Genomic DNA, 57,671 nt, shown 5'->3' on the forward strand with positions numbered 1-57,671 from the left:
CAATCTCGCGGCCCTCGAGCATGGCCATCACTTGGTTGAGGTGATTGGCGCGGTCCTTGGGGACAATTTCCCATTCGGTTTCGGTCTGGCGTACCAGGCGTTCGCACCAATTCTGGGCGCTGATCTTGTCGGCTAACGCCTTATCCGGTTCGCGCAATACCAAACGAATCACATTGTGGTTACCGGCGCGGCCCATCAGTTCGCGTGGGGTGCTGTCGACCAACATCTGACCGCGGGAAATGATGAGGGCGCGGTTGCACACGCGCTCGACCTCGTCGAGGATGTGGGTCGAAAGAATGATGGCCTTGTTGCGGGCAATGCGGTTGATCAGGTCTTGAACCAACGCTTTTTGGTTGGGATCCAGGCCGTCGGTGGGTTCGTCGAGAATCAGAACCTCGGGGTCGTGAATCAAGGCTTGGGCCAGACCCACGCGGCGTTTAAAACCCTTGGACAGGGTTTCCACGGTTTGGTGAACGACGCGTTCCAAACCCGTCATTTCAACGACCCGTGCGATGGCCGCGGCGCTGTCGGCCACGTTGCGTGCCTCGGCGACGAATTGGAGAAACCCGGTTACGGTCATTTCACCGTAGGCGGGAGCACTCTCCGGCAAGTAGCCGATTTTTTGGCGGACGGCCAACGACTCGGTCAAGGTGTCGTGGCCCGCGACGTGAACACTGCCCGCATCCTGCTCCAAAAAGCAGGTAATGATTTTCATGGCGGTCGATTTCCCGGCGCCGTTGGGGCCCAAAAAGCCGAAAATATCGCCGCGGCGGACTTGAAAACTGATGTCGTCAACAGCCTTGATGGCGCCGAACGATTTTTTGATGTTTTTCACATCTACCAGAATTTCACTTTCCATCCTAATTTCCTCTTTTAGTCGAAAAGATTGAACCCGTCGGCCGAGTCAGAAGCGGCGCGGGATTCAAGGGCGCGGCACCGTGTGAGGCGCCGGCGGGTGGGTTGGCAAACGTGGTTTGCTTCGATGTCGGCCGAGGATAAATCATAGAATCGTCGGGGGGTGCCCCTTCGGTCGTCACGTAAGGCGGAACGGCGTGACAAGATGTCGGTCCAAACGTCGAATTGACGCCGAACCCGCGCCAATAGGACGTGGGCCGGGTCGTTTCACCATGCGGAAGCCAGATACATACCAAATCGGCGTATGAGCTCGGGCCTGCAAAATGAAGTTAAGCCGCTCACTGTAGCATAACCCGTCGGGAAAACCGGCATGATCCCCACTTTAACCGCCCACCTTGTGTCGGCCGCCGATTATCGTTTGTCGCCGAGGGGCGCTCGGTTTAGAATGTTGAACTCGTGTGATGAACACGGGTTGTTTGCTCGTAACCCGTAAGGCGCATCAGTGTTCGCCGCCGCGGGCGGGAACAGGGACCGCAATGGCGCGGTCGGTGCGTGTACGGGGTTGCATCGCCCAATGCGAAGGTGCCGCGAAATGCGCCATGGTCCGGTCCCGGGAGCTACAGGTAGCTGTGTTTCCATCGACCGCGACCCACTAGGGTACGGGGATACACATTTATGAAAGAACCGGTGGTAACTGTCGCGTTAGCCAAAGAACATGGTTTGACCGAAGCGGAATTTGACAAAGCTTGCGCCATTTTGGGCCGCACCCCCAGCTTCACCGAACTGGGTATTTTTTCAGCCATGTGGTCGGAGCACTGCTCCTACAAAAGCTCCAAAATTCATCTTAAAAAATTACCAACGACCGGCAAGCAAGTGGTCATCGGTCCGGGCGAGAACGCCGGCGCGGTTGATTTAGGGGACGGCCTCTGTGCCGTTTTCAAAATGGAGAGCCACAACCACCCCAGTTTTATCGAGCCATACCAAGGCGCCGCGACCGGTGTCGGCGGCATCTTGCGGGATGTCTTCACCATGGGCGCGCGGCCCGTCGCCAACATGAACGCCTTGCGTTTCGGCGACATTGGCGAAGCCCACATGCGCTACCTCGTCAAAGGGGTGACCAAGGGGATCGGCGACTACGGTAACTGCATGGGCATTCCCACCGTCGGTGGCGAGGTCTTTTTCGATCCCGCCTACCAGAACAATATTTTGGTGAACGCGATGACGGTCGGTTTGGTCGAACGCGACGCCATTTTCCTTGGCGAGGCGTCCGGTGTGGGCAACGTGGCCGTGTATGTCGGCGCCAAAACAGGTCGGGACGGCATCCACGGTGCCTCGATGGCCTCCGAGGAATTTAACGAAGACTCTGAGAAAAAACGCCCGACGGTTCAGGTCGGCGATCCTTTTACCGAGAAACTGTTGCTCGAAGCCCTGATGGAGCTTTATCCGACCGGTGCCGTCATCGGGATTCAGGACATGGGGGCGGCCGGGTTGACCTCCTCCAGTTTTGAAATGGCGGGTCGTGCCGGTTCCGGTATTGAGTTCGATCTGGGCAAGGTGCCTACCCGCGAGGAGGGCATGACCGCATACGAAATCATGCTCAGCGAAAGTCAGGAACGCATGTTGCTGGTGTGCCAACCCGAACGCGTTGACGAGGTCAAACGCATTTTCGAAAAATGGGACCTTTCGGCGGCAGTGATCGGTACGGTGACCGACAGCGGCCGTGTTCGGATTAAAAGTCCCCAGGGCGAATGGGTGGTGGACATGCCGGTCGGCCCCTTGGCCGATGAGGCGCCCCAGTACGACCGTCCCTACAGCGAACATCCGATGGTTGCCGAATACCGCGCCTTCGACACCACACCGTATCGCGAACTCAGCGATGCAAACGGGGTTTTGCGCCAATTGCTCGCCTGCCCCAACATCGCTTCCAAAAAATGGTTCTACCGTCAATACGACCACACGGTGCAAACCAACACGGTCCAAGGCCCGGATGCGGCCGAGGCGGCGGTGGTACGCATCAAAGACACCGATAAGGCGATTGCGGTTACCGCGGATTGTAACCCCCGTTTTGTGCAGCTCGACCCCCACCTGGGCACGGCCCACGCGGTGGCCGAGGCGGCGCGCAACATCTCCTGCACGGGTGGTAAACCCCTGGCGATTACCGATTGCCTGAACTTTGGCAATCCCGAGAACCCCCACATTATGTGGCAGTTTAAAACCAGTCTCGACGGGATGGGCGAGGCCTGTCGCGCCCTCGACACGCCGGTCATTTCCGGCAACGTGAGTCTGTACAACGAAACCAACGGCAAGGCGATTTTCCCAACACCTTCGGTCGGGATGGTCGGTTTGCTGAACAAGCGGCGTCACCACGCGGTGAACAGCTTCCACAAAAGCGGCTTGCACGTGTTTGTTCTGGGCGAAACGGCCGAGGAACTGGGGGGTAGTGAATACTTGGCGACGGTGCATGGCGTGACCAACGGTGCTTTGCCCGCGTTGGATTTGGCTTTTGAAGCCAAGCTCAACCAATTCCTCCAAGACGCTGTTGCCAAAAGCGTCGTCAAAGTCGCGCGCGATTGTTCGCTCGGCGGTTTGGCGGTTGCCCTTGCCAAATGTACCTTCGGTCACGGCGTCGGTTTGAAGGCGGTGCTCCAGTCGACCTGTAGCCCGGCCGCGACCCTGTTCGGGGAAAGTGCTGGTCGTGTTGTTGTCGCGGTTGAGGCCAAACAGGCCGATACCTTGGTGAATGCCGCGGCCGATCAAGGCATTGCTTGCAGCTTTCTGGGGGAAAGCGGCGGCGAGACCTTCAGCATCACTTTAAATGAAACGGAAATGGTCGGCGGCGACGTCGCCGAATTGGCCGATCTTTGGCAAAACGGCTTGGAACGGGTTTTGAACTAGGGGGAATGACCTTGTTGGACAAATTTAAAGATGAATGTGGCGTGTTTGGGATCAAACCACATCCCGAGGCCGCCAACATGACCTACCTGGGTCTTTACGCGTTGCAGCACCGCGGTCAGGAAGCCGCGGGGATTGTAAGCAGCAAAGAGAACAAGTTGGCGTGCGTCAAAGCGCGTGGCTTGGTTTCCGACGTATTTACCAGAGAACAGCTTGATCGCATGGTTGGTGATGCCGCCATCGGCCACGTGCGTTACTCTACCGCCGGCTCCAACAGCGTGGAAAATGCGCAGCCGATTTTGATTAACTGCCAACACGGCCAAATCGCCGTGGCCCACAACGGCAACCTGGTGAACGCCATGCAGAAGCGGCGGGAACTGGAGAAAATAGGCTCGATTTTTAATACCGACAGCGATTCTGAAGTGATTCTGCATCTGATCGCCAAAAGCCGTAAAAGCAACTTGGAAGAGGCCATTGTCGAAGCCTTGAGCCAGGTGGAAGGCGCCTTTTCCTGCGTTTTTCAGACCGCCGATAAATTGATCGCGGTGCGCGACCCACATGGGTTTCGCCCGTTGATGATGGGTACTCTCGACGAAGCAACCGTGTTTGCTTCTGAAACCTGCGCCTTTGACCTGCTCGACGCGACCTTTGTACGTGAGTTGGAGCCGGGTGAAATGTTCGTGGTCAACAACCTGGGGATGCGCACTTCCAGCAAACCCTTCGAGGCACGGCCGATGCGTCAGTGCATTTTTGAACATATCTACTTTGCTCGTCCCGATGGGTTTATGTTTGGCGAATACACCCAGCAGTATCGCGAAGATTTGGGTGTGATGCTCGCGCGTGAGAGCGGCGTCGATGCGGATTTCGTGGTCCCGGTCCCGGACAGCGGGGTTTCCGCCGCGGTCGGTTATGCCCGTGAGAGCGAGATCCCCTTTGCGTTCGGCTTGATCCGCAACCATTACGTCGGCCGCACGTTTATCGAGCCGAAGCAGAGCATTCGCCATTTCGGCGTCAAGATCAAGTTGAACCCGGTTCGGCACTTGTTCGAGGGGAAACGGGTGATTCTGGTCGACGATTCCTTGGTTCGCGGTACCACCTCGCGCAAAATCGTCAAGATGGTGCGCCATGCCGGGGCCAAGGAAGTCCACATGCGCATCAGCGCGCCGCCGACGACCCACCCCTGTTATTACGGCATCGACACGCCGACCCGTCGCGAACTCATCGCCAGCTCCCATTCAACCGATGAAATTCGTCGTTACATCGGTGCCGACACCTTGGAGTACATCTCGATTGACGGCATGCTGCAGAGCTTGCGCAACTCGGATCCCGAACACTATTGCAAGGCCTGTTTCACCGGCGACTATGTCATTCCATTTCCCGCCGAGGGAGGGATCGAGGTATGAGTGTCGAGCTGGGACGCCTGGTCAGCCAACTCAACAGCTACCTGCGGGTGAGCGACTTCAAGGAAGGCGCGATCAACGGGTTGCAGGTGGCCGGCAAAAAGCAGGTGAAGAAAATAGCCTTCGCCGTGGACGGTGTTTTGGAGACCATCGAAAAAGCGGTGGCTGAAGATGCCGATGTCCTCATTGTCCACCACGGCATTTACTGGGGCTTCCAGTATCCCTTGCGTGGGGCCGACTACAAACGGGTGAAACTGCTGATGGATCATGAGATGGCGCTTTACGCCGTTCATCTTCCGCTCGACGCCCACGCCGAAGTCGGTCACAACGTGAACTTACTCAAGGGGTTGGGTGTGGCGCCGGAAAGCTTGGAACCCTTCGGTGATTACAAGGGCATGCCGATTGGATTTGCGGGTAAATTTTCGCGCGCGCTGGGACGAGACACCGTCACCGAAAAGTTGGCGGCCTTGCTGGGCGGCCCGGTTCAACTTTTGCCTTTTGGGCCCGACAAGGTACGCTCGGTGGCCTGTATCACCGGGCAAGGCGCCGACTTCGCCTCGGTACGCGAGGCTAAAATGCGCGGCATTCACTACTATATTTCCGGTGAGGCCACCCATCCGCTGTACCATTTCGCCCAGGAACAGGGCATGAGCGTGGCCTTGGGTGGTCATTACCGCACCGAGGTTTTCGGCCTACACGCCTTGCGTGAGTACCTCGGCAAAAACTACGAAATTGAAACGGTTTTTATCGATTGCCCCACCGGCATGTAACCGATGAAGCGGTCGTGCTTTCGGCCGCTTCATCGTTTCGGTGTTCCGTGTGACGCCCGCTCAATCAGTTCAATAAAGGTTTCCTGGTCCTGGTGTTCCCTTAGCGAAGCCAGGCCCTGATTGAATGCGTGGTGCAGGTAGGCGGCGTTTGAGGCCTTTTTCGAGAATACTAAGTAATAGGGGACCGTTTGAATCGCCCGTGGATGACGGACAATGCGATCGCGTTCTTCCTGGGTGAAGTGATGGTTCAGCAAATACGCGCCGACCCGCCGATCCGCTACAAAGACCTGAATCCGACCGGCCAACAGCTTGCGGAAATTGAGCAGGTCACTGGGGGCGCGTTCAAGGTCAACGACCGGGACGCCCTTTTCGTCGCTTAACGCCGTATAGGAATAGCCGATGGTTCCCCCGACTTTCCAGCCTTTTAAATCGTCGAGGTGCGCCCAGTCGAACGGGGTTCCCCTGATGTAATAAAAAACATCTTCTCCGTCGACAATGACTTCGCTGTAGAGCAGGTGTTCTTGGCGATCCGTGGTGTGTGCCCATATCGCCGAGGCATCCCAATCGCCTTCGACCGCCAGTTTCAGTGAGCGGCTCCAGGGAAAATAGCCGAACTCAATTTCGATGCCGACTTCACAAAACGCGGCTTGGATCAAGGCGTTGGCAATGCCTCCGCCGGGAAGGCTCTTGCCGTTGTAGGGCGGCCAATCGCCCGTGGTGATGCGCACGCGCGCTGTTTGTGCTGTCGCACTCGCGAAGGAAAACCAAATAAGAAAGGCCGAAACAAACAAACGGTACAAGTGAGGTCCCCGTGGAAGCGTCGGTGGAAGGCCGGGAGAGCCGTGCCGCGGTTGGCGCGACCTTGGCGACCCAATCCCGTGCTTTGGGTGTGCGTGGCCGGGCGGAATGCTTTGTTGGTGAAGGGTAAAACCATTGTAAGCCAAAAACTGTTGGATCGCGGGCTTTTTCACGAGGATTCCGGCTGGTATTACCTGGGGCGAAGCGCTAGAGTATCTCTGTCCAAATCCAATGGCTTATCTTGATTCACGGCGTCATGTTCGACCGTGATGCCTCGTATCTCGGTTTTCCATAACCGAGTTCGCCGCGTTTGGGAGCCGGTAATGTCGTCACCCACCATGGAACAAAAGAACCGTGCCTTTCTCACCGAATACGACCCCGCACTCGTGCGTGCGTGGGACCGAATGCAAGGGAAAGTGCTAACCCCCACGCCCGCGCGCAAAGGTGGTGTAACCCTAACATTTCAAGGTCAATGGGTTCACAGTCGCTACGATCCGGCCAAGGAAGCCCAAAAGGCGTGCGCTGGGCCGTCGCGTCCGGTTCACCTGCACCTTGGGTTCGGATTGGGCTGGTTCACCGCGGCCGATCAGCTTGAAGAAGGACACCAACTGGTTGTGTTCGAGCCCGTTCCTACTTTGTTCCTGACCGCGGTCACCCACATCGACCTCTCCGAATTGCTCCCCGCCAAAAGGGCGCGTTTGGTTTTAGATGAAGAACAGCTTAACGAGGCGTTGCGCGAGGCCGGCTTGCGTGAGGTCGGGCAGCTGAAGATTGTGTGGTCGCCCTTTCATCGCCGTCATGTCCAGCATATGGAAACCTGGCTGGAGAAGTTTTTAAACGAGTTATTTCGCGATATTCGTATTTCCCGAAAAACGCTGGCTCGGCTCATGCCGACCTTTACCCGTTCGTCGCTGCGCTCTCTGCCGCACGCCTACGACAAGGCACCGGTGGATGTGTTGGCCGGTCGGTTTACGGGTTTGGCGGCCGTGGTTGTGGCGCCGGGTCCCTCGCTTGAGCGCAACTTGGTTGAAATGTTGCCCTTCCGTGATCGCTGTTTGATTTTTGCCGTGGCGCGTTCCGTGCGGATGCTTGAACGCCTGGGCATTGAACCCGACTTTTTGGTACACAACGAAGCCCAGGACTTCTACAGTTCCATCCACGGCTGTCGCAACCTTTCGCGCACCGTGTTTTTGTTGGCGGACCAAGCCCATTTCGCCTTTTTCCAGGCCGCGCCGCAATTGACCTTTTTGTATTTCAACCCGACCAATTTTGTCTGGGGCTGGCTGGAGGCCGCCTTCCCCGGGCGCGAGCGAAGTTTCCTCGAAACGGGCGGTTCGGTAGCCAATGAAGCCTTTTCCTTGGCGCTGTTGTTCGGTTGTCGCGCCGTTGCGTTGCTGGGGCAGGATTTGGCCGTGGGGCGCACCTTTTATGCCGATGCCGAGGTCAATCGTGACTTTGAGCATGGGCGACAGGATGAAGCATGGGTTCCGGCTTACTTTGGCGGTCGCGTCAAAACCATGCAGAACTATTTCCACTTTTTCAAATGGTATGAAAACCGTACCCATCGCTTGCGGCGCGAACAATGTCCGACTGTCTTGGTGAACGCGACCGAGGGCGGCGCCTGTCTGCCTGGATTTACGAACTGGAAATTTAGGCGTTATCTTGAAACCTTCGCGAAAAAAAAGAAAGGGGATGTTTCCGCCGTTTGCCAGGCCCACGCCTGTGATGAACGGGCACCGAGCGCGGACCAAATGAAGGCGTTGGTGGAAAAAACTTTGCAAGAAATGAGCATGGTACGCGATTTGTGCAGCCAATTTTCTCCGTTTGAGACCCAACTCAGTGCGTTGCTTCAAAATCCCGACCCGCAAGCACTTCAGCGACTTAACGTGCAACTACAAACCCTGGACCAGTTCAGCCAGGCCGTCGGCAGCGTTGTTCTCAAGCGATTGCCCTTGATTAACGGGTTTATCCAAAAAGAATTGCAGGAAACCGAACCACCCACGCGCCAACCGGAACAAGGGGGAGACCCAGCCGAGGAGATTCAGCGGCTGCTGGCGAGCATTGGTGAGGATGTGGCGCACCTCAAACGAACCTACCAGCTGATCGCCCAGGGTTGCGATCAATTGGAACCGGAACTGCACAGGCTGGCGGCGGCCTTGGGCGGTAACCCGGTGAGATGACACGCTTGTTAAGAAACCGCGTCACGCCCCGCTGGGCGAATCTTCTTGAGACAAACCTCGCGACCTTTTTTTCGATAAAATTGCGCCGGCACCCGACGGCCTTTGGATTTGGGTTAAGGTGTTTTATTTGTGTGGTTTGGGGGAGATAGTGAGACTTCTTGCAAACATGACGTACCTACGGGGGACAATTCATTCTCTTCAGATGTAAAGATTTTCGCTCAAAATTCGATGAGGTGTGGTGACAGACATTTCCAACTGAATTGAACATAACACCTTGTGATCGCGCCAAGCCCAACCCGTCCTTTTGGTTTTGATCGCGGCTTGGGTCCAAGGTTCCGTTGAGGCAACGGGCGGCGTCCACGAACGAGGTAGGTTCAATCCAGATGGGCTTAGGGATGGCAAACCGATGGCAGAAGCAGCGCAAAACATCAAAGTCGGCATTGATTTAGATCACACAATTTTGGCGGTGGATGAGGCCCTGGAAAAATCCGAGGTTCTTTTTGGGTTCAAAGCCTTTGTGATGGAACATCGCGACTCGGGTAGTCACCTGATTATCGTTGCGCACGGTGCGGGCGAAGCCGAATCCGTGACCCAACACCTGGAAGCCAAACAATTTTTCGCGGGGATGGACAAAGGTGGTCTGGGGTTCTCCAAAGAAGATTTGATTTTTGTTGACTCGGAAGAAGAGAAAGTTAAAAAAATTAATGAGCTGGGCATGACCCACTTCATCGACGATTCTGTCGAAACCTTTCAGCACGGGGATTTGGCCGATCATGTTCAGCCCCTTGTGTTTGGCCAAAAAGAAGACGCCGCTTATCCCACCTTCGCCGAATGGTCTGACTTGACCAACTTCTTCTATTGGCAACAAGGCGTGCGCGACCAGACCCAAAGCCGGATTACCTCGGTGAAGGGCTTGAAGGAACACGGCGACAACTACATTTACCAAGTTTCCTGCGCCGATGGTTCTCAATACATCCTGAAGCATTTCTTGGAATCCAGCGAAAACGCCGAGGAACGTTTGGCGGGGGAAGTCAAACACCTCAATGCCTTGCACCAGGTTGGTATCACCAAGGTTCCCAAATCCTTCTGGCACCGCGGTTGTTGGGGGCTCTTCAACCACATTGAGGGTTCCCATGTCGATGAGCCCAATGACCAGGATGTCGGGCAACTGATCGATTTCTTGATCGCGCTTGATCAAAAATCGGACGCATTGCGCGCGCAACAGGTTGACCGAGCACCCAAAGCGCGTTTCCGCCTTCACCTTTACGCGGACAAACTGAACACCTTGTGGAACCAAGTTCTGTCTGCCTGTCAGCGTCCCGACGGTCCCAAGGACATTATGTTGTTCATGATGACCGATATGGAGCAGTTGCGGCAGGACAACCTCAACCACTTTTACCTGTGGCTGAAACGGGAGAAATGGGAAAAAGAACAGGAGATTTCAGAGAAAGAAGCGATCTTTAGCCCCTCCGATTTTGGTTTCCACAATACGATCAAAGCTGCCGACGGGACCCTCTCTTTTCTCGATTTTGAGGAATCTGGTTGGGATGATCCGGCCAAGTTGTTGGCCGACTTTTTCTACAATACCGAGCAAAACCTGACCATGGAGAACAAGCTCAAGGTGCTGGACGCTTTTGTGAAGCAGCGGGAATGGGACGAGAATTTCCTCAAGCGGTTCTGGGCGGTCTCCGACCTGATTGCCGTCGAGTGGATCCTAAACCATTTGAGTGTGGTCATTCCCGATGTCATGCGCCGCCTGCAGTACGCCAACCCAGGCTTGGATCCCAAACAGGTTGTGAAACAGCATTTTCAAGCGGCAATTCAGATGCGGGAACGCTTCCAGCCGATGGAGCACCTGTGTAAACACGATCAGTTGATCGACCAAGAGGGCGAAATCGAGACCTCGGGTTAGTCAGGGTGTGCGCCGGTTGCCTTCCCTGGTTGGGTGGCCGCGCGGCGCCGGTTTGGTTTGGTCTGATTCCCTCACTTACCGCGGGAACGCCCTTGCGGGAAGGGTGCACAATCTTATATTGTGACATAGGGTTATTTTGCACGAGCGGAGGTAGGCACACCTATGGACGAGCTACACGCTGGAGAGAGACGTCGCTTTTTCCGGTATAGCATGGGTAGTACCATGCAAAAAGACTTAGAGGTGCGCACGGTTGAAGTCGTGGCACATATTGATATTAATACCGAAGACGAAAACTTTGAACCGGAGTACATCGGCATGGTGGTTGAACAATCCCACCAGGGCTGTGGTTTGGTTTTGGTACGCTACAGCGAAGATTACGAAAAAATTGACAAAGGTCAGGAAGTGGTTGTCAAAGTCGGCCGGCTTCATCCCATGAAAGCGAAGGTGCGTTGGCGCAAAAACCTCGATGAGGACTTGTTCAAATTGGGATTGGAGTTCTTGGAATAACCCAATGGGTTTATGCTGCTTAGCCCGCATTTCTCACAAGGAATTCTGCAGCGAAGCTGAAAGCCTTGTGAGAAATGCGGGTATGCTCGTTTTAAAAGCTTTGTTTTGGCCAGTTCGGATTGATCCTGGCGTAAAGCAGCTCGTCGTGAAACCGACCGTGTTTGTACAGGGCTTTGGTGCGACATCCCTCGCGTTGGAATCCGTTTTTTTCCAACACGCGAATGGATGATGTATGTTGTTCGAAAACCGTGGCTTCCAAACGTTTTATCATGAAATCCGACTCAAACAGGAAGGTACAAAATTGGCCTAGGGCTGTCGAGGTGATGCCCTTTCCCCAAAAAGCGCTTCCGATCCAATAACCGATTTCGCCGTTGAAACGGTAGAGATCGGTGGAACGTTCGACCGAGATCAGCCCGACCATGGTGTCTTGCCAATGGATGATGCGCGCCAAAGCCACGTCCGCGTATTCCTCGAGGTAATCGAGGTATTGGTCCGCATCTTCGGGGCGGTAGGGATGGGGAAAACGGTCGCGCAGGTAAGCTGCGACCCTGGAATCGTTGGCCAGGGCCGCTAGCGGTTCACGATCCGCGCGCTGAGGCGGGCGTAGCTGCAGGGCCATGGTTATTCTTCGGCCTTTTTCTCCGCGGCCTCTTCGCCACGACGTTCTACCGCACCACAGGTCAACATTTCCGCGCCGTAGTAAGGGTTGGCGAGGGTGCCCGACTTTTGCAGCCAGTAGGCACCGGTATCGTTGAAGGCCATTGGGCAGTATGCTTGCAGGTAGCCCGCGGGTAATTTTTGATCCTTAATGCTTTTGGAGATGGGGCGGAAGTGGGTTCGCAAGGCCGTGATGTCTTTGGCCGCGGCAAGGGTGGTCGCCAAGGGTTTCAAGGCGCCTTGTGCCGATTGTTCAAATGCTTTTGCGGCGGCAGAGGCCTCCGCGAAGTCGTCCGCCGCCAGGGTTTCCTGGACCGTGATGTATTGATCGAGGGCGTCGCCCGTCAATTCGTTGGCGGGTGTGATCGGCTCCGCGTTTTTATCGGCTGTCGCGACCTGTTTGGGGGGCGCGGTCGGTTTGTCACCGGACGCTTGATCCGTGCTGGTGTTGGTTCCACAAGAAAGGGCGCAAGCGGCGAAACAGCAGACGGCAAAAAGTTGAAGGAAACGAGTCATTAGGGTACTCCTCGGTGATAAGCGATCTTGATCTAAAGGGAAATGCCTTTCTTGCCAAGATACTGATTGATGGTTTTTAACATTGGACGGCCGAACTTTTCCAGCTTGGCTTGACCGACACCAAAGACCGTTAAGAAACTTTCGTTGTCGGTTGGTTTCACCCGTGCCATGTCCTGCAGGGAGCGGTCACCAAATACGATAAAGGCGGGGACGCCCATTTTGGATGCGATTTGCATGCGTTTCTCGCGCAGGAGTTCGAACAGTTCGTGATCGAAATCGGCGGCGCCGATGACGGCCGAGCGCTGTTGGGCTGCCTTTTTTTCACGGCGCGTTTCAACGAGGAAGACCGGTAGTTCGTCTTCCTTTTTGTCGTATTTTTGGGGGACCAGCAGCCAATAGCCGGCCTGGGTCACCTTCAGCACGGGGTAGGGGTCGCCGTGGCGCGCTAAGTAACCCTGACTCTCGACCTGGTTAATCCAGTCGTGGACTTGGGTTTTGCTGTGTTTTTTGAGCAGACCGTGGACTGAGAGCTGGTCGTGCCCGTTGCGAAGAATTTTCTGGTCGGTCGAGCCGGTCAGCACTTGTGCGATGTAGCCGGCGCCGAAATTTTGTTTGACCTTCAGCGTGGCCGATAGAATCATGCGGCTGTAGGTGCGCGAGTCTTTGATGCTTTCCACTTCACCCAAACACACGTCGCAGGCGCCGCAACTGTTGCGCTCAAAATCCTGACCGAAATACTCAATTAAACTTCGGTGGCGGCACTTGAGCTGGGTGGCGTAGTTGATCATGTCCTGGAGCTGTCGGCTCCGTTGCTCCACCAGCACGCCCTCGTTGTCGATCATCCGTTTCCAGAACTGGATGTCCTTAGGGGCGAAAACCAGAATGCAGTGGGCGGCCAAACCGTCGCGACCCGCGCGACCCGCTTCCTGTTGGTAGTGACTCAAGGTGCGTGGCATGCCGTTGTGAATGACAAAACGGACGTTGGATTGGTCGATACCCATGCCAAAGGCGACCGTGGCGACAATTACCTTGACCTGCTCTTGGGAAAACAAGTCCTGATTGCGTTTGCGAACTTCTTGGCTCAAACCCGCGTGGTAGGGCAAGGCGCGGTAGCCAACCCCGTTGAGGTGGCTTGCGATTTCCTCCGTTTCTTTGCGGGTGAGACAATAAACAATGCCCATGTCGCTTTTTTGGAACTGTTTCAGCACATTCACGAGCTGGGTTTTAAAGCTGTTGCGGCGGATGGCGCGGTAAAACAAATTGGGCCGATGATAGCTGCCGATAAAAACTTCGGGTTCCTGGAGGTTAAGCTCGTTGCTGATCTCTTTCTGCACATTCGGCGGGGCCGTGGCCGTGAAGGCGTGGACGCCGACATTGGGGAAACGTTGATGAAGCTGTTTGAGTTTGGTGTATTCGGGCCGGAAATCATGGCCCCACTGACTGATGCAGTGGGCTTCGTCGATGGCGAAAAAGCTGATGTTTACCTGCTGTAATTCTTCGATGAAATGATCCAGCAGCAAGCGCTCGGGTGAAACGTACAGCATTTTGAGGTTGCCGCGAAAAAACTGTGCCTTGATCTGGCGAACCTCGCCACCGGAGAGCGAGCTGTTGACGTAGGCGGCGGGGACGCCCAGCAATTGAAGGCTGTTCACCTGGTCTTCCATTAAGGAGATAAGCGGCGAAACGATAATCGCCGTCCCTTCCATAATCGCCGCGGGGATTTGGTAGCAGAGGGATTTCCCGCCCCCGGTGGGTAGCACGGTCAGCGAATCTTTGCCCTTTTGGATGGTTTCGATGGTTTCGGCCTGCAAGGGACGGAAGTCGGGATAACCCCATATTTTTTGTAGCGCCTCTTTGGCGACTTGCAGGTTGGTGGTGACACTCATGATTGGGTTTTGCATCCGTGAAGGCTGGGGTGAGCGGCGAATCGCACTTTCAGGCCGAGGGGCTCGCGCACATAAGCCGTGTTTTTAGGCGAATCTTAGCAAAAACCCCGCATACGGGCCAGGAAAGGCGTGAGCCGGAAGGCAAACCCTCGTCATCGCATGGGTTGCCCCGAAGCAGAATGTCTTGTAAGAGATGCGGGCTAGTTCCCGGTAGCGCCAAAAAACTCGATCACGTACCTTGGGTAGATGCCGGGATCGGGGCGGAAATCCGGCTGCATGCGCTGTACCTCGAGGATTTCACCGCGGGCGAGGTCCAGGACGGCTTCATCCGGTTCCAGGCTGTGGTGGTGCTTGCCCAGCAGGTAGATGCCCTTGAGCCAGCGGAAGCTGAGTGAATCCTCGGCACCGTCAATCGCGATTTCCTGTAATTCACTCAGGGCCTTGCCCGGGTCGCCGCGACGGTAGGGCTTCAGGGTTGCCAACAAGGCCTCGCGCAGGGCCGCCTTGTTTTGTTCGGCCTGAGCCGTCGCCGTGTTGGTTTGCGGCGGAGAGTTTTCTCTCGGTGGGCTCGTGGTTTGATTGTTCGTCTGGTTGTCGGCTTGCGCCTGAGCCAATGCTTCTCGACGCTTGCGTTCCGCTTCCAAGGCCGCCAGGCGGTTTTTCTCGTCCTCGAGTTGTTTGCGGCGTTTTTCCGCATCCGCGGCGTCGGCGATGCGTCTTTTGGCGTCCACGATCTGTTGCTTGAGCGAAGCGATTTCCCCAAAACCCGCGTCGATACGTTCGATTTGACCAATCACCGTTTCGGCTTTGGCGAAATTCCGGTCAATGATCGCTGTTTTGGCGTCCAGCGCCATGGTGCGCAGGTGGGTGAGTTTGGCGTTGTCCACTTTGCCGAGCCCGACCTGGGCTTCCGGGCGATTGGGATAATCCTGAACCAGTTTTTGGAATGCCCGGCGCGCCTCAGCGAACTTTTTCTGGTTGAGCAGGTTTTGGGCGTCGGAAAGAGCGATGTTAAATTGGGCCGCCAGCGCCTTGCGTTTCTCTTCCGCGGCCTTCTGGATGCGGTTTTTGTCGGCGTGGTACTTGGCCAGCTCTTTGCGCTGGCGCTTGATGACCTCTTCCTCCAGCGCATCGGTTGACTTTTTGATCCAAGCTTCCGCTTCCATGATGTCCAGCGGTTCGTAGGCCAGCGCAATTTTGTAGCGCGGTAGATAGTTGGCGAAAATCGCGCCTTCCAGTCGATACCGCGAGGCCTTGTTTTCTAGGCGAAACGCTTCTTGGAAATCGGCAAGCGCGCCCTGGTGATCGCCCGCCTCCAGCTTGGCTTCACCGTCTTTGAAAAAGGTTTTGTAACCCGAGAACATGGCGGCACCGGGTAGCGCGCTACCCAGTACCAGCAGGAATAAGGCGACCGAAAGGGGGAAGTGTCGGGGTTGCCGGCTCATTGCAGATCCTCCAGCAGGAAGCTGTCTAGCTCCAGCTCAAACTCGGCGTGGGCTTTGGACAGGCTCATTTCGGGTGACACGTAGGCGCTGATTTCTTGGGTCAGGCCACCGTAATTGATGACAAAGGTGTATTTGCCCTCGGGTAGGCGGAACATTTGCGGCAATTCGCGCTGGTCGTGGTTGACCTCGCGGCCTTGTTCATCCGTAATTTTGACAATCGACCCCTTGGGAAAAGCCGAAACCAGTAAGTTGCCCTCGCGGAGCGGGACTGGAACCGGGTCGGGTGCCGGACCAGCCTTGGGCCACAGCAAAATGGCGAGGACCACCACCAGGGCAATCAGCGTGCCGCCGATCGCCAGGGGTTTGATCAAGCTGTTGGGTTTCAGTTCCTCAATGCCCGTCGGCGGCCGTTCTTCTCCCTCTACTTTTTGCTGCGCCTCGCGCTGCTCCGTGCGAACCGGGGGTTTGCTGCCGGCCACGCTGGGAATCTCAGTCACCACCGTGGGTTCCTCGATTTGCTTGAGGTCCTGACGGGTGGCGATGTTGTCCATCAATTCCGTTTGGCGATTGACACCGCCGAGCTTGCCGTGGATCGAACGCAAGGTGTCCAGCACCTCTGCCGCGGTCTGGAAGCGGTTTTCCGGCTTTTTTTCCAACATCTTCAGAATCACCGCGCGCAGGTCGCGGTCAATGTCCTCGAAGAACATGTCCGGTGGCGGCGGCGGTTCGTTAATGTGCTGGTAAAGAACCGTCATCCATTGGTCGGAATCAAAAGGGACACGACCGGTGACCAGTTCATAGAGGGTGATGCCGAGCGAGTAAATGTCGGAACGACCGTCGATTTCGCGGCCCATCGCCTGTTCCGGCGAAACATACCGGGCGGTGCCCATAAAGGTGCCCGCCGCCGTCTGACGTGTTTGGTCGGCAGCCTTGGCAATCCCGAAATCCATCACAATACCGCGACCGCGGCGGTCGACCAGAATGTTGTCCGGCTTAATATCGCGGTGAACAACCCCGCGACCGTGGGCGTAATCCAGCGCGGCGCAAGCGTCCATCACGATGCTCAGCGATTCCCGCTGCGGCATGCGGTTCTTGCGAACCAGGTCCGCGGCCGAACGCCCCTCCACAAAAGACATGGTGAAATAAACAAAAGGTTCGGCATGCCGGTTCTGAATTTTTTCCGGCGCCTTGATACGGTTCCAATTGCCGCGTTTGTGGACCTCGTAAATGGTGACGATATTTTGGTGTAAAAACTTGGCGGCGATACGGGCTTCTTTCACGAAGCGGTTGACGACGTCCGCGTCTTCCGTCAAATCAACATTCAGGATTTTGATCGCCTCTTTGCGGTCCAGATCGAGGTTGCGAACCAGGTACACCCAGGCAAAACCCCCTTTACCCAAGGGTTTTAGCAACTCGTATTTGTAGGGCGATTCCGTTTCTTCTTCGATGACCTGAGGTTCCGTGTCGACGTCGCCTTCGCCCGAGGCCGCGACCAAACCCGCCTGGGTGATTTGGGTTACGTCCGTGGGGCTGACCATCGCGGTTTCCCGAGTCTGATCGACATCCGGGTTGGACGTTTGTTCCTCGCTGCCTGGCTCTTCAGGATGATTGACCACGGAAGCCTCACTTCATTTAGAAAATACCCATGGGGGGACCGGGAACCTTGTGCTTGGGTAGCCCAAACGGGGGCAAACGCGCGCCGCGTCGAGGCGACGGGTGTAACTTGGCCGTGGGCATTTACCCAAACTTATCAAAAACAAGGCGTTCCCGCCAAGGTACCACGTGCGATTGGGTACCGCGGGGAACCGCGCGGCGAACCCGAGGGCTCCAGGGCCGCGAGTCCAGGTCGGTGCGGCACAAGTGGTGCCGACCCATTAGGGTGAGGTCATGGGAGCAGTGGGAACGCGGCCTTATTGTAACATCCTTTTGGACACGGTTTTAGCCCTCGAACCGCGCTTGATTTGTTTCTGGCCGAGCCTTCTTTCGGCCGGCGTTGCATTCGCGCAAAAAATACCGACCGACCGCCCATTTGCCACGGGTTAACCGTCCAAGCCCCACTTGATGTACTTACTCAGCAAGGCTTCCATGGATTCAACCCAGCGCATGTCGTGGCGAAGCTGTTCGACCTCAACCTCGCGCTGATCCGCTTGGAACACCCGGGTACGGCCCTGATCCATCACCACCCAAAAGGGACGAATCAGAATTTCGAGGCGGCCTTTTTGTTCCCGCCACAATTGACAACGGTGAATCCAACGTTCCCAAAAGTCCTGTTTTGCCAGGTCCAACAGGCTGCTCTTGAAAATTTCGTCCTTGTAAAGCAAACGGCGAAACGCCCACAACCGGCCCGGTTCGACCTGCCGGTAAAAGGGGACGCTTTGGTCGTCGGGTGGACCAAAAGTGGCGGCAATACGCACGATCAGCGCGTAGGGCTGTTGCTCCGTGGGGTAAAAATTGAGGTAGTTGGCCACCGGACCGCCTTCCCCCGCATCAATGAAGGGGGCGACCATTTGGGCCGCGCTGTGCGGCTTCAGGGAAGCCAACACGGGATTGCCCTTTTTGAACAACCACTGCATCACGCCACCTAACAGCGGGGTTTTATGCTGATCGCGGCCGAAAACCGCTTCGAAGGAAAGGGTGCCGTCCGTTAGGCCACGGGTCATGTAGGGCAGAATTTCCAGTTCGGGCTGTTCGAACAAGTGGCGATACAACCACAGATGGGCGCCGCGTACCCTTTCTTGGCAGTGCAGTTTGGTTAAATCCGCGGCGAGCCATTCAATTTCGCGCCGCTCCGGCAAATGATGATACAGGTGGTAAAGAACCTCGCCCAAGCGCGGATCGTCCCGGTGCGCAAACGTCAAACAAATCATGGTAAGTACCCGGTGACCAGGCGCCTGGCGGTAAGCTTCCCCGAGTAGGCGCAGCTCCTTGGCGGTGAGTTTGGCCGCGAAGTGCGGAATCGCCTTGGGTTGCATGGTCGCCAGTACCTGGAAAAGGTAAGGCAGGTTGGCGGGTTTTGGATCGGCGTCAAGTGGCCAGCGTTTTTCCAGGCGCGCCAGGGCCGCCAGCATTTGGTTGGGCCGAAAAGCAAAGGGGCTCGTTCGCATCCGCGCTACTCCTGAAGGTCGCGGTAAATTTGCGCGAATAACCTGGCTTCGCGCAGGCGACAGCGGATTTCGATGCGCCGTGATCGGACCGGATCCTCCTCGCCCGCCTCATTCAGGATCAGCTTGGAAAAAGAACGACCGCTGGCAACCACCATATCCTGCAAGCGTTCTTGGTTGTCACCGGATTGTTCCAACAGAAAGGTCATCACCGAGTAGGCGCGCCGTTGTGACAGTTCCAAGTTGTACAAATAGGTGCCGTTGGAGTTGGTGTGCCCTTCGATTTCGACCTGTTCGATAAATGGGGTGAACCGTTCGGAAAGCACCACCTCGGAGTAGGCGTTAAAGATGCGGGCCAGGGTTTCTTTACCCACCGGACTCAGGTCGGCCTCGTTTTCGGCGAACAGGACCTCGGCATCAATGCGCAAAATTCCCGTATCGCGGTCAATACGCACTTTTTCTTGGTCCAGGCGTTTCGATAATTCTTGGGTCAGCTCGAGTTGGACCGCGTGAAAGGAACGCAGTTTGCCGGCCTGGGTATCGATGCGGTTCTCTTTCTCTTCGATAAAAGAGGCGTACTGGTTCAACATCACGACAACCAGCAGGATAAACACAAACAACATGCCCGCCAGCAAATCGCTGTAAGCGGTCCAAAAATGGTTTTCTGTTTCTTCTTGCACGACCAGAGCGCGTTTGTGTTTCATCGGCGTTTCCCTAACCAGGAGCTGGATTTCGCCGTATCCTCGGGCGGTGTCTCGCCGGTTTTCTGCTGGATCGCCAGGATTTCAATCATTTGGCCAAATTCTTTAAGGCCCGTTTCGAAGTGGCGCATGCTTTTGGCCAGGATTTCGTCGATTTCGCCGTGGACGCCGCGCAAGGATTCGCCCAGCCGGTTGTGGAAGGTTTCGATATCGCTTTTGAGCAATTTGTGAAGCTGCTCCATGTGGCCGCGCGAGGTGTTCCAGTTCTGTTCGAGGCGTTCCGTATGGGAAATGAGAACCTGTTGATTTTTGGTCATTTGGGTGCTGGTCTGGCGCAACAGGTTGAGCACTTTTTTCAGTTCGACCGCGCCTTCGCTGATGACCGTCGCGGTTTGGCTTTGGGCCTGCTGAATCTCTTCAAAACTTGCCGCCACCGAAACCGCTTTATGGACCATTTGTTTGCTTTCGGCACCGGCCGCATGTTGCTGGTCCAACATTTGTTGGCGTTCTTTGAGGAGTCGGTCGAACACGCCGCCCATGTCGCGACTGAGTTGGCTGATCTCACTGTAGCCCGCGCTGATGACCGAGAGTTCGCGGCCGATTTTTTCCAGCAACGGCGAGGTATCCGGGCCGGCTTGTTGCGCGCCGCCGCCCGCCATGGGGTTGCCGCCCAGCTCTTCAAAGGCCGCGATCAGCGCTTTTTTGAAGGTTGTTTCCAATTGGCTTAACTGGAGCGTTTGGTCGCTTTGGTAACGCATGATCTGGTTATCGCGTTCGTCGGGAGAAAACAAAAACCGTTTTTCATGAAGGGTTTGGTAAAGATGGAAAAAAGCCGTCTCAAAATCACCCATGATCGATTTGTGGCGCCAGGTCCAGAGCAGGGCACAAAAGATACCGGAAATCGAGGTCAGAAAAGCCACGCTCATGCCGCCGAGCAAGGTTTTGACGCCGGCGGTTAACTGGCTGGAATTCGTGGGGTCCAAACCGGAGATGCCAACCGCCAAACCCGAAAAGGTAAACAAAATACCCAGGCCGGTCAGCAGGCCGGGCATCGTCTGCACCACTTCATAACTGTGGTGAATGCGGAAATATCGCTTGCCGTCACACAAGTAATCAAGGTCGATCACCCAGCCCGAACCGCTCGCGGTTTGAATCGGATCGTCGCTAATCGTGCGCCACAGCGTTTGCACCAAATCGCGACCGACCAAGTCTTCTTCATCGAGAAGTCGGTGCAGTTCCTTTTTAAAGGCGGTTTCATTGCTCGACGGTTTGAGTTTGTTGTCGAGATTGGAAATCACGGCGATGGTGTGTCGGTAGGCACCGAACAACCGGGTGGCTTGAAGAAACGTAAAGGCGACGATGCCGATACTGAGCAAAATCGAAACAAAAGTGAGAAGCATAAAACCCGCTTTCCGAGGCGTTCGGTCCAACACCGAACGGAAGATGATGAAAGGAAACCAAAGGGCGCCTGGCGATGGAGGATCGCGGCCTAAGCGTGCCGCGTCGCCCACATGCGGTGGCTTGGATTATGGGTTTGGTGATCCTTCGAGAATACCACAAGCGACCCGAAAAATACCGATTATCCCTTGGGAAACCGCGCTTCACCGCGCGGTGCGAAAGGCTGTGATTGTAGCCGCTTGCACCGAGAACACGGCGATTTTTTCCCGTTCCGTGTTGTTTCCCTCGATTTGGGCGAATCCTGTGCCGTCAAGGGGCCGCCGAAAACCTCTTTAAGAGAATAGGCACCGCACGATGCAAAGCGGCCGACGTTCATCGGGGAACGAAATATGCTGCCAGCCCGCATTTCTCACAAGGATTCGTCGCGAGAAGCTGAAAGCCTTGTGAGAAATGCGGGCTAGGTAAAACAAGGGATTAACTTCGGCCGGGTCCTATGTATAAAGCGCGAACCGACCAAAAATCCGGCTACCTTTCTTCAAAAAATAAGAAAGCAACCTCGATCAATTCAGCGAAGACTTTGCTGGATGGCGAACCTTTCCTTGAACCAATCGCCCATTGCGTCGCTCCTTTGGACCTTATTCGGGCGCGTTGTCTAGGGCGTTTCCCCGTTGCTCGCTTCTTCTTCTCGGAGCTCCTGGATTTCGGCGGCAAAGCAGCCTGAGAGGATCGGGTAACGGGCCCAGGTTTTGGGGTCGAGGTTGGAGTCGTCGAGGTGGAAGGCCGGTGCGTAACGTTCTCGCTTCCACTGGCTTGTTGCGAACATGCGGCAGAACTTGGCGGTCCATTCCAGCAGTTGGGTACGGGACCGTTGGGTTTCGAAGCGTGTGCAAAGTTTCTGGAACGCTTCACGTAGGGGCAGCCGTTGCCCGATGAGAAATTCTTCCAAACTGTCCAATACCGCGTAGGGCATGAGGTCTTTTTCGTCTTCCTGGGCCGCGTTTGGGGGGCGTAACTCCGCGGTCGGTTCTTGTTCATTGACGGTGCGCAAGGCCGGGACGGCTGCCAATCCGGCGACGCCCTCCTGCTCGACCCGAACCAGCCAATGTTGGAGGAAGGATTTGGCAACGCCGGCAATGGGTGAAAGGCCGCCGCAGGTATCGCCGTCCATGGTGGCGTATCCGACCGCCACCTCCGAGCGGTTGCTGGTCGAAAGCAACAAGCTGCCGCGAATGTTTGCCAGCATCCAAACGCTGGGGCCTCGGGATCTGGCCTGAATGTTTTGCAAGGCGATGTCGTCCTGTTCCCAGGTTAAAGGTCTTCCCAGGGCTTGGCTAATGGCGCTGGTGTAGGCGGAAACCATTGGGTCTACATCTAAGTTCAAATGGGTGGCGCCGAGGCTTTGGGCCAGCTTTTCCGCCGCGTTGCGGGTGACCGGCCCCGAGTTCCGCGTGCCTTGGTAAACGGTGGTCAGCAGTTGGGGCATGAGCCGGTCGGGGTTTTCAAATGCCTCGAGCAATTCGGGGAAATAGGTGAACCAGCGCCGGCGGGTTGCGGGATCCAATGCCTTGCGCATGCGTGACGCCGCCACCGCAACCAGCACCGCGACGGTACTGCTGTCGACCCCGCCGGAAAGGGACAGTGTGAAGCCGCGCGCGCGACTTTTGCGCATGTAATCGATGAGCGCGGTGGACGCGGCCTTGGCGAACGCCTCGTCCTCGTCGGCCACATCCCGTTCCGTCTGGTAGGAGACCGGGGTCGCTTCGGGAATGGCGGCATTGCGTGGGAGTCGCAGCTCACAGGTGGTAACCGCCTCGGCGCGGCCTTCATAGGGGAAGTCGTACACGGTGACATTGCCGTCGCTGCACTCCAGGCGTGGGCCGCGCTGGACGATGCGTCCCTCGTGGGCAAACAAACATTCGCCGTCGTAAATCGCGCGTCCTGATTCACAGCCGAGCAGGTTGGCGTAACCGTACCCGATGTTGAAATCCCGCGAGGAATCGCGGACCAGGTTCTCGCGAACATCGGCTTTACCCATACTGAAATGGCTGGCGCTGGCGTTGAAAATGAAATGGGCGTAGCGGGCGAGCCGACAATTGCGTTTGTCCCGGGTGACCCAGGCATCCTCACAAATTTCGCTGGAAAAAATGAAATCGTCGTAGGCCAGGGTAAAGTTGCCGATGGGGATCGGGGTTGGGTTATCGCCGAAAGGGCGCCGGTCCAAGGTCCCGCTTGGCCAAGCGTCAAACCAGCGCGGTTCATAGTGAATCCCCTGGCGGGCAAGGTAGGATTTACAGAAAATAGCGCGCACCGCACCCTCCGCGCAGACTGCCAAGCCGTTGTAACAGTGCCCGTCTAGGCTTAAAGGGAACCCCACCAAAAGAACAAGTTGGTCGATTTCCGCGGCGAGTTGTGTCACGTGTTGTGCGGCCCGCGTGGTGGTGTCGGGATGGAGAAAGGCATCCTCGCAACCATAACCAGTGATGGCTAACTCGGGCAAACAGAGCAAATGGACCTGTTGGCATTGAGCTTGGCGGACGACGGCGCGGATTCTTTCAAGATTGCCCGGCCAATCGAGCGGCGTTTGGTTGAGGGAGGCGAGACCGAGGCGGAGGGTTTGAGGCATGGGCGGCACTCCTTATCGTGTGCGATAGAGTTAGTGTATTTATTACACTAAAGAGTGTCAAGCGCTGGGTCATTTTTTTAATAAACTCTGCATCACCAGGTCGACCGAGCGGAATCCGTTGAGGACCCGTTTCTGGGAGGTATCCACGAAACCGCGGTTGCTGATGTTGCCCATCAGGACCTGTTGCTTCGCTGTCTCGCTTTCTTCACCGTAGAACAAAATCGGCGTGCGGTTCTGGACGGTTGCGCAGAACTTGCGGGTGAACGAGGCTTTCTCCGGGTTTTCGGTGTCCAAAAAGATGAGCAGGAGGCTGGGATTGGTACCCAGGGCGGTGCGGATGTTGGCAATGTTGGCGTCTGAGGTCAGTACCTCGTATTTGCGCGAAAGGCAGCCGTACCAGAAATCGAGGTCACTTTGCTTGTTGCCGATAACGAGGATCGAGTTGGGGATACGTTCACGATTGCGGACCAGGAGCGACTTGGTGGTGGCGATGGCGCCGGCGCGTTCCGCTTCCATCTGGGCGGTTGACTGGCGGAAAACCCATTGGTTCAAATCTTCCTGGGCTTCGTTGCTGAGGTTCTTAATGCGTACCCCAAGGCGATAGGGGCCCTGTTCCTCGTCGGCGCTGATATGGCGAATTTCGGCATCAAAACTCAGCTTAAAATCATCGCCGAGTTGGGCCTCGGCTTGGATCAGGCTGCCTTTTTGAAAGAGGTAGCGGTTGTCCCCAATGTTTTCCTTAAGAAGAAAGCCGAAGCCGTTGGGTGAAACGTTGAGGATGGTACCCCGGTAGAGATTGAGATCGGGGGTGTTAAAGGTAAAGCTGGAACCGCCCGGAATCTGTTGGGTTCGTTTGACGCTGCGTTTCTCGTCAACGTAAACGTACTCGGGACGGGTGAACTTAAGCCCGCGCAGGTTTTTGACGGTGGTTAAACCCACCAACCGGAAATGGCCTTTGAGCAGGGTGGCGCGGAAGGGGAAATACAGGACCAACTCTTGGTTGCGCATTTTACGCACATCGTCGAGGTGGGACAAGTTGTTATCGAGGATTAAATTGATATCGTCGACGTCGAGAAAACGGGCCGAGAAACTATGGTGCTCGGACACGACGCGGGCCGGGATGCGCCGTTTACAAGCAACGCGCAGAACCTGCTCAAGGGCTTGTTCCGCAATTTTCTTGGTCTTCTTTTTGAACATCATTAAGGTCTATCACCCAATTCGTAACGGGTGAGCATGAAACTCACCAACGCCGGCCTGAACAAAAGCTCGCGGGAAACCCCGGTGTTTTGCGTGAAAATCGGCGCGCCGTAACGCGTCGTGCCGTGAAGCGACAAGGGACATCAAGGTGGGTCGATGCCGGGGCAACGACCCATATCGAAGCATAACCCGGTTTATCCATGCAATCGACGGTTGGTTGCGAAAAAAGGTAAAATTTTCACAAGGAAAAGCTTGAGTTGGCGAAAGCAGTGCGCTCGGCGACATCCTGGCGAGCGGCGACGATGGCGGCCCCTTTTGGTTTGGGGCCGTCAGGTCGTTACCCCTGTGAACAGGCATCGTTGGAAAAGGTCGCGGACAGGGCGACTAGATGCGGAACTGCATGACCAAGTCTTGCAGCTTTCCGGCCAAACCGGACAGCTCTTTGGACTGATCGTTGACCGAGGAAGAACCGTGGTAAACCTCGGTCACGGAAGAGGAAAGGTCTTGGGTGTTTTTGGTGACGACCTGCGCGCCTTGCGCCGTGTCCTTGGCTTTGTCGCTGATGTCATGAATCAAATTGGCAAGGGAAGAGGAGTTTGCCGAAATATCCCGCGCGGCCCGGCTGACATCCAGCACGTTGCGCGAAACCTCTTCCAAACTGGCGGCGGCTTCCGCGGTGGTTTGGGAAACCTCGTTGGTGGTTACCGATTGCTCCTCTACCGCGCCGGCGATGGTCAGGTTCACCGAGTTCAGTTCGTTGATGATTTCGGTGATTTCGCGGATTGCGGCAATGCTGGCCTGGGTGTTTTCCTGCATTTTGTTGATTTGTTCAACGATGTTTTGGATGGCTTCCGCGGTCTGCTTGGAGAGATCTTTAACCTCGTTGGCAACAACGTTAAAACCTTTGCCGGCGTCGCCCGCGCGCGCGGCCTCAATCGAGGCGTTCAAGGCGAGTAGGTTGGTTTTCTCCGCGATTTCATCAATCACCTGAACAACGCGACCGACCGATTCGGCGCTTTCGCCCAGTTGGTTCATCAAACCCTGGGTAACACCGGCTTTTTCGGCGGCGGTTTTCGATACGTTGGCGGCGTGCTCGGTATTTTTGGTGACCTCGTTGATGGTCGCCGACATTTCCTCAAGGGCAACCGCGATGGTGTTGGTGTTTTCGGAAACCATGGTGGCCGTGTCTGATACTTGGTCAAGTGTGGAACTCATTTCTTCGACCGCGGACGATACCGAGTTGACGTTCAGGGTGGCGTCCTCGGCGGCAGTGGCGACGGTGTTGATGTTTTGGGTCATGTCGCCGGTTTCACTGGACACCGAAATGGTGCGTTTGTTCATTAACTGACTGTTGGTGGTCATGCCGCCGGCCAATTTATCGAGGCGCCCGGAAGCCTCGTTAAGGGTGCTCGCGTTGTCGCTAATCTGGCGAATCGTTTCCTGCAGCTTGTCGAGGAATAAGTTGAACCAACTTGCCATTTCGGAGAGTTCGTTTTTGCTGGTGATCTCAATCCGTTTGGTCAGGTCGCCCTCACCTTCGGCGATGTCGCGCATGATGGCGTTCATCTTGGCGATGTTGTTGATGATGCCGCGCGAAATGATGAAGCCGACAATCAGGCCGAGAATCAAGCCGCCGAAGCCGATGATTTGGCTGGTTTGGCGGTTGGAGGCGACCGATTCGTTAAGGAACTTGCGGGAAAACTGCATCTTTACAAAACCGGCGTCGCTAAGGGGCGCCATGATTTCGGTAAACTCTTCTGAGGGCAAGCGCTCTATATCTTTGGCTTTGGTTACGGCCTCGTTGAAAATCTGGGCCTTGAGTTGGTCCTTGGATTGGCCGGGTGCCATTTCATCAAACTTGGTACGCAGCTCCGTTGCTTGATCCGGGCTGGTTATCTTGCCGTCCTTGATGCCCACAATCAAGAAACCGTCGGTATCGTAAACGTTGAGGAGGGTCAGGGTGCGTTCACCTTGTTTCTTCTGCAAATCGTTGATCCCGGTAAGCACGGCTTCTACACCGGAAGCATCCTGCAGCAGGCTGTAGGTGGCCATGGCCGTCGCGAGGTTATCGGTTAACAGACTGGAAATGTACTCGGTGTTTTTCGTCGAAATGTTCTCGCCCAGCTCCTTGGCCTTGCTGGGAAAATAAAACACCATAAAAACGAGAATGGCGCCCAAGAGCAGAATCAGCGAAGCAATCTGGGCCTTAATCGTCGATGGAATCATAATCCAACCCTTCCTCACGAACTTAATACGCGATCCATAAGCACATTCGTCCCGATTCTGAAGCCAAACCAAAAGGGCGGCGGCGCCGCCCAAACTAGGGTCTAGTTAATGGTGGCGGCTACTTTCAAAATCGCGGGGTTCCAGTTAATCTCTTCAGCCTTACTTGAAGAAAGGTTGAGAATTATTTTCGGTTTTTTGTTTTCGACGCCGATACCCAGGGTTACGCCGTCGTTAACGTAGCTGGGAATGCCGGTCACGCTTAACACTTTGTTGGATTGGGTGTAAGCGGTGATACCGCCTGGATCACTGCCGACGTAAACAACTTCCGCGGGGCTGGAGGGCGTCCCGCTGCTTTCGTTTACGGCGTTAAGGGTGGCTTTGCCGGCGGTTTTGCCGACCAGCGCTTTGAGCTCCTTGGCGATATCGGGGGCGCCGACAACATGAATCGTAAACGGCTTGTCTCCCAAATTCGTATAAAACGCCAGGATTTTGAGGATAAGCGCCGCCTGAAGTTTGGCGGGGGCTTGGTCCTGAGCAACGAGTGGGGTACTTAGGCCGACGGCTAATGCAAGAACCATAAGCATTTTGGCGATGCCGGTTTTGAAACGCATGGGGCACACTCCTGAGCGAAATCATGTAATGACAGATAGAACCGTCCTAAAGGGGACTGGTTAGGAAAGAAATTGGGTGCTTTGAGTTGTTGAATGGCCTTGATTCTACCGCACACCTTCCGATCAGAGCTACACTTAAGTTGGCACGCAACCAGTCATTTAGCCTGACGGCCTTTTCTTTTCACTAAAACAGTCGGCTTACCAGACCCTATCGGTCGTTTTTGTTGGAGGTTTAACTTAACCGGCAAAACAGCAATCACTTGCGTAGATTATGCTTTTAAATAAAGGATAACCTAGTGTTGTTGCCGGGCTCGGTTAAACCTAAGAAGTGCGATCAGAATGAGGGATTTTTGCTAAAGATCTGGAGCGAGATGGCTTGGAAAAAGCGAGCCGGGTCGCGCACGGCCGCACCGAAGGGTGCGGTGCGCATTTTTGCAGGCCGTTGTAGTCCAGAGGTTTAGCTAAAATCACCGAGAATCGCACTTCTTCGGTTATTGACTTGGCGATCCGCTTGGGTATCGTCACGCGGGGTTGATAAAGCAGGTTCAATGCCGAAAACCTTTTTGAAAAAAGAGGGGGCGCGTGGCTAGGCGACGGTTCAGCACGGTTCGGACCAGGCCCGGCGGTTTTTCCGGGGGTTAGCTTTTGCCGCGATCCAAATCGAACAGACGGGCGGCCGAAACATCCTCGCTTCCATTCTGGGTGGAACCCAGGTCGACGATATCGGTATCACTTTCCTCGTCACCAAGGAATTGCAGCCAAACGTCGAGGCGTTTGCTTTTTTCCGGTAAGAACTCGCGGCGATCCCGTTCCAGCAGATGGTCGAGGATTTGGTGGTAGAGCGGGTGTGTTTCAGCCATAAGTGCCTAGTTCTCCTGGTAATACTGTCGCAGGAACTGGGTCGCTTCATCATTGGAGGGATCGATGGCTTTGATGCGTTTCCACAATTCGATGGCTTTGTCCATTTGGTTTAGTGAGCGGTGCGCTTGGGCCAGATTGAGCAGGATCGGCAGGCTCTGAGGGTTGAGATCACCCGCTTGTTCCAGGAGCTCAAGGGCCGCCTCGGGTGTGCTGTCCAGCAGGGCCAACACGCCGCGGTTGTTGAGGACATCAACCAGGTGCGGGTTGATTTGGGCCGCCTTCTCAAAGGCGGTGATCGACTTCTCGGTATGCCCCAGGGCCGAATACACAACACCTAAGTTGTTCCAGATTTCGGCACTGGACGGCGCGTTTTTCGCTGCCTCCTCTAAAACCTGAAGCGCCTGACCCAGCTCGTTACAGTAATAAAGTTGAACACCGTAATCGTTGAGCTGTAGGCTGTCATCTGAAGGGGACATTTGCCCGCTGTCCAAGGGGCGTGTCTGTAATGGGTCGCCTTGGACCGTGACGGCGCTCAGCCGCGTCTCAATGCGTTGAAGCGCCTCCGACATCTGGGTGGCGGTTTGCTGCATGAGTTTTTCCGCAAAGGCGTCAAAGCGCTGTTCCCATTGTTGGTTGAGTTGGTCTAACGCGTCGCTGGTGGGTTCGTCCATCATCCATCGTCCTCGATACGGTTCGGCTTAGCCGTTCCAGTCGGTTGAAAAATTTAGGGTTTCGTTGGCGGGGTCGTCTTCGTCGCCGAAATTCATGACCGGGGGTCGGTTGGCGCTGTTGACCACTTTTAATCGGGAGAACAGCGCGCGAATGGTTTCGGGTTTGCCGTAGCTTTCAATAAAATCCTGGCGCAAAAAGTTGGGGAGGCGGGTGCCCGGCGGTTTCAGCGCGATAGCACGCGGGGTTAGTCCGGCGGCATGCAGGAAACTCTGTCGTAAAGAAACGGGCAGTTGCGATTCGGTAATGTGGAGTGCGGCTTTGAGGCGGTCACCCAAGGAGAATAGGTATTTGCTTTCGAGCAAAATGCGCAAATTGTCGGGTGCGTGCTCGAGGTGCTTCATCAGCGCGGCGAAGCGCAAGTGTTGCCCGGTGTGTAGCAGCCAGTCGAGCGCTTTGCCGGGGACCGGGACGGCTTCGGTATTGGGATCGCTGTTGCTGGTGGATTCCAGCCAGTGGCGCAACTCCAGCTCACGTACTTTGCCGTAAGCTTCGGCCAAACGGTCGTACATTAAGGCTTTATCGTCGGCAAACAAAGCTTCCAGTTCGCTGAAGTCCGGGTTGGCACCGGACTCGCGCAGCAGGGCAAAGGCTTCCAGGCGGAACAGCGGTGTTGCGTCGCGGGTTTCCCAAATCTTGCGAAAGAAAAAGGCGGCTTGTTCCAAATCCTCGCGTACGCTGATCCAGCCCGCGTCGTGCCAAAAGTCGAGCCGATCAGGGAAGCGTTTGGCGAGGAGAACGTAGAGATCGAGGACCTGCATTTTGGCGCGGTCGTTTTCCAGGGACTCCAGTAGCTCAAAGGCTTTCTCAAACTCGTGCATTTCATAATAGATGCGTGCTTGACCGGCCTTGGCCTCATCGCGAATTTCGAGGTTTTTGGCGGCGGTTTGCATCCACTGTAAGCGGTCTTGGGCCATGTGACGACCGAACTCGGCCTGTTCGCAGGCCAGCAACATGCGACCGTAAGCGCCCCACTGGAACAGCAGCTTGGCGAATTCGTACAGGGCTTCGCGGTTCTCTTTTTTCTTGAGCATGAGCACGCGGTAGACGCCTTCCGCCAAGGATTCTGCTTTGGGTTTGTCTTTATGGCTGAACTCCTCGAGGAGCTTGACCGCGGCCACGGAAAAGTCGAAATCGAGTGCGATGCGGATCAGCAGGCCGTAAAGGTGGACGACATCAATGGAATCGGGGTTTTTGCGCAGGTAACCGCGCAGGTATTGGTACACGGTTTCGGCGGCGTTGGGGACCTTGGCGGTGAGGTTGCGGAAGGTGTCGACCGCGCGGGGGACCTCGCTGTGAACCAGGTAATATCGGCCGAGCAGGAATGCCGGCTTGGGATCTTGCGGGAATTTGAGGTTGATCAGACTGGTAATGTGAATCAGTGCCTCGCGAATTTCCGGGTCGCGCAGGTCGATACGTGCCAAGGTCTGGTTGACCGAATCAATATCCCCGGTTTGCAAATGCCAAAAAGCCAGATCGAGAATGGCGCGGGCGGTGCCGACTTTTTCCATGAAGGTTGTTTGCGCGCGAATAATCAGTTCCAGTTCATGGGGGTTGTGCTGATGCCATTCTTGTAGCAAGGGCTCCCAGGTGGTCTGGTCCTCATGGAGCAGGGCGAGGTTCAGTACTTCTTTCAATAAATGGGCATTGTCGGGGAACACCAGTTCGCCGAGGCGGCGTCGGTTGGTTTGCCAAAAACGGTTTTGGCGCGAACTGAGGCAATAAAAACGCAAGGCTTCAGCGAGGTGGCCGAACCCTTCATAAGCGGTTCCCAGAAGTTGGTAAATTTCAGGTAGATCGCTTTGGAAGGCCGGCTCGTTAATGCACTGGCGGCCCAATTTGACGGCCTCGCTGTACATGCCTTTGCCGAGCAAAAGGTTGAGTTTGGCCTTGAGCCAGTAGGTCTTGAGCGTCGGTGATTGGGCGAATTGGTCGCCCAGCGTAAACAGCGGCGCCAGGTCCTCGGGGTGGCGTTTGGTCCAGGTCTCCAAGGCATTGAGTGCCGCCGCCCAGTTGTTGGTTTGGAAATGGCGCTGAATGGTGTTGCGCACCTCTTCGCGGGCATTGCTCGCTTGGGGTGCGGGCGGTTTTTTGCGTTTTTCTTCTTCCTCGGATTGCTGTTTGAAGTGGCGTTCGGTGACTTCTTGAAAGTGGTTGGTCAACGCGGCCCAGGCGCGGGCCGGCTTGAGTTCGGGTTTGACCCGTTCGATGGCGCGGACCAAGTCGCGGTAGTCGGTTACGTAATGATTGCAAAGATCTTCGGCGGGCTGGATGAGTTCACAGCTCAGCTCGGGATACTGCAATAAGAAGTTTTTGACCTCGGGCAGCGCGGCCGGGTATTTCTTTTCGCGGAGCAGGAGGAAAATCATCGCCAACAGGTAGAAGGGGCTGGGCGGGTCCTTGGGACGGCGTTGGTCCAATTCGGCGAGCAAGGCGTCGGCGGGTTCGCCGTCTTCCAAGACACGCCACAAGGCGATCATGGAGGCGCCGTGGCTGTCGGTGGGTGCAATGCGGTAGAGAAGCGTCGCGTAACCGGCGTGGTACTTACGGCTGAGTTGGTCTTCCAACAGGCGGGTTAACGGGCGGCGGTATTCGCTGACTTCACGCACCGCGGTGAGGTGGTACAGCGCGCGGTCATGGTTGTTGTCTTCCATTTTGGCTTTGCCGACAATGAAATGGAGTTCGGGCAAAATGGGGTAACGTTCGAGAACGGCTTCCATTTGGGCGATGACGTCGGGGTGTGGATCGTCGCTGTAGAGGTTTTTGAGCAGCAGGGCGGCGCTTTCCCAGCTTTGGTTGTCGATGTAGGTTTTGACGAGGTCAATTAACACGCGCCGTTTGCTCTCGGGATCGTTGATCTGCAGCATGGCTACTTTTTTGAAATCGAAAAGTTCGTCCTCGGGTAAAGCGCAGACTTGGCCCATGACGCGGTCGAAAATCTCCGAATCGTTAAGGAACACGGCGAGCTTGAACTTGACGAGGGTGATGTCGGCGCCGTCGGCCTCGGGGAACAGGCTATTGACCTCGACCAATATTTTGAGCGCGTAGTCGCGGCTTTCGTGGCCCATGGCGGAGAGGAGCGATAGTGCCTCGGTGCGTTTGCCGGCGGCGATGATCAGGCGAATAATTTGTAGGCGATGGTGGAACCGCGTCATGTCGAGCAGGCCGGAGCGTTGGCAAAAGGTCATGATGCGTTTCAAGAAGCGCGGTTGTGCTTTGAGGGCGCGGAACCAAATACTGAGCGCTTCCTCCATTTCACCGCGCACAAAACGGCCGACCCCGGCGGCCACGTAGTAGGTGCCCGCGTGACGTTCGTCCTGGAGGTCGGCGGCTGCTTTCATCCAATGGTCGATGATCCAACGTTGGTTGGCGTCGGCGTAAAGCCGGACCCAACCCGCGATGTTGTTGAGGGATTGGCGGCTGAGCAGGAAGTTGGCGAGGCCGGTCAGAAAGCCGGGGTGTTCCTCGACGTAGGCGATAAAAGGCAGCCGGTTTTCGCTGTTGCAGAGATCGTCGAGTTTAAAGTTTTCGAGCGCATCCTTAAAGTAGGAGAGCGTTTCGGTCCAGTCATTGCGTTGCAGCGCGATGGTGGTGCCTTCACGGTAGAATGCCAGTTCGTTTTTGTAGCTTTCCTCGTAGTTGGCGCGCAGATCTTTGAAGGCGGCCCAGGCTTTTTCGTAACTCTCTTTGCCACGAATGCGGCGAATTTTTTCCAGATGCTTTTCGAGTGCCCGTTCCAAGTAGATACCTCTCTAAATGCCTGGTATGAAAAGGAATCAAATTGTGGTTCGGTGGTGGGGGACCGGTGGTAAACCAAGGGGCCGCCCCTCTCTACCGAAAAAGGAGCCAGGTGCGAATCGGGGGAAACGCTTGGGTCATTCGCGGCATACGCTCATGGAGGGTGTCCCCAACTATAGCCCAAAGCAACCCGTGAAACCAGACCAAAACCCGGTCGTCGTTGCTGGTTTTGAGGGAGAAATGTGGCACTTTTTTGGGCGTCACCCCGCGTGAAATCAAGCAGATAGCTCAAAGGCTAGGGATAACCAGGGGGCGTCGGCGAGGTTCTTGCGCGCGGGGAAAGGCCTTCGGTTATAATAGGCGCCACCTTACCAGACAATCACGATTGCGAATGCCCGACCGATCAGTGACCGGACCCATGGTATTCCGGTGGTGTGTTTCGCTACGAGGACGGTTTTTATGAAATGGTTTGCCACGGCGTTGTTGTTGGTTTCGACCGCCACCCTTATTGCCCAGGAATACATCATCGGTCCAGGTGATTTGATCAAGATCTTCGAGATGAACTATCCCCAAATTGAGGGAGAATACCGCGTTAACAGCTTGGGTTACATCAGTTTGCCGGAATTGGGGCGCATCAAAGTCAAAGGCCTTTCCATTGCCGAAACCCAGGAAGCCGTCAGCAACCAAATGCAAAAATACCTTAATAACCCGCAGGTTTTGGTTGAGGTGAGTGAATACAATTACCGCCCGATTTCGGTATTGGGGGCGGTGCACCGACCCGGCCGTCTGGAGGGTTACTCGCCGAACCTGACCTTGGTGAATGCGTTGTCCCAAGCGGGCGGGGTCGGCGAAAATGCCTCGGACAAGGTGATTGTCATGCGTCAAACTGAGGCGGGCCTGACGGAAACCTTGGAAATCAGCTACGAGCGGTTGATGTTTCATGCCCAGGCGCATCTCAACATTCCGCTGTTTCCGGGCGATACGGTCAACATTCCGGTGGAAAAACCCTTCCGTGTTTCCATCATCGGCGAGGTCAACAAGCCGGGTGAGATGGAGTTCTCGCGCGGTGGCAAGGTCACCATCCTGCGAGTCATCGCCGCCGCCGGTGGTTTGACGGATTACGCCCGCCGTCGCGGTGTTCTGGTAAAACGCCAGGTAGGTGGCAAGGACCAAGAATTCAAAGTTGATATTCGTGCCATCACCAATGGGAGCGAGCAAGATTTCGAAATGAACCACGGCGACGTGGTGATCGTCCCCTAGTCAGGATGGTTTGGGAATGAGGTTCCCGGGTGCTTGGCGTGGTGTTCGTTTTCTCTACCAGGATTTCAGGATGAACGCAGGATTGGCGATTGGATGGGGTTGCTTCGGCGTTGCATGTTTCCGCCTTTGATGATGCGTGATGTATGGGCTGGTGGGTTTCGTGATCTGGTTGCGCCGTTTTCCAGGAGGCGACATTTTCCCCTTGAAACACTTTATCTTAGGCCTGTCCACAAGATTCTTCTGCCGAACCGGGGAGAGGCTGTTCCCGAGCACCCAAAGCGGAACCAGGACCCAGCCGGGAAACCCAGCCGAATCGCAACCCCTTCATCCAGGGTGGAATCAGGCCACGGAAGCAGGCGCGCATCATCGCCCATCCAGGTGTCTATCCTCTAATCCTTGATAAAAAAATGCGTCAAAGCGGAACCAGGACCCAGCCGGGGAACCCAGCCGAATCGCAACCCCTTCATCCAGGGTGGAATCAGGCCACGTGAAGCAGGTACGCATCATCGCCCATCACGCCCTCCGACATCCACACCCACCCCAAGCGGAACCATGACCCGGCAAGCAAAACGGCCAATCGCTACCTTGCCACGTGCAACATCCAAAATAGAAAAAGCCCCGCTATATGCGGGGCTTTCTCCTGTATTGCGCGTCAACCGGGAAACCAATAGCAGTTTCATGATAAGCCGGTATCGGGTGATCCATTAGGGATCATGCGGCACACAATTCTCTAGTGATCGTTGACTTCGTCTTCGGCTTCGATGCCGTCTTCGTTGTAGCTGTAAACCACGTTGCCGTACACCATTTTGGTGGTGTGCTCATCGGGGAAGCGATCACTTTCGGGCAGGTACACGTTGCGCTTGGTGATGCCGGAGTAAACGACTTTAAGGCGCTTGAACTTGATGGTGAAGTAGTTGGTCATGTCGCCGCTGACGATGTCGGGGCGGTAGAACAAGACTTCCAGGTCGGGGATTTCAACGTTGTTGAACAAGTGCTGGAAGGTAACCGGGGTGTGTTTGCCCATTTCGGAGACGTAGGTCAAAGGCTGGCGGGAACGTTTGGATTTAACTTTGTTGTCCAATTCGGATACGGGCAGGTTGGAGCTCAGAGCAAGCTCGTGGACACGGATGTCGCACTCGTGGCCGGTTTCAGCTTCTTTGCCGGGAATGTTACCGCAGCGTACAAAAGAATAAACGGTCATTGGGGGTCTCCTCTATAAGTTAACTTCGACGCAAAACTATAAAGCAGGTCCTGTGCCAACTTGGAAAAGGGCGAATCTTACCGGTTTTTGGGTGAATGAGGCGGATTTTGTTTGCGGATCCAAACACCTTGTTTGTCTTTGGTCACAGGATGGTGTTTGCCGCGTTTCCATATGGAACACCCACTATCTTGAATCCAAACAGGTGCGGGCGGCGCTGCTCATTTAGCTAGATAGGCGATGATCAGGGACGCATGCGACAAGGGTTTGCGCGGGTCCTCTAGGTCGGCGTTGGTTTCGTAATCGAGCAGCAGCACGGTGTGTTGCGCGGCGAGGCGGCGCAGTTTGTTGCATTCGGCCTGGAGTTTGTTTTCCAAGACCCAGTGGTACATGGGCAGGTAGATTGTTTTGCGGGCGCTGATGTAATCGAGGTGTTCCTTGCCGTCGACGCCTTTTTGGTGGCCGAGAACCGGCCCGAACTTGCGCACGGTACGTTTCAAACCTTTCATGGTCGTGACGTCGAATTTGGCGCGATCAATGCCGGTTCCTTCGAACACTTTTAACCCCTGCCAAACGCCCTCTACCGAGGCGGCGGTGATGCCGGATGAAAAAGGGACGGGGATATCGCCGTGGGGAAAAAACGGCGAAAACTTTTGCCAGGGCAAGGGACCCTTGGAGGTGACGTCGATGAGCACCGCGTCGGGATAAAGACGTTGGAGGGTTTCCGGCTTCTTGCGGCGGCTTTCAAGGATCAAGGGCATGGTCTCTCCTGTTGGGTGATTGAAGGTGCGTCTTTTGCGTTGGGTTTAAACGCAAAAAAGGCGCCGCGTATGCAGCGCCTTTTTCGAATGTTATCGCTTGAGTCCGGGAAACCGCTTATGGGTTTCTTGGTATATGCCGGTCGCGATGTTGGAACCTTAATCGGTTCAGGGTCTCGGTTTAGTGGTCGTTAACTTCGTCCTCGGCTTCGATGCCGTCTTCGTTGTAGCTGTAAACAACGTTGCCGTACACCATTTTGGTGGTGTGCTCATCGGGGAAGCTGTCGCTTTCGGGCAGGTACACGTTGCGCTTGTTGATGCCGGAGAACACAACTTTGAGGCGTTTGAACTTGATGGTGAAGTAGTTGTTCATGTCACCGCTGACGATGTCGGGGCGGTAGAACAGTACTTCCAGGTCGGGGATTTCGACGTTGTTGAACAGGTGTTGGAAGGTAACGGGCGTGTGCTTGCCCATTTCAGAAACGTAGGTCAGCGGCTGGCGTGAGCGTTTGGACTTAACTTTGTTGTCCAACTCGGAAACGGGCAGGTTTGAGCTGAGCGCCAGCTCATGGACACGGATGTCGGTTTCGTGGCCGGTTTCAGCTTCTTTGCCGGGAATGTTGCCGCAGCGTACAAAGGAATAAACAGTCATTGTGGGGGCTCCTTCTTGGAATATTTTTGACGGGAAGCTTTAGAGCAGAAAGTATGCCGGCTTTGAAAAGGCTGAAAAACGGTTTTTTTTATGCAAAACGGCCCTTTTTTGCGTTTTTCTGTTTGGTATTCCAAACACCCTGTTCGGTATTTGAAAAACGCCGGGCTGGGAGGGGGTGTTTTCGAAACAGACGTTTCGTTCCAGAATGGAACAACCACCCAACTTTTGACGGAACAGACCATCCGCTTTACACTGGTAGCCTCATTTGATGGTTCGAAGCGTGAGGATGTTGTGAGCGAAGATCGGGAATTTGAACGGATGATGGCGGCAATCGGCGTCAAACCCATGGGCGAGGAGGCGGTCCAGCGCCTTGACGATATTGACGAGGCGGATCTGGCCATGTCGTTTACCTTCGCGGACGAGGAACACGCCCGCGTGCCCACGCAACCGCGCGACACGGTGAGCGACGAGGAAAAATCTCTGTTTCTGAACGCGATGCGCAACATGGGCAACACGGTGCCCGATAAAGATAAAGTCGTACGTTCGCACAACAACCCGATTCGTTATGTGAAGCAGCCCAAAAAAGGCGCGGTGGAAACGGGACAGGTGCTCGATTTACACGGCTTGCGTTTGCAGCCCGCGCTAACCAAGCTGCAACAGTTTGTGATCAAAGCCTTTACCCAAGGCGATCAGGTGGTTATGGTGGTTACCGGCAAGGGCAACCACTCCAAAGGCGGCGTTGGCGTGATTCGCCGCGAGGTGGAGCATTGGATTGTGACCCACGGGCGCCGCTTTGTGCGCGCCTACTCCGAGGCACCGCGCGCGTACGGCGGCCGCGGCGCCTTTTTGATTTATCTGCGCGAGGCTTAACTTCGATAAAAGGCACGCAGTTGCGACGCTACATAATCGATGTGCTCGTCTTCCAATAAATGATGGACCGGCAGCGAGAGAATCCGTCGCGCTTGGGCCTCGGTTATCGGCAAAGACCCGCGCGCATAACCCAAAGCCTCGCTGCTGGGTTGCAGATGGATTGGGACCGGGTAGTGAATGGCCGTCGAGATGCCTTGTTCTTTTAGGAACTGCTTGAGTTCGTCGCGGCGTTCAGCCTGAATCACAAACAGATGATAGGTGTCGCGGGCGTTGTCGCGGGGTTGGGGGCACTGGACCAGGTCGGCGATTTGTTCGCGGTAGCGCGATGCGTTGTGACGTCGCCGTTCGATGACGGCCTGGAGCTTTTCGAATTTGGTGTTGAGAATGGCGGCCTGCAGGCTGTCGAGCCGGGAGTTGTAGGCCCAAAAGGCGACGTGGTTGCGTTCCATCAGTCCGTGATTGCGTAATTGGGCGATGCGGTCGGCAAGGTGTTGGTGATGGGTGGTGACGGCACCCGCGTCGCCGGCGGCATTGAGGTTCTTGAGCGGGTGCAGGCTAAAACAGGCGATGTCGCTCATCGAACCGGCCGGTTTGCCCTCGAACAAGGCGCCCGCCGCTTGGGCCGCGTCTTCAATTACCGCCAGGCCGTGTCGCTTGGCGAGCGCGTTAATCGCGGTCATGTCGCAGCAGCGGCCGGTCAGGTGAACCGGCATAATCGCCTTCGTGCGTGGGGTGATCGCGGCTTCGAGCTTGGCGGGATCCAGGTTGTAATCGTCGCCCACGTCGGCAAAAACCGGGACCGCGCCGACCAGGGCGATGCTGGAGGCGGAGGAGACCCAGGAATTGGCCGCGGTGATGACCTCGTCGCCGGGCCCGATGTCCAGGGCCTTGAGGGCCAGGATCAGCGCGTCGGTCCCGTTGGCGACCCCGACCGCGTGTTGTACGCCGCACAAGGCCGCGAAGCGCCGTTCGAATTCACTGACCGGTTCGCCCAAGATGTAACGGCCGGAGCGCAAGGTGGCGTCGACCGCGTCGAGGATTTCTTGGCGCTGCTGCAGGTATTGACCGGGTAGGTCGACGTAGGACACTTTCATAACGGCCTCGGTTGGTTAGGATGCACCATAGAATCCACGCACTTGCGCGATGACGTAGTCCAGTTCTTCATCAGTTAAGTGTTGGTGCGCCGGCAAGGTGATCATGTGGGCCGCTTGGTGTTCGGCAACCGGGAAATCACCCGCGGCGTACCCCAACTTAGCACTGGCGGGTTGCAGGTGGAGCGGGATCGGGTAGTGAATTTTGGCGCTGACACCGGCCTTTTTGAGGTGGGCCAGCAGCGCGTCGCGTTGTTCCACCAACAATATATATAGGTGAAAGACATGCCGTTCGTTGCGCCTGCGCTCGGGAACGGTGATCGCATCAATGTTGGCGAAGGCGGCGTCGTAACGCCGTGCATGCTCGATGCGTTGTTCGGTAATCCAGGAAACGTCTTTGATTAATTCTTGGCCGACCACGGCCTGGAGGCTGTCCAGCCGACTGTTGTAGGCATAAAAGGCGTAGGTATCGCGGTCGTTCATGCCGTGGTTGCGCAGCAGGTGGAGTTGGTCGCGCACCGCTTCCGAATTGGTGGTGATCAAACCGCCGTCACCCCACACGTTGAGGTTCTTGAGCGGGTGTAGGCTAAAAGCGCCGGTCAGACCGATGGTGCCGCAGCGGCGCCCGTCAATCTCGCCGTCGATGGCGGTACAGGAATCCTCGATGATGGTGAAGCCGTGTTTTTCGCTCAAGGCGGTCAGGGCCGTCATGTCGACGGGTTGGCCGGTGTAGTGCACGGGGATCACCGCTTTGGTTTGCGGCGTGATCGCCGCTTCCAACTTGGCCACATCCATGACGTAGCGTTCGTTACAGTCGACGAAACGAATGCGCGCACCCGCCGTTTCGATGGCGCCGGCGGTGGCGACAAAGGTATTGACCGCGGTAATGACCTCGTCACCCGGACCCACGCCCGCCGCTTTCAGCGACAAAAACAAGGCGTCGGTGCCGGAGCCCACACCGACCGCATATTTGGCACCGATAAAATCCGCGAACGTCTGTTCGAAGGTTTCGACGGCGTGGCCCAGGGTTAGCGCGCCGGTTTTCACCAGGGCCCCGATTTTTTCCAAAATGGGTTCTGGGTTGGCAAATTGCTGCTTGAGATAAGAAAAGGAGACCTTCATGGGCGGGAAACCTCCGCGGGCGGAATCGGACCGGATTAGTGCAGGTCGACGGCCTGCATGGTTTTGATATTGAAGTAACGGGCGTCCTCGAATGAGTTCGGCAAAAGCCCGTCGTCAAAAGCTTTTTTGAGGTCGGCGACTGCTTCTTCAATGGTGTGGGTGGCTACAAAACCCAGTTCCCGCGCAATTTTTTGCGAACTCACGTGGTAGGAACGATTGTCGTCCGTCGGGGTTGTCACGATGCCGACATCCTCGCCGATGGCGGCTTTCACCATTTGGGCGATCTCGCGAACCGGGTGGTTTTCGTAGCCGGCGTTGTAAATCTTGCCGGCAACGCGGGTTTTATCCTCGCGCAACAGCTTGATGTAGAGGTCGGTCATATCGGCGATGTGAATGTTGGGGCGCAACTGATCCCCGCCGAAGACTTTGATTTGGCGGTTGTGGTACGCGTGGTTGGTGAGGATGTTGACGATCACATCAAGCCGCTGACGGGGCGAATAACCGCAAACCGTGGCCGGGCGAATGGTGACCGTGGTAAAGCTGTCACTTTGGTATTCGGCCAAAATGGTTTCGCATTCGGCTTTGAAGCGGGAGTAATCCGTGAGCGGTTCGCAGGGCATGTCCTCGGTGACGTTGGGCGTGCTTTTGATGCCGTAGACACTGGAGGAAGATGCGTAAATAAAGCGGTGAACACCGGCGTCCCGCGCGATTTCTACCAGGGGACGGAAGGCGTCGCGGTTAATTGAGCGGCCCAGCTCCGGGTCCAGTTCAAAACTGGGGTCGTTGCTGATGCAGGCCAAATGGATGACTTGGTTGACCCCGACCATGGCCGCTTTTAGCGCCGCTTGGTCGCGGATATCCCCTTTAACCGTGTCGAGGTGGGCTGGATCGCAGCTCTGCAGCACGTCCGCGCCGTACAGCATTAAATCAAAAACGACCACGTCGTAACCGGCGTTGATGAGTTTTGGGACAAGCACCGCCCCAACATAGCCGGCCCCGCCGGTGACCAAAATCTTTTCACGGCTCATGTGGTTCCCTTACCGCGGTGCTGGATAACGCCCTGCAACCCGAACGGTTTTTAAAAAAGCATCAAGACTGGAAACATGGCGCTATTCTAGCAAATGCCGCCGTTTGGTGAAATCGTTCCCGCGGCGCGCGTGCATCGCTTGCGCGTTCCCTTTTCGGCGAGCGCTCGTGTACAATCGCCTTATCCCTTGCACCTAAAGTGAGCGATTCCCGGCGGCGCACCCACGCAACCTGCTGGGCGACAACGTGCAGAGAAAATGCCCGCCCGACGTTCCACGGACGCGTCCCGCGCGGTCCCGGTTGCTTTTCTCAACAGATTCCGCTTCAGCTCTTGGCACAAGACGCGCCAAAACCTGTGGGATTGCCGCCACCCGGATCACCCACTTTAGGTTGACACCATCGGTCCCCCGACTTCGTTTTTCCGAACCCGGCGGCGGCCGGCTTGTGAGCGTAACCCATGGCATCCAACCCCTCGCGACGGCAAAACAACCTCGCCTTTTTGCGGCGCGTCGATCCCGTGTCGGCGGCGCGTTTGGCCGCCCATGCCGAAAAACCCTTTGAAGGCGAACTGGTTCCCGCCAAAAAAGAAGGTTGGACGGTGCGGATCGGCCGCGCCTGGGTCCACAGCAAATACCATCCAGGTCGTGAGGCCGAGCAACTGGTCGCCGCGGAAACGGAGGCCTTGACGGAACTGAACCTGCACTTCGGTTTGGGGCTGGGTTACCTGGTGGCGGCCGACGCCACCTTGCCGGCGGGGGTGCGTTTTGTGTTTGAACCCAACCCCGCGCTTTTGTGGCTTGCCCTGGACGTCTTGGATCTACCCTTGCTGTACGAAGAACGCGGGCTGCGGCTGTTTCTTGATGAATCGGCCTTCGGTGCGGCCCTGGAAGAAGTGTTTGATCGGGGTTTCAACTTCCGGGTGTTTGCGCTGCCGTTTTACCTAAAACACGCGCCCGAGGCTTATGGGCGTTTCCGCGATCTGGTGCGCGCCAAGTTGGAGGCGAGCAAGGTTCGCCAGGTGACCCTCGCCAAAATTTACCCCCATGTGATGCGTAGCTCACTGCGTTCCTTGTGGCAGACCACCGTGTTGCCGTCGGTCGACGGGCTGGTGGGGCAATTGCGCGGCAAGCCGGCCGTGATTCTTGCGGCGGGTCCCTCCTTGGAACGCAACATCAGCGAGCTCAAGCCTTACCGCGACCAAATCCTGTTGTTTGCCGTGGCGCGGGTGATGCGCGCGCTTGAGAAACAGGGTCTGGTTCCCGACTTTCTGGTGCATACCGAGGCCAAGGATTACCGGGCTCAAGTTTACGGGATCAGCGGGTTGGATCGGGTTTGCCTGCTGCTTTCCGACCAATGCCATCCCGATTTTTTTTCGCTACCGGCGGGGCAAACCTTGGTTTATCAAAGTGATACCAACCTGGTGACCGCATGGAAAACCCGTTTTCTGCCGCAACTCAAACAGTTTCGAATCGACAGCGGTGGTTCCGTCGCCACCGAGGCGTTTTCGCTTGCCTTTGCTTTTGGCTGCGATCCCATCGTGCTGGCCGGCCAAGATTTGGCTGTCGCCGGCGCGCGGACCTATATTGACGGCGAACGGAACCGCGCCTTTCCCTACGATCCCGAACACGTGCGTCCGGTGCCCGGCTTTTTTGGACAAGCCGCGACATCCCTCATTCACTACGTCACCTTCATTCACTGGTACGAGGAAGCCGCCGCGGTTCTTCGCGCCCAAGGCAACCCAACCCGACTGTTCAATGCAACGGAAGGTGGCGCGGCACTTTCCGGTTTCACACCGACCCGATTGGTCGCGCTGCTGCACAGCCTTGACGGGGCGGGCCCGACGGGGGTGGGGGAAGCCGTGCGTCGTGCGGCCGCCCGGGTGGGCGTGCTCCCGCGCGCGGCACTCGGCAAGCTGATTCGCCAAACCCGCGACCAAATCGACGAAGCGTTGCAATTTACCGCCGAGTTTGCGACTTTTGCCGCGCGGACCGACACCGACCTCGCCAAACTGGAAGCCCAACCTTTGCGGGACATGACCTTTTTCAGCACCCTCCAGGAACGGTTCGAGTGGTATTGCCAAGCGATTTTCACACTGCTCGATGAAACCCCCTTGGTTGGTGGATTCTGCCACCAGAGCTTGCAAGATCTCCGCGCTTTGCGCCGCCGCTCCCGCCAAATCGACCGGCATCTCGGCGCCGATGCGTTGCTGGACTTGACCCGCCGTGAATTGGCCCAGCTTCAAGATGCGGTGACGCGCATTCAGGAAGCACAAACCCTGATCAATCAAAGCCTGAATGCGTTCCAAAACCGGCTCGAACTGCAGGAGTCGTAGCGGGGTGTTTCAGGAGTTTCATATGAAACACGTGAAACCGGTGTGTTTCATTGAGTGGTGTTGAAACAGGTTCTGTTTTTGACGATCATTAACTTAACCTTATGACGTTAATGTGTTTATCGGCTTTAGTTTCGCTCTGGCGGTCCTGGCACACGACCTGCTCTATCAAGGGTGTGCGCCGGAAACGCGCTTTTGGAAAAAACAGGGAGGCTTCGGATGGAAATACCCCAAGATTGGCTGTTTGCGTTGCTGGGGGGCGTTTTAATCGGTACGGCTGCCGCCGGCCTCATGTGGTTCAACGGGCGTATCGCCGGGATTAGCGGCATTTGGTCGGGGATCTGGTTTGAACGCGGCGACCAAACACCGCGTTTGGTTTTTGTTGCAGGCCTTCTGGTTGGCGGCCTGCTGTTGACCTTTTTGTTTCCCGCCGCGATCCCCGATCTTTCGCAAATGGGTTTGGCGCGTTTGGCCGCCGCGGGTTTGCTCGTCGGCATCGGGACCCGCTTGGGCAGCGGCTGTACCAGTGGCCACGGTGTCTGTGGTTTGGCGCGTTTTTCCGTGCGTTCCTTGGTTGCGACCGCCACCTTTATGGCGGCGGGGTTTGCCACGGTTTTTGTGCTCGGTCGTTTGACGGATTGGGTTTAACCCGCATTTCTCACAAGGCTTTCTGCTTCTCGCGACCAATCCTTGTGAGAAATGCGGGTTAGGGGGACGGATGATGGCATATGTGAGTACCTTCTTTATGGGGTTGTTGTTTGCGGTCGGCCTGGGGGTTTCGGGGATGACGCGGCCGGAAAAAGTGATTGGTTTTCTCGATCTAACCGGAAATTGGGACCCGTCTTTGGCTTTTGTCATGGGTGGGGCTTTGATGGTCAACGGCATTGCCTGGCGCTTTATCAAGCCGCGTGGTCGCTCATATTTCGGCGATCCTTTTTCGCTGCCGAGAAGCCAACAGGTGGATGTCCGTTTGATAGCCGGTGCGACGCTTTTCGGCATGGGTTGGGGTGTTGGCGGCATCTGCCCCGGTCCGGCGCTGACCTCGCTGGCTTTTTTCTCGCCCGGGGTGGTGGTGTTCGTGACCGCGATGACGCTGGGCATGGTTGTCGGCAATGCCGCACGGCCCCAAACGAGCGAGGCGAGACCCAAAACCGGAGAGGTCGGGGTGCGTTAGCGAGGTGGAAATGTGAGGTTTTGTGAGAAAAGTGTGAGGTGATTTGACGCCTTTTGGTGGCTGCTTATCAGGTGAAATTTCGGGAATTCCTTTACATGTGCCGTGGCGCTTGTAAAATATGATGAGAATTTTGTTAACGATTTTGCCGAGGATACAGCGTTCCGCTCTTGGGGATTTTATGGTTCCTCGACCAATTGCGTTTCCCTGGGAGCACGACCATGACTCATGATCCATTCAAGAAAATCAACGGTATCGGACCCGCGTTGCAGGGCCACTTAAAGCAGATTGGCGTCCATACCGTGGCTGATTTGGCCGCGGCGCGGCCCGCGGATCTGGCCAAAATTCGCGGGATTGGCCCGGCCAAAGCCGTTCGTTTGGTGGGCTTGGCGCAGGAGGTGCTCGAAGCCGAGGCGGCCGAGCCGGTAGCTCCCGAGCCTGCACAAATCGCTGAAACCCCGCTTGTTGCGGCCCCTGAACCGGATAAGACCGCCGTCGGGGCGGCAGAAACGGCGGCGCCTGAACAAACCGCCGCGGCGTCGATGGCTGCACCCGAGGAAGTTGCCGATGAGGAAGCCGCGGCGCCGATGTCCGAGCCGATTGATGCACCATCGGACGAGCCGGAAATAACGGAACCCGAAGTGTCTGAGCCGGAAGCAGCAGCGGCGAAAAACGAACCCGCGCCGGGGGAAGCAGAAGCGGCGAACAACGAACCCGCTCAGGTTGAAGAAGAAGCGAAAGCGGAAGAACCGGTGGTTGAAGCGGTTCCCCTGGCGCCTGCACCGGTAAAAAAAGCGGACAAAGCCAAAAAGAAGAAGAACAAAGCGCCGGCCAACGTCAAAGAAGCAGATCAAGAACCGGCCAAAGAAAAGGCTAAAAAGAAAGCGGACAAAACATCGGCCAAAGAAAAAGCCAAAAAGAAGGCGGACAAGCCGGTAAAAGAAAAGGCTAAAAAGAAAGCGGACAAAACATCGGCCAAAGAAAAAGCCAAAAAGAAGGCGGACAAGCCGGTAAAAGAAAAGGCTAAAAAGAAAGCGGACAAAACATCGGCCAAAGAAAAAGCCAAAAAGAAGGCGGACGAGCCGGCCAAAGAAAAGGCTAAAAAGAAAGCGGACAAAGCATCGGCCAAAGAAAAGACCAAGAAGAAGGGTGACAAGCCGGTAAAAGAAAAGGCTAAAAAGAAAGCGGACAAAGCATCGGCCAAAGAAAAGACCAAGAAGAAGGTGGACAAAACGGCGGCTAAAGAAAAAGCCAAGAAGAAGGCCGGTAAAAAGAAATAGAGGGTTCGACCTCCCGAACAAACCGATCCAATGATTTTGCCCGCTTCGGCATTCCCGGGGGTGAGCCGTTCCACGCCTCGCCCACATTCCGCTTTTTTCTGGGAAAGCGCGAGGAGAAAGCTGAAAGATCCGGCCCCAAATCCTTGTATTCCAAGGCTTGGCCATTCGACCGCCCGTGTCGGCGGGCGGCCGGCGCGGCGGATCGATGGTTGTCACAACGGGGTGTCACCGAAGGCGGTCGCGACCCTGCCCCGTTCCCACGCGTTTTCCATCTTGCTCTCCTAAATAAGAACGGCTGTAATTGGACCGTAACCTGCTATATCTTACGCGGAGCGTGCATCGTGGAAATTGTAACGGTTCCTTGTTTACGCGATAACTTTGCCTACCTGATCATTTGCCCCGAGACCCGTCAGGCCGGGGTGGTGGATCCCTCCGAAGCCGACCCGGTTTTGGCGGCCGTCGAAAAGGCCGGGGTCACCTTAACCGCGATTCTGACAACCCACCATCATTGGGATCATGTCGGCGGTAACAAAAAGTTGGTTCAAACCTTTCCCGATCTGGTGGTTTACGGTTTTGGTGCGGATCGCGACCGCATTCCCAAACAAACGGTGTTTTTGGAAGAAGGCGATGCGGTTCGGATCGGTAACTTGGTCGGTTCGATCAGCCATAATCCCGGTCATACCACCGGCGCAATCACTTATTACTTCGGGGACGCGGCCTTTACCGGCGATACCTTGTTCGCCGCGGGTTGCGGTCGTTTGTTTGAAGGGGACGCCGCGGACATGAAACGCTCGTTGAACGATGTGATCGGCAGCCGGCCCGCGACCACCCGCTTATTTTTCGGGCATGAATATACCGCTTCCAACCTTGCCTTCGCGCTCAGCGTTGAGCCTGACAACACCGCGGTTCAAGAGAAGTTGGCCTGGGCACGGGAATGTGGCGATAAGGGTGTGTTTACCACCCCGAGCACGGTGGCGGATGAGTGGGCCACCAATCCCTTTATGCGTTTGGACAGTCCGGCGATTCACGCGACCGTGAAACGCGAGGAGCCCGACAACGATCTGAGCCCGGTTTCGGTGTTGCGCGTGTTGCGCGCCATGAAAGACAATTTTTAGTGCGTTTCGTTGGGTTTACTTAGGCAGGGTCTGGTCCCGCATTCCTAATGCGGCCAGATCCCATTCGCGATGGCGGGCGATATTCTCGAACTGATGGGCGGGTAGGGGTTCGGTAAATAGGAATCCCTGCACCAAGTCACATTCGCAAGACGAGAAAAAGCCGAGTTGTTCGACGTTTTCGACACCCTCGCCCACGACATTCAGATCCAACTTATGGGCGAGGTCGGTGATGGCTTGGCAAATGCGGGTGGTGTTTTGGTCGTGTTCGGATTTTGCCAAGAAGGCGCGGTCCAGTTTGACCGAGTTTACCGGGAACTGGGTTAACCAATCGAGGGGCGAGGCGCTCCCGCCGAAATGGTCGATCACGAGCTTGACTTTAAGTTGGGCGATTTGTTTGAAGAATGCCTGGTGGCGGTGGCTGTTGGCGATGCAGTCGGCATCGACCTCAAGGGCCAGATCCTGGGGCGGAAATTTTTGTTCATCGAGTACGCCGGCGAGCACGTCGCAGAACTGTTCATCCAAACACTGGCGCGACGACAGATTGATGTTGAGGTTTAGGCGCGGCAATCCCTGTTCACGCCATTGGTTCACCTGTCCGCATGCCTGACGGACGACCCACATGCCGATGGGTGAGATCAGGCCGCTGGTTTCGGCCAGCTCGAGAAAGGCCTCGGGTAGCAGGAGCCCGTGTTGGGGGTGTTGCCAGCGCAGCAGCGCTTCAACCGCGACAATGCGGCCGGTTTCGGGATCGATTAGCGGTTGGTAAAATACTCGGAACTCATTTTTATCCAGCGCCTTAGGTAGGTCTTTGGCCAGGCTGATGCGCCGGGTCGTGTCGATACTGAGGCGTTTGTTGTAGAAGCGGAAGGTGTTGTCACTGTAGTCTTTGGCGGCGTACATAGCGGTATCGGCGAACTGGAGCAGTTCCTCGGCGTTGCGCCCGTCGTCGGGATAAACCGAGATGCCGATACTGCCGGAGATCGAGACTTCTTCCCCGTCTAGTGCGAAGGGTTCCTTCAACCGCTTGAGGATTTTTTCGGCGACCCGTTCGGCACCGTCACGGTCGCTGAGGTCGCTCAGGACCGCGATAAATTCATCGCCGCCCAGCCGGGCGACGGTGTCGCTCTCACGCATGCAGCCCTCAAAGCGTCGCGCGGCGATTTGTAGGAGTTTGTCGCCGCAACGGTGACCCAAAAAATCGTTAACCCATTTGAAACGGTTGAGATCGATAAAAAGGACGGCCAATTTGCCGCCGCGGCGTGCGACCATCTTGGTTGCCTGGCTGAGGCGGTCAAAAAACAAAACACGGTTGGGAAGGTTGGTGAGCGGGTCGTAGTTGGCACGGCGGAAGTTCTCTTCCTCGACGGTCTTGCGGGCGGTAATGTCCTTCATGGTGCCGGCGACGGCAAGGCAGCGCCCGTTGGGATCGCTGCTAAGCGCGTGTACCGACACGGCCAGCCACTGGTAGGCGGGTGGTTCCATTTGGAAACGAATCTCGATTTCGAGTTGGTTCGTGTCGCCGTTGAGCAGTTGTCGCAGTTGGCGAACCAGCCGCGTGCCGTCGGCGGGATGGATTCGGCGGCGGAACCACAGCCAAAAAAATTTGAGCTCTGGGATCAAGCCCTTTTCACGGGCAAGGTAATGGCCGCAGTTGGGACAAATAAAACCGCGGCTGAGGTCGGTTGCCAATTCGAAAAAACCGGTACCGCCGGCACGGAGTGCGGTGGCAAAACGGAGTTCCCGTTTTGAGAGCGGCACAAACTTTTGTGAGCGGTGTTTTGCGATCAGACGCAGTTCCATGCGCAATAGGTTCAAGTAGGCGAAGGCGTCGTCTTTGACCAGGTAGCTGCCTTTGGTTTGGGTTAAAACATGCTCCAGGTGATCGCGTTGGCCGGGGGTGCTCAGGTAAAAAAGGCGGGCCCAGACCTGGCGTTCGGCCACGGCAAGGTAAGGTGCACCGACGGTGACGTCCAGGAGCATGACATCGTAAATTGGCCGGAGGGTGTGGGCTTCCAACGATGCCGCGGGCACGACATCGAAATGGACGCGGAAGGGGAGGAGGTCGGCGGCGATTTGGTCGATGGCGGCGACCATGGCGTTCCGGTGGACCGGTTGATGCTCGCAGAGCAGAACGTTGATGGTGTTTTCTTCCATAAGCGATACCTTCGAAGCACAAGCCGTGCAAGCAACTGCTGAGCCCATGGTTGGCCGCGGCGGGGGATCGCAAAACGGCGGGAACCAATTGCCGAAGGGGCAATGAGCAAGCGACCCCGAGGGAGACGGTCGGTTGGCGTGGTCCCGGGGCTTAACTAAGGATGATTGGGTGCACACTTCGACCTGGGGTGTCTGGTACACCGAGTTTCCTAAGGTGGCTCATGGCAAAAGTGCAAAAATGCTTCGATGTGAAGCTGCATCCATAACGGCAATCAAAAGGCAAGGACATTAAGTTGATGGGCAAGTTGGGCAAACTTCGAGGGGTGACTAGAATATATAGCAAAATAATCAAGGGTTGTGTGTAAATTGTGAATCGCCCGGCAAAGGCGGTGATCTGGTTGTATTTTCGTGTTTTTAGTTTTTTTTGCGGGTGTTTAATTTAGTTTGATTCTTTTGCGTGTGCGGATTCTTCTCATTGGTATTTTTGATGGTGGGATAATCCTTTGTTTGATGAAGATAACACAAAGAATTTCCGTGGCTCGATCATTGTTTTTCCCATTAAGGGTCATCGTCATTGCGGCGATGGCTTGGGTGCCCGGCTTCCTGAGTATTTGTCCTGGACAAGCCCCCGCCGCCACAAGGGTGTCGATCAATACTTGGTTTCTCGCGTGATGTGCCGATACGTATCCGCAAAGATTCTTTCCCGAGGGGAGCCCCGATGGCCCGCCAATTCTCGTTACCACCCCATCAAAGCAACTACCGGCGTACGGTTGTTTTGGGCGATCTCCACGGCGATCTGGATGTGATGCTGCGGAGTCTTGCCGCCAAAAACATCCTGCGCTTCGACGGCTCCCTCGGTTCGGTCCTGACCTTGATTCGCCAAAATATGGATGCCGCGTGGGTGCCTGAATTCGAGGCAATGGTCGTTCCCCAAACGCCGCGTATCCAGCTGATCCTGTTGGGGGATTTGCTGGATCGCTACCACCACGGCTACCACCTGATCCAGTTCCTCAAACACATTCGCTGGCGACGGTTCGGCATTGATTTTGTCTGCCTGATGGGGAACCACGACCTTCACAACCTCCAGTTCTTCACCAATCCCTTCGCCGTTTTCCAAATGTACAAGGAATCCGAACATCTCCAAATGGATGTGATGGACTTCATCGGTCGCATGGGCCTCATTCAAAGCATGGTCAGTTTCCTCGACCTTCACCGCGAGGAATTGGTGACCCTGCAACAGCAGTTCTACCGCGAGGGCCGTTTGGCTTTTCCGCTGGGAACCGGCAGCGAGGCTCACTTTTCCTACGGCTGCGATCTCTCGGTGCTCGCGCGCGAGACCTACGAATCCTGGGAGGATGTCTGGAATACCCTCGGCGAGGTGGCCGCGGCGCGTGGGTTTTCTTTTGAAGAACGCGGTAGTTGGCAGCAAACCCTTGCCGATTTCAGCCGACAACTCAGCCACAGTTTGTTTGGCGTCGACGGTTGGAATGTGTGGGACCTGTTGCCGCCCTGGCTGGAAACTTGTGGAAACCAAGATGGTTACGATCCGAGGTTGCGTTTTGCCAACGCGGTGGTGGCGTGCGACGACGGCCTGCAGCCCCGGCGTTTTATGCTGCTGGACTGGCGCATCATCGCCATGGTCTGGCGGCAACACTACGGTGATTTTTTCCGGGGCTTGTCCGTGATGTACTTGGAAGGCAACACCCTGTTTGTTCACGGCGGCCTTTCACCCCAAACCCTCTTGGATCAATTTGGTTTCGGGGTTTTGCACAATTTGGTGGCGCAGCAGTTTCACAGCTCCGAGGACCCGCGCCGATTTGGGTTGGTGCGCGCGGTGGCGCGGCTCAATCGCTTGAGCCGGCAGGTCATCGACAACGCGCTGGGTGACGTGACCTTTCGCTCGAACAGCGGCAGCGAACTAATTGACGGGATCGGCAGCCGCCGCGGCGGGCGGGCCGGCTTCACCCAATTTGGCGGTCCTTTTTGGGCCGATTTTGATTTCGTGAACCAAATGACCCATCAAAACGATCAAATCCGCGGTTTATACCGAGCCTTCGTCCAAGCGGTCGGCCTTCGTCGCGTGATCTGCGGACATACGCGTTTCGAGGAGCCAGGAAAACCTGAGTTACGCTATCTGCGGCTCAAGGTGATGCGTGGCATCGGGCTCGACTACATCTGCGTCGACAACAGTTGTTCACGCGGTTACCGCTTGGAATCGGTGCTCAACGGCATCGAGATCGACGAATTGGGTGAAATCACCGACCCCGGCGAAATGCGTTAGCCCGATCACCTTGGTCAAGGCATGGGCTACCCATTTCGCTTTTCGCTCATGTCGGTGACGGGTTTGCAGAGGAAATGGACGTTCAAGCGGCCGAGTCTTTTCTGAGAATCGCGAAGCAACGGCAATCAGTGGTCGATCATTGTGCGTTAATTGGGTACCCGTTGAAAAACTCGGTTCTAGCAAGCACTGTTTTACGTTTGAACCTAAGAAGCGCTAAAGCGTTGGGTTTTCGCTAAAAATTGGGATCAAAACGGATTGGGGGAATCGGGCCGGGGGCGCGCACGACGCGCACCCATTGGGTGCGGTAAGCATGTTCACGGGCCGTTGCAGCCCAGAGATTTGGCGAAAGTCACCGCGAGTTATCGCGCTTCATAGGTTGAAGGCTAAACGTTTATTAAGCAACTCGGTATGAGTCTCCAGGGAAGCTATTTTAATACAGGTGTTTACGGGAGGGCGAGCGCCGCAAAGTTCCTTCCCTGACGGTGCAGCGTTTATTGATTAACTGTGATGCAATTCAGGGGGCACATGAAACGGAATGCTTCACCTCAAATGGTTCTGGTGAACAAAGCCAGGTTCTTTATCGCCAGAATGTTGCCGACGGGTTTATTCGAATGTTTATTAACGGAAAACCTTGGATTCATATGAATCACTTTTATGATGCCGGCCCCGATACACGCGTATGTTTATGGAAGCGGCTCCCCCCGACCGGCAACAGGTTTAGCGCGTCAGCAACGGCCTCAAGAAACGCTCCAAGAAAAAATCGGGGCTTCCCAACCGAGCAAGTTGGCTGGGTCCCTTTCATTTTTTCTCTCCGCTTGCGCTGGATTGGGTGGCTCCGGCCTCTTGGACTCCTGATGTTTGAAAAGCGCGGCAACAGTGGCAGCGGAAATCAGGTAATTCGAGAAGCTGCTCGCCTTTCTTTGGCGACATTGTGAAACCTAAGAAGCGCGATAATTCGCGGTGATTTTAGCTAAACCTCTGGGCTGCAACGGCCTGTAAATATGCTCACCGCACCCAGCGGGTGCGGTCGGGTGCGACCTCGGTTTGTTTTTCCAAGCCATTTCGCTCCAGATTTTTAGCCAAAATCCGACGCTTCAGCGCCTTTTAGGTAAAAACCAAATGCCGGCAATCATGACCACGCGATTGCGAGCCCATCTTTGTGATCAGTGATTAGCGCGGAAATTCGGTGTTCTTGTTAATTTTCGAAGGTGCCGAATTTAGGCTTGCAATAGTAAACTCCCAAGTGTTCAACGTCTTCTCGGTTTAAATCTCCAAAGACAAAGAGATCATCTTTAAATCCCATCAATGGTAAACCGACTTCGAGCGCTGTAAGCGTTTTTTTAGATTTTCTATCGGAAACCACGTAGAAACGATACCGATCTGTCTCCATGTGGCGCCTTGACCATGATGTGATGAAGAAGTGTTTATGGATAAAAATGTCGAAGAGTTGTGTGTGGCTCTTTGTGCATGGGTGATCGCTTTGCCGGCACTTCTTCTTCATTCGTCTCTTCAAGCCGGTGGTGGATGATTGTCAACTTGGGATGTCGTACCTCAAATTCATCGACCTTCATTCCACTTGTATCAAAGATAGAAAATCGGTTCCCGAGGGCATGTGCCATTACCAATTCATGCTGATTGATGACTGCGCCCTGTACAAACGAATAATACGTTGGCCCTGTGATTTTTTGAATCTTCTCAATGACAAGTCCTTGTGTGTCAATAAGAAAACCTTGATAAGGTTCGCCTTTATACTGTCCTGATCCAACCAGGTATAATAGAGTTTTTCCGTCTGCTTCTACTACATGAAAGCTTGAAGGCACTGGCAGGTGGTTAATCTTGATTGTGTTGATAAGTGTGTCGTCCTTGAAGACGTGAAAAAGGTGACGAAATTGGTCGAGTATATAAACATGTCCCTTTGAATCTGTTTTCGCCATGGACGGACGACCAAACTCACCTGGGCCTTGCCCTTTTCCCCCTACTTGGTTGATCACTTTTCCGGTGTTATCAAACTCCACGATGGTTTTATCAAAGGAATCGATAGCGAAAAGACGGTCATGATCATACACAATATAGCTTGGAATAAGTGGGCTTCCGTCTTCAGTCTTGAAAGATTGAAAATCTACAATCTCAAAGTGTTTCTCGAGTTGCTCTATGGAGCTCGGATTTTGAAGGACACACAAAGAGAGCATGTAAAAAAGTATCATAAGAGCCTCGTAAGTAGGGTGCCGTGGGTGTAGCATTTTCTTATTATGTCACGTTCTGAAGGCGCGCCGAGCCTGTCGGCGCGCTCAGTCCGCGGAGGCTAAGATTGGTTACCTAATCAGAGCATTTAATCTAAGAAGCTCTGAGGTGAGGGATTTTGGCTAAAGATCTGGAGCGAAATGGTTTGGAAAAAGCGGGCCGGGGTCGCGCACGACCGCACCCGTTGGGTGCGGTGAGCATTTTTACAGGCCGTTGCAGCTCAGAGGTTTAGCCAAAATCGCCGCGGGTATTTCCCTTTTCCATGAAAATCATAAGCCGTCAGCTCGCTGAAGTAAACCATCGGATATATCGTAAAAATGCCTTGTTTAGTAAATGCATGACATGAATCACAAAAAGTCTTGAATTCTGTGCACGGTGCTTTTGGATTTGTTGCCAAACAGCCCCGAAGGAAACTGTGTTGCCAACCGATTAAAGGAAACAACCAGCAAACAAGCCAGTGACTTAGAACTGCCACGCCTATCGCCCCTCGGGCAGCGGTAACCCCGCATTTCCTTCGCCGAATAGCCACCGGCTTAGTTTGGTATGCCCGGGTTCGCACGGTTCGCCGCGATCCCCTCGCGCAAACGTTTAGTTTCCCGCAAAGCCAGGTGGTAAGCGCGGTTGGCGTGTTCTTCGCCGAAAAAGATGAAGCGATCCCGGTAACCGTCCAGATTCGTGGGGTTACGGTCGGCCTACCTAATGACAGGGTTCTGGCTGAAAAGGTGGTTGCACCATCCGAGATTCGCACCAATCAGGAAACGAAAGTCGTTTTTGACGATCCGTTCCTTGCGGCGGCCGCGACAAGTTACGCGGTTGTCTTGTTGACGAATAGCAACGCGTACCGCGTCCAGATCGCCACCCTAGGTCAAACCGGCCAAAACGGGTTGATCACAAGCCAAACCTACAACACCGGCGTGTTGCTCGAATCCAGCAACGCGGAGACCTGGACGCCGTTAAACGCGTCTGACCTGAGATGTCGAATTTACGGCTATCAATTCGAATCCTCTGGCGTCATTCAGTTTCGTTCGGTGGAAAATGCGCAATTCAATGAAATCAATATTGACGAGTATTCGGCGATTCCCGACGGCTCGCAAATTATCTGGACACATTCTATAGATAACGGCCAAAGCTGGGGTGCGTTGATTCCGGCGGAAGGTGAACGCCTTCCAGCTTTGGCCAATGATGTTTTGATTCGGGTCCGGTTCTCGGGATCGAAACCTAATGAAACGCCGGCTTTGAAATTCGGCGACGTCAACCTGATCGGCTATTTGGATCAGGAAACTGGCGTGTACGTGACGCGCGAGCATGCTGTTAGCCAGAGCGTTTCAACGGCGAAAATCTATGTGGAAATGAACATCCCCAGTGGAACCACGGTTCGTTGGTACGGTATGAATGATGGTGAGCGGTGGGAAGAGATGACCTTGGTAGAAACGAAGCCTGTTGATCATCTTTGGACGGAATACACGTTAAGTTGTGATTTTCAGAGTTCTGCCGGCCGCGAGGTGCGGTTTAAGGCGGAATTCGAAGGTAGTTCGCTGGTTAAGGCGAGGGTTCATCGGTTAGGGGCGACGTTTTCTTGATGTCTAGGGATCGCCATCGGGTTTATCTGTTAGAGGTCCAGGGTCGGGGTTTCCACCAACATCACCCGAGGTAGATGTTTGCTGGCTTGAAAGGAAAAGACTTTCTGAGGAGAAGGTAACTGAGTCCACCTGTTCAGGACTGACATCAACCGTTTCTGTGTCGGGGGGATTGTTTTGGGTTGCACTTGAATATAGGTTCACTCCACTCAGGGGTGAATACCCATCGATTCTCATCATTGCCTCCTTGGCTTACTTACACTGCTTTCGCGTGCTAGATCTACTGAGAAACTGATATAATTCTTCTCAGAAGAAAAACTCTTGCTTTTGTTAATTGAACTAACGCCAGAAAAAGGAAAGTTCATTTTCTCCGCCCAAAAGCGTTCATATTCATATATAACACTCAATAGAGAGCTGTCTTGATTCAAAACGGCAAAAGCATGCGCTTCTTTTAGATGCTTATAGCTTTGATCCATATTTCCCGTTGCTGAATAGAGTAGGCCTAGATTGGCGTGGTAATATCCAGAGTAGCTTGTTTCTGTTGTCTTAGAGAGCCTCAATGCTTTATGGCTTAGAGTGATAGCTTTATTGATGTCACCTTGAAGGAAATTATATTGTGACTCATAATGAAGAGTTACTGCTTCTCTTCCGGGGACATTTAACATTTGGGCAAGCTTAATGCATTCCATCATCTTTTCAGGTTGATATAGATAGAAATGACAATCTGCCATGCTTAAGTAAATTTTCTTTAGATCTAGCCTTTGTTTTGACAGGCCTCTTAATTTAGTCTCAGCCTCTTCAAAGTTTTCTAAGGCAAGACTAAGATGTCCTCGGTTGAGATAGGCAAGCCCAACAACATGATTCGCCTTTGCTTGCCACCCCAGTTCCTCGTCATATAAAAGTGGCTCTATAATAGTTTTGATTTCCTCAATATCCTTATGGGGGTCGTAGGCCGCACGCCATCCAATACCGTATACTTCAGCTTTGTTTCCTGAAACTTTAAATGATTTTGTGATATTTTTGACTGCGGTAACGCCGCCTGTATTCTGAGCCGTTTCCATTTTTTCTAGCTCTGGGTAACTTTGGAATAGAATTACGCCACCAATCGTGGCTAAACAGATAAAAGTCGAAAAAGCCGACATGGCGAAAGCCATGGGAACCCGCCATCTTCGAAATCGCTTGCGTAGACTTCGCTTTGTAGGTTTAACCGTCTCAACCTGACCCATTTCGGTTTGGTCCCCACCAGGAACACTGACGGCCTGGATACTCTCGGCGGGAGCTTCCACAACCACATACGAAGATTCAGTTCCCTCAACACTTTTAGGGTCTTCTATTTCCAGAGCCTTCTTAAGCAACTCCAAAACCTCTTCCAGCGACCTCGGTTGCTCCAACCCCAAATAATCGGCCGCGACCCAGGCGTACTGAGCCCCAAGGTAAATATTCATATCGTGACCTGTTGGGCCAAAGGGTTCGGTTCCAATGGGCTGATAAGCACGCGCGGTTGGCGTGCTCTCGGGGTTTTGATCACTCGATTCGTTAAGAAACATCTTGTACCTATATGGCATATAACGACTTAAGACAGATCTAGCGTCTTTAGGTTTCTTTTTGCACTTTTCCTGCATTGCCCTTACGACCTGATCATCTTTTTCCCATTCAGAAACGATATCCCCCGTGCGATATCTTTTTTCGGGATCGAGCGACAAGAAAAACTCTTCAAACCAACGATCCCGTCTTACTTTGGTTTTCCCCTTTGCGACCGCCATAGCAACTCCTTTTATTTCAATATGATAAATAAGGAGCTGCACTTTACCGCTTAGGATGGTTAGCAATTCCCACGGCGGTACCCTCAAGTGATGTTGGTTCGGAGTGCAACCAACGTGCCCCTCTTTGTAACTTTCGCAACGCGAAGACAAACGGAAATTATATGCGGGCAAGCCAAACTTTTGCAATCTTTTGAAGTCGTTGACTCATTCTGAACCAGTGGCCTTCCACCTTCGAGATTTTGGGAGCCTTGATCTTAAGCGAGGAGCAAGTCTTTGGTGCCATGTTGGACTTCGTGTAACCCGTTGATAAATTAGAACCTCTCCCGTTCTGTGCCCTAAAGCACCTCGACCCCCGATTGAAGCCGCAAATCGATCTTAGCTAAATGTAGATATGGGCCGATTCTGCGGTTCCTTGGTAATACGAAACCGAGAAAATAAAGAACTACCGAAAGGGGCTCAAGTGTCTAGATAAAATGCACTTGAGCGAAGGCAAAATAGTCAAAATAAAAAAGCAAGAGACAATCGGTGCCGGGCGATTTTGTTAAACAAAAACATTATCCAATAAGAAACCAGAATGATTTATTATGAAAACGAAAAAAGGAGATTAATTTTCCTGCAAAAACCAAACTTTCATTTCTTGTACCAGGAGTGAATTTTTGTTGAAAATTTACAGTTGCAATTTTCAAATTCGCCAAGGTATAACTTTAAAAGTCGAGGCGAGAAGAGAAATAACCGTGTCGGTGAAATCAAGAAACGCTCAGTAACTTAGCGGTTCTTTGA

At 55.1% G+C, this 57,671-nt stretch carries 41 protein-coding genes (1 of these 41 cut by a window edge); 15 read left to right on the top strand and 26 right to left on the bottom strand.

Features of this window, described 5'->3' with window-relative positions; translation table 11 throughout:
• On the bottom strand, positions 1 to 859 hold the 5' portion of the coding sequence (locus J3U88_RS00955; RefSeq protein WP_207856243.1) for an ABC transporter ATP-binding protein. Its footprint begins 71 nt before the window's first position; only the first 859 of its 930 coding nucleotides appear in the window; the start codon lies at positions 857 to 859; its stop codon lies beyond the left edge, outside the window.
• Positions 860 to 1,530: 671 nt separating this feature from the next.
• Between J3U88_RS00955 and purL the strand changes: the two genes are divergently transcribed.
• From purL to J3U88_RS00970, 3 genes are read left to right on the top strand one after another with little or no spacing between them, the layout of a single operon-like run.
• The gene (gene purL / locus J3U88_RS00960) at positions 1,531 to 3,750 is read left to right on the top strand and encodes a phosphoribosylformylglycinamidine synthase subunit PurL (protein ID WP_207856244.1); all 2,220 of its coding nucleotides are present in this window, start codon (positions 1,531 to 1,533) and stop codon (positions 3,748 to 3,750) included.
• A 5-nt stretch (positions 3,751 to 3,755) separates the two neighbouring features.
• A complete protein-coding gene (gene purF / locus J3U88_RS00965; protein ID WP_423842022.1) occupies positions 3,756 to 5,150 on the top strand; it encodes an amidophosphoribosyltransferase in 1,395 nt (464 codons plus the stop codon).
• Entirely contained in the window at positions 5,147 to 5,917 is a 771-nt protein-coding gene (locus J3U88_RS00970; protein ID WP_207856246.1) for a Nif3-like dinuclear metal center hexameric protein, read from the top strand. Before purF ends, J3U88_RS00970 begins: the two co-directional genes overlap by 4 nt.
• Before the next feature lie 29 nt (positions 5,918 to 5,946).
• Here the strand turns inward: J3U88_RS00970 and J3U88_RS00975 are convergent, their stop codons facing one another.
• Positions 5,947 to 6,717 carry a substrate-binding periplasmic protein gene (locus J3U88_RS00975; protein WP_207856247.1) on the bottom strand — a complete coding sequence of 257 codons (771 nt, stop codon included), beginning with the start codon at positions 6,715 to 6,717 and terminating at the stop codon, positions 5,947 to 5,949.
• A 321-nt stretch (positions 6,718 to 7,038) separates the two neighbouring features.
• Between J3U88_RS00975 and J3U88_RS00980 the strand changes: the two genes are divergently transcribed.
• The 3 genes from J3U88_RS00980 to J3U88_RS00990 all read left to right on the top strand — a co-directional run bounded on the left by J3U88_RS00980 (position 7,039) and on the right by J3U88_RS00990 (position 11,314).
• A complete protein-coding gene (locus J3U88_RS00980; protein WP_207856248.1) occupies positions 7,039 to 8,895 on the top strand; it encodes a motility associated factor glycosyltransferase family protein in 1,857 nt (618 codons plus the stop codon).
• A gap of 406 nt (positions 8,896 to 9,301) precedes the next feature.
• Complete coding sequence (locus J3U88_RS00985; RefSeq protein ID WP_207856249.1) at positions 9,302 to 10,807, top strand: phosphotransferase; 1,506 nt, start codon at positions 9,302 to 9,304, stop codon at positions 10,805 to 10,807.
• Between the two features lie 162 nt (positions 10,808 to 10,969).
• Positions 10,970 to 11,314 carry a PilZ domain-containing protein gene (locus tag J3U88_RS00990; RefSeq protein WP_279382445.1) on the top strand — a complete coding sequence of 115 codons (345 nt, stop codon included), beginning with the start codon at positions 10,970 to 10,972 and terminating at the stop codon, positions 11,312 to 11,314.
• A gap of 91 nt (positions 11,315 to 11,405) precedes the next feature.
• On the opposite strand, the gene J3U88_RS00995 is transcribed toward J3U88_RS00990, so the two are convergent.
• The 15 genes from J3U88_RS00995 to J3U88_RS01065 all read right to left on the bottom strand — a co-directional run bounded on the left by J3U88_RS00995 (position 11,406) and on the right by J3U88_RS01065 (position 33,005).
• Positions 11,406 to 11,933: a GNAT family N-acetyltransferase gene (locus J3U88_RS00995; RefSeq protein ID WP_207856251.1), complete on the bottom strand. Its 528-nt coding sequence runs from the start codon at positions 11,931 to 11,933 to the stop codon at positions 11,406 to 11,408.
• Between the two features lie 2 nt (positions 11,934 to 11,935).
• Complete coding sequence (locus J3U88_RS01000) at positions 11,936 to 12,487, bottom strand: DUF3347 domain-containing protein (protein WP_207856252.1); 552 nt, start codon at positions 12,485 to 12,487, stop codon at positions 11,936 to 11,938.
• Positions 12,488 to 12,519: 32 nt separating this feature from the next.
• Complete coding sequence (gene recQ, locus J3U88_RS01005; protein ID WP_207856253.1) at positions 12,520 to 14,373, bottom strand: DNA helicase RecQ; 1,854 nt, start codon at positions 14,371 to 14,373, stop codon at positions 12,520 to 12,522.
• 200 nt (positions 14,374 to 14,573) lie between these two features.
• Entirely contained in the window at positions 14,574 to 15,818 is a 1,245-nt protein-coding gene (locus J3U88_RS01010) for a hypothetical protein (protein ID WP_207856254.1), read from the bottom strand.
• A complete protein-coding gene (locus J3U88_RS01015) occupies positions 15,815 to 17,434 on the bottom strand; it encodes a protein kinase domain-containing protein (RefSeq protein WP_207856255.1) in 1,620 nt (539 codons plus the stop codon). Before J3U88_RS01015 ends, J3U88_RS01010 begins: the two co-directional genes overlap by 4 nt.
• Positions 17,435 to 17,857: 423 nt before the next feature.
• Positions 17,858 to 18,922: a hypothetical protein gene (locus J3U88_RS01020; protein WP_207856256.1), complete on the bottom strand. Its 1,065-nt coding sequence runs from the start codon at positions 18,920 to 18,922 to the stop codon at positions 17,858 to 17,860.
• Between the two features lie 5 nt (positions 18,923 to 18,927).
• Complete coding sequence (locus J3U88_RS01025) at positions 18,928 to 19,623, bottom strand: OmpA/MotB family protein (protein ID WP_207856257.1); 696 nt, start codon at positions 19,621 to 19,623, stop codon at positions 18,928 to 18,930.
• Positions 19,620 to 21,020 (bottom strand): hypothetical protein, encoded by a 1,401-nt coding sequence (locus J3U88_RS01030; RefSeq protein WP_207856258.1) that lies wholly within the window; start codon positions 21,018 to 21,020, stop codon positions 19,620 to 19,622. The genes J3U88_RS01025 and J3U88_RS01030 overlap by 4 nt, the downstream gene beginning before the upstream one ends.
• A gap of 650 nt (positions 21,021 to 21,670) precedes the next feature.
• On the bottom strand, positions 21,671 to 23,641 hold the full coding sequence (nadE, locus tag J3U88_RS01035) for an NAD(+) synthase (RefSeq protein ID WP_207856259.1): 1,971 nt from the start codon (positions 23,639 to 23,641) through the stop codon (positions 21,671 to 21,673).
• A 69-nt stretch (positions 23,642 to 23,710) separates the two neighbouring features.
• Positions 23,711 to 24,841 carry a PilZ domain-containing protein gene (locus J3U88_RS01040; RefSeq protein WP_207856260.1) on the bottom strand — a complete coding sequence of 377 codons (1,131 nt, stop codon included), beginning with the start codon at positions 24,839 to 24,841 and terminating at the stop codon, positions 23,711 to 23,713.
• Between the two features lie 381 nt (positions 24,842 to 25,222).
• Positions 25,223 to 27,064 carry a methyl-accepting chemotaxis protein gene (locus J3U88_RS01045; protein ID WP_207856261.1) on the bottom strand — a complete coding sequence of 614 codons (1,842 nt, stop codon included), beginning with the start codon at positions 27,062 to 27,064 and terminating at the stop codon, positions 25,223 to 25,225.
• 101 nt (positions 27,065 to 27,165) lie between these two features.
• Positions 27,166 to 27,675: a YfiR family protein gene (locus J3U88_RS01050; RefSeq protein WP_207856262.1), complete on the bottom strand. Its 510-nt coding sequence runs from the start codon at positions 27,673 to 27,675 to the stop codon at positions 27,166 to 27,168.
• A 638-nt stretch (positions 27,676 to 28,313) separates the two neighbouring features.
• Positions 28,314 to 28,535, bottom strand: a complete 222-nt coding sequence (locus J3U88_RS01055) for a hypothetical protein (RefSeq protein ID WP_207856263.1) — start codon at positions 28,533 to 28,535, stop codon at positions 28,314 to 28,316.
• 6 nt (positions 28,536 to 28,541) lie between these two features.
• Positions 28,542 to 29,210, bottom strand: coding sequence for a tetratricopeptide repeat protein (locus tag J3U88_RS01060; RefSeq protein ID WP_207856264.1), 669 nt, complete (start codon positions 29,208 to 29,210; stop codon positions 28,542 to 28,544).
• A 24-nt stretch (positions 29,211 to 29,234) separates the two neighbouring features.
• Positions 29,235 to 33,005, bottom strand: a complete 3,771-nt coding sequence (locus J3U88_RS01065) for a tetratricopeptide repeat protein (RefSeq protein ID WP_207856265.1) — start codon at positions 33,003 to 33,005, stop codon at positions 29,235 to 29,237.
• A gap of 457 nt (positions 33,006 to 33,462) precedes the next feature.
• On the opposite strand from J3U88_RS01065, the gene J3U88_RS01070 reads away from it, so the two are divergent.
• On the top strand, positions 33,463 to 34,263 hold the full coding sequence (locus tag J3U88_RS01070; protein WP_207856266.1) for a polysaccharide biosynthesis/export family protein: 801 nt from the start codon (positions 33,463 to 33,465) through the stop codon (positions 34,261 to 34,263).
• Positions 34,264 to 34,993: 730 nt separating this feature from the next.
• Here J3U88_RS01070 and J3U88_RS01075 read toward each other — a convergent pair.
• From J3U88_RS01075 to J3U88_RS01085, 3 genes are all read right to left on the bottom strand, one after another.
• Entirely contained in the window at positions 34,994 to 35,464 is a 471-nt protein-coding gene (locus J3U88_RS01075) for a type VI secretion system tube protein Hcp (protein ID WP_207856267.1), read from the bottom strand.
• Positions 35,465 to 35,682: 218 nt separating this feature from the next.
• Entirely contained in the window at positions 35,683 to 36,222 is a 540-nt protein-coding gene (locus tag J3U88_RS01080; RefSeq protein WP_207856268.1) for a DUF6939 family protein, read from the bottom strand.
• A 178-nt stretch (positions 36,223 to 36,400) separates the two neighbouring features.
• Positions 36,401 to 36,871 carry a type VI secretion system tube protein Hcp gene (locus J3U88_RS01085; protein WP_207856269.1) on the bottom strand — a complete coding sequence of 157 codons (471 nt, stop codon included), beginning with the start codon at positions 36,869 to 36,871 and terminating at the stop codon, positions 36,401 to 36,403.
• A gap of 291 nt (positions 36,872 to 37,162) precedes the next feature.
• On the opposite strand from J3U88_RS01085, the gene J3U88_RS34900 reads away from it, so the two are divergent.
• Positions 37,163 to 37,741 carry a Smr/MutS family protein gene (locus J3U88_RS34900; RefSeq protein WP_207856270.1) on the top strand — a complete coding sequence of 193 codons (579 nt, stop codon included), beginning with the start codon at positions 37,163 to 37,165 and terminating at the stop codon, positions 37,739 to 37,741.
• Here the strand turns inward: J3U88_RS34900 and J3U88_RS01095 are convergent.
• From J3U88_RS01095 to J3U88_RS01105, 3 genes are read right to left on the bottom strand one after another with little or no spacing between them, the layout of a single operon-like run.
• Positions 37,738 to 38,835: a DegT/DnrJ/EryC1/StrS family aminotransferase gene (locus J3U88_RS01095; RefSeq protein WP_207856271.1), complete on the bottom strand. Its 1,098-nt coding sequence runs from the start codon at positions 38,833 to 38,835 to the stop codon at positions 37,738 to 37,740. The two genes, J3U88_RS34900 and J3U88_RS01095, sit on opposite strands and share 4 nt — an antisense overlap.
• A 15-nt stretch (positions 38,836 to 38,850) precedes the next feature.
• A complete protein-coding gene (locus J3U88_RS01100) occupies positions 38,851 to 39,954 on the bottom strand; it encodes a DegT/DnrJ/EryC1/StrS family aminotransferase (protein WP_207856272.1) in 1,104 nt (367 codons plus the stop codon).
• A gap of 35 nt (positions 39,955 to 39,989) precedes the next feature.
• Complete coding sequence (locus J3U88_RS01105) at positions 39,990 to 40,982, bottom strand: NAD-dependent epimerase/dehydratase family protein (protein ID WP_207856273.1); 993 nt, start codon at positions 40,980 to 40,982, stop codon at positions 39,990 to 39,992.
• 455 nt (positions 40,983 to 41,437) lie between these two features.
• On the opposite strand from J3U88_RS01105, the gene J3U88_RS01110 reads away from it, so the two are divergent.
• The 5 genes from J3U88_RS01110 (at position 41,438) to gloB (ending at position 46,875) form a co-directional block, all read left to right on the top strand.
• Complete coding sequence (locus tag J3U88_RS01110; RefSeq protein WP_207856274.1) at positions 41,438 to 43,312, top strand: motility associated factor glycosyltransferase family protein; 1,875 nt, start codon at positions 41,438 to 41,440, stop codon at positions 43,310 to 43,312.
• A 216-nt stretch (positions 43,313 to 43,528) separates the two neighbouring features.
• Entirely contained in the window at positions 43,529 to 43,957 is a 429-nt protein-coding gene (locus J3U88_RS01115) for a YeeE/YedE family protein (protein ID WP_207856275.1), read from the top strand.
• A 70-nt stretch (positions 43,958 to 44,027) separates the two neighbouring features.
• Positions 44,028 to 44,483 (top strand): DUF6691 family protein, encoded by a 456-nt coding sequence (locus tag J3U88_RS01120; RefSeq protein WP_207856276.1) that lies wholly within the window; start codon positions 44,028 to 44,030, stop codon positions 44,481 to 44,483.
• A 167-nt stretch (positions 44,484 to 44,650) separates the two neighbouring features.
• Positions 44,651 to 45,760 carry a helix-hairpin-helix domain-containing protein gene (locus J3U88_RS01125; RefSeq protein WP_207856277.1) on the top strand — a complete coding sequence of 370 codons (1,110 nt, stop codon included), beginning with the start codon at positions 44,651 to 44,653 and terminating at the stop codon, positions 45,758 to 45,760.
• A gap of 341 nt (positions 45,761 to 46,101) precedes the next feature.
• Positions 46,102 to 46,875 (top strand): hydroxyacylglutathione hydrolase, encoded by a 774-nt coding sequence (gene gloB, locus J3U88_RS01130; RefSeq protein WP_207856278.1) that lies wholly within the window; start codon positions 46,102 to 46,104, stop codon positions 46,873 to 46,875.
• Between the two features lie 15 nt (positions 46,876 to 46,890).
• On the opposite strand, the gene J3U88_RS01135 is transcribed toward gloB, so the two are convergent.
• Positions 46,891 to 49,029 (bottom strand): putative bifunctional diguanylate cyclase/phosphodiesterase, encoded by a 2,139-nt coding sequence (locus J3U88_RS01135; RefSeq protein ID WP_207856279.1) that lies wholly within the window; start codon positions 49,027 to 49,029, stop codon positions 46,891 to 46,893.
• 718 nt (positions 49,030 to 49,747) lie between these two features.
• Between J3U88_RS01135 and J3U88_RS01140 the strand changes: the two genes are divergently transcribed.
• The gene (locus J3U88_RS01140; protein ID WP_207856280.1) at positions 49,748 to 51,310 is read left to right on the top strand and encodes a metallophosphoesterase; all 1,563 of its coding nucleotides are present in this window, start codon (positions 49,748 to 49,750) and stop codon (positions 51,308 to 51,310) included.
• A 1,424-nt stretch (positions 51,311 to 52,734) separates the two neighbouring features.
• On the opposite strand, the gene J3U88_RS01145 is transcribed toward J3U88_RS01140, so the two are convergent.
• Positions 52,735 to 53,514, bottom strand: a complete 780-nt coding sequence (locus J3U88_RS01145; RefSeq protein ID WP_207856281.1) for a 6-bladed beta-propeller — start codon at positions 53,512 to 53,514, stop codon at positions 52,735 to 52,737.
• Positions 53,515 to 54,177: 663 nt separating this feature from the next.
• On the opposite strand from J3U88_RS01145, the gene J3U88_RS01150 reads away from it, so the two are divergent.
• Positions 54,178 to 55,131, top strand: coding sequence for a hypothetical protein (locus J3U88_RS01150; RefSeq protein ID WP_207856282.1), 954 nt, complete (start codon positions 54,178 to 54,180; stop codon positions 55,129 to 55,131).
• A gap of 233 nt (positions 55,132 to 55,364) precedes the next feature.
• On the opposite strand, the gene J3U88_RS01155 is transcribed toward J3U88_RS01150, so the two are convergent.
• Positions 55,365 to 56,933 (bottom strand): tetratricopeptide repeat protein, encoded by a 1,569-nt coding sequence (locus tag J3U88_RS01155; protein WP_207856283.1) that lies wholly within the window; start codon positions 56,931 to 56,933, stop codon positions 55,365 to 55,367.
• Between the last annotated feature and the right edge of the window lie 738 nt (positions 56,934 to 57,671).

This window comes from Acanthopleuribacter pedis, from assembly GCF_017377855.1.
Classification (GTDB): domain Bacteria; phylum Acidobacteriota; class Holophagae; order Acanthopleuribacterales; family Acanthopleuribacteraceae; genus Acanthopleuribacter; species Acanthopleuribacter pedis.

Bases quoted from the DNA above. Each gene is read 5' to 3' on its own strand.
- purL (WP_207856244.1), top strand. From the start codon at position 1,531: ATGAAAGAACCGGTGGTAACTGTCGCGTTAGCCAAAGAACATGGTTTG.
- J3U88_RS01095 (WP_207856271.1), bottom strand. From the start codon at position 38,835: ATGAAAGTGTCCTACGTCGACCTACCCGGTCAATACCTGCAGCAGCGC.
- J3U88_RS01055 (WP_207856263.1), bottom strand. From the start codon at position 28,535: ATGGCTGAAACACACCCGCTCTACCACCAAATCCTCGACCATCTGCTG.
- J3U88_RS00970 (WP_207856246.1), top strand. From the start codon at position 5,147: ATGAGTGTCGAGCTGGGACGCCTGGTCAGCCAACTCAACAGCTACCTG.
- J3U88_RS01110 (WP_207856274.1), top strand. From the start codon at position 41,438: ATGGCATCCAACCCCTCGCGACGGCAAAACAACCTCGCCTTTTTGCGG.
- J3U88_RS01145 (WP_207856281.1), bottom strand. From the start codon at position 53,514: ATGATACTTTTTTACATGCTCTCTTTGTGTGTCCTTCAAAATCCGAGC.
- J3U88_RS00990 (WP_279382445.1), top strand. From the start codon at position 10,970: ATGGACGAGCTACACGCTGGAGAGAGACGTCGCTTTTTCCGGTATAGC.
- J3U88_RS00980 (WP_207856248.1), top strand. From the start codon at position 7,039: ATGTCGTCACCCACCATGGAACAAAAGAACCGTGCCTTTCTCACCGAA.
- J3U88_RS01105 (WP_207856273.1), bottom strand. From the start codon at position 40,982: ATGAGCCGTGAAAAGATTTTGGTCACCGGCGGGGCCGGCTATGTTGGG.
- J3U88_RS00985 (WP_207856249.1), top strand. From the start codon at position 9,302: ATGGCAGAAGCAGCGCAAAACATCAAAGTCGGCATTGATTTAGATCAC.
- J3U88_RS01045 (WP_207856261.1), bottom strand. From the start codon at position 27,064: ATGATTCCATCGACGATTAAGGCCCAGATTGCTTCGCTGATTCTGCTC.
- J3U88_RS01060 (WP_207856264.1), bottom strand. From the start codon at position 29,210: ATGATGGACGAACCCACCAGCGACGCGTTAGACCAACTCAACCAACAA.
- J3U88_RS01040 (WP_207856260.1), bottom strand. From the start codon at position 24,841: ATGATGTTCAAAAAGAAGACCAAGAAAATTGCGGAACAAGCCCTTGAG.
- J3U88_RS01050 (WP_207856262.1), bottom strand. From the start codon at position 27,675: ATGCGTTTCAAAACCGGCATCGCCAAAATGCTTATGGTTCTTGCATTA.
- J3U88_RS01030 (WP_207856258.1), bottom strand. From the start codon at position 21,020: ATGCTTCTCACTTTTGTTTCGATTTTGCTCAGTATCGGCATCGTCGCC.
- J3U88_RS01135 (WP_207856279.1), bottom strand. From the start codon at position 49,029: ATGGAAGAAAACACCATCAACGTTCTGCTCTGCGAGCATCAACCGGTC.
- purF (WP_423842022.1), top strand. From the start codon at position 3,756: ATGACCTTGTTGGACAAATTTAAAGATGAATGTGGCGTGTTTGGGATC.
- J3U88_RS01080 (WP_207856268.1), bottom strand. From the start codon at position 36,222: ATGCCCTTGATCCTTGAAAGCCGCCGCAAGAAGCCGGAAACCCTCCAA.
- J3U88_RS01020 (WP_207856256.1), bottom strand. From the start codon at position 18,922: ATGCGAACGAGCCCCTTTGCTTTTCGGCCCAACCAAATGCTGGCGGCC.
- J3U88_RS01120 (WP_207856276.1), top strand. From the start codon at position 44,028: ATGATGGCATATGTGAGTACCTTCTTTATGGGGTTGTTGTTTGCGGTC.
- recQ (WP_207856253.1), bottom strand. From the start codon at position 14,373: ATGAGTGTCACCACCAACCTGCAAGTCGCCAAAGAGGCGCTACAAAAA.
- J3U88_RS01025 (WP_207856257.1), bottom strand. From the start codon at position 19,623: ATGAAACACAAACGCGCTCTGGTCGTGCAAGAAGAAACAGAAAACCAT.
- J3U88_RS01100 (WP_207856272.1), bottom strand. From the start codon at position 39,954: ATGAAGGTCTCCTTTTCTTATCTCAAGCAGCAATTTGCCAACCCAGAA.
- J3U88_RS01085 (WP_207856269.1), bottom strand. From the start codon at position 36,871: ATGACTGTTTATTCCTTTGTACGCTGCGGCAACATTCCCGGCAAAGAA.
- J3U88_RS01070 (WP_207856266.1), top strand. From the start codon at position 33,463: ATGAAATGGTTTGCCACGGCGTTGTTGTTGGTTTCGACCGCCACCCTT.
- nadE (WP_207856259.1), bottom strand. From the start codon at position 23,641: ATGCCTCAAACCCTCCGCCTCGGTCTCGCCTCCCTCAACCAAACGCCG.
- J3U88_RS01010 (WP_207856254.1), bottom strand. From the start codon at position 15,818: ATGAGCCGGCAACCCCGACACTTCCCCCTTTCGGTCGCCTTATTCCTG.
- J3U88_RS01075 (WP_207856267.1), bottom strand. From the start codon at position 35,464: ATGACCGTTTATTCTTTTGTACGCTGCGGTAACATTCCCGGCAAAGAA.
- J3U88_RS01000 (WP_207856252.1), bottom strand. From the start codon at position 12,487: ATGACTCGTTTCCTTCAACTTTTTGCCGTCTGCTGTTTCGCCGCTTGC.
- J3U88_RS00995 (WP_207856251.1), bottom strand. From the start codon at position 11,933: ATGGCCCTGCAGCTACGCCCGCCTCAGCGCGCGGATCGTGAACCGCTA.
- J3U88_RS01115 (WP_207856275.1), top strand. From the start codon at position 43,529: ATGGAAATACCCCAAGATTGGCTGTTTGCGTTGCTGGGGGGCGTTTTA.
- J3U88_RS01140 (WP_207856280.1), top strand. From the start codon at position 49,748: ATGGCCCGCCAATTCTCGTTACCACCCCATCAAAGCAACTACCGGCGT.